The 57,671-nt window shown below is 44.6% G+C and carries 41 protein-coding genes and 1 other annotated feature (1 of these 42 running past the window's edge); of the genes, 23 read left to right on the forward strand and 18 right to left on the reverse strand.

Going from position 1 to position 57,671, the window contains the following annotated elements:
• Positions 1 to 187 precede the first annotated feature (187 nt).
• The 3 genes from BM283_RS20510 (at position 188) to BM283_RS07000 (ending at position 3,258) form a co-directional block, all read left to right on the forward strand.
• Positions 188 to 232, forward strand: a complete 45-nt coding sequence (locus BM283_RS20510) for a hypothetical protein (protein ID WP_368086408.1) — start codon at positions 188 to 190, stop codon at positions 230 to 232.
• 123 nt (positions 233 to 355) lie between these two features.
• A complete protein-coding gene (locus BM283_RS06995) occupies positions 356 to 2,560 on the forward strand; it encodes a VTT domain-containing protein (protein ID WP_090691375.1) in 2,205 nt (734 codons plus the stop codon).
• 2 nt (positions 2,561 to 2,562) lie between these two features.
• Positions 2,563 to 3,258, forward strand: coding sequence for an endonuclease/exonuclease/phosphatase family protein (locus BM283_RS07000; protein WP_254776251.1), 696 nt, complete (start codon positions 2,563 to 2,565; stop codon positions 3,256 to 3,258).
• Between the two features lie 230 nt (positions 3,259 to 3,488).
• Here the strand turns inward: BM283_RS07000 and BM283_RS07005 are convergent, their stop codons facing one another.
• The 6 genes from BM283_RS07005 to BM283_RS07040 form a co-directional block, all read right to left on the reverse strand.
• Positions 3,489 to 4,814, reverse strand: a complete 1,326-nt coding sequence (locus BM283_RS07005) for a porin (protein ID WP_090691380.1) — start codon at positions 4,812 to 4,814, stop codon at positions 3,489 to 3,491.
• Positions 4,815 to 4,999: 185 nt separating this feature from the next.
• Entirely contained in the window at positions 5,000 to 5,419 is a 420-nt protein-coding gene (locus BM283_RS07010) for a hypothetical protein (protein WP_090691383.1), read from the reverse strand.
• Positions 5,420 to 6,847: 1,428 nt separating this feature from the next.
• The gene (locus BM283_RS07020; RefSeq protein ID WP_090691389.1) at positions 6,848 to 8,269 is read right to left on the reverse strand and encodes a cytochrome-c peroxidase; all 1,422 of its coding nucleotides are present in this window, start codon (positions 8,267 to 8,269) and stop codon (positions 6,848 to 6,850) included.
• A 689-nt stretch (positions 8,270 to 8,958) separates the two neighbouring features.
• Positions 8,959 to 9,288, reverse strand: a complete 330-nt coding sequence (locus BM283_RS07030; protein ID WP_090691394.1) for a reverse transcriptase-like protein — start codon at positions 9,286 to 9,288, stop codon at positions 8,959 to 8,961.
• A gap of 107 nt (positions 9,289 to 9,395) precedes the next feature.
• Entirely contained in the window at positions 9,396 to 9,530 is a 135-nt protein-coding gene (locus BM283_RS20515; RefSeq protein ID WP_217646467.1) for a hypothetical protein, read from the reverse strand.
• A gap of 9 nt (positions 9,531 to 9,539) precedes the next feature.
• Positions 9,540 to 10,049 (reverse strand): nucleoside-triphosphatase, encoded by a 510-nt coding sequence (locus tag BM283_RS07040; RefSeq protein ID WP_090691398.1) that lies wholly within the window; start codon positions 10,047 to 10,049, stop codon positions 9,540 to 9,542.
• A gap of 746 nt (positions 10,050 to 10,795) precedes the next feature.
• Here BM283_RS07040 and BM283_RS07045 point away from each other — a divergent pair.
• Both BM283_RS07045 and BM283_RS07050 read left to right on the forward strand, forming a co-directional pair.
• Entirely contained in the window at positions 10,796 to 12,253 is a 1,458-nt protein-coding gene (locus BM283_RS07045; protein ID WP_090691400.1) for a diflavin oxidoreductase, read from the forward strand.
• Positions 12,254 to 12,340: 87 nt separating this feature from the next.
• Positions 12,341 to 14,017, forward strand: a complete 1,677-nt coding sequence (locus BM283_RS07050; RefSeq protein ID WP_090691402.1) for an NADPH-dependent assimilatory sulfite reductase hemoprotein subunit — start codon at positions 12,341 to 12,343, stop codon at positions 14,015 to 14,017.
• Between the two features lie 206 nt (positions 14,018 to 14,223).
• On the opposite strand, the gene BM283_RS07055 is transcribed toward BM283_RS07050, so the two are convergent.
• The 4 genes from BM283_RS07055 to BM283_RS07070 form a co-directional block, all read right to left on the reverse strand.
• Positions 14,224 to 15,567: a hypothetical protein gene (locus tag BM283_RS07055; protein ID WP_139225216.1), complete on the reverse strand. Its 1,344-nt coding sequence runs from the start codon at positions 15,565 to 15,567 to the stop codon at positions 14,224 to 14,226.
• Between the two features lie 354 nt (positions 15,568 to 15,921).
• On the reverse strand, positions 15,922 to 16,557 hold the full coding sequence (locus BM283_RS07060) for a C39 family peptidase (RefSeq protein WP_217646468.1): 636 nt from the start codon (positions 16,555 to 16,557) through the stop codon (positions 15,922 to 15,924).
• A 242-nt stretch (positions 16,558 to 16,799) separates the two neighbouring features.
• Positions 16,800 to 17,231: a hypothetical protein gene (locus BM283_RS07065; protein ID WP_090691406.1), complete on the reverse strand. Its 432-nt coding sequence runs from the start codon at positions 17,229 to 17,231 to the stop codon at positions 16,800 to 16,802.
• Between the two features lie 228 nt (positions 17,232 to 17,459).
• Positions 17,460 to 17,747, reverse strand: a complete 288-nt coding sequence (locus tag BM283_RS07070) for a hypothetical protein (RefSeq protein ID WP_090691409.1) — start codon at positions 17,745 to 17,747, stop codon at positions 17,460 to 17,462.
• A gap of 450 nt (positions 17,748 to 18,197) precedes the next feature.
• Here BM283_RS07070 and BM283_RS07075 point away from each other — a divergent pair, with 450 nt between their 5' ends.
• Positions 18,198 to 18,587, forward strand: coding sequence for a hypothetical protein (locus BM283_RS07075; protein WP_090691412.1), 390 nt, complete (start codon positions 18,198 to 18,200; stop codon positions 18,585 to 18,587).
• 1,119 nt (positions 18,588 to 19,706) lie between these two features.
• On the opposite strand, the gene BM283_RS07080 is transcribed toward BM283_RS07075, so the two are convergent.
• The gene (locus BM283_RS07080) at positions 19,707 to 20,405 is read right to left on the reverse strand and encodes a LuxR C-terminal-related transcriptional regulator (protein ID WP_090691414.1); all 699 of its coding nucleotides are present in this window, start codon (positions 20,403 to 20,405) and stop codon (positions 19,707 to 19,709) included.
• 2,310 nt (positions 20,406 to 22,715) lie between these two features.
• Between BM283_RS07080 and BM283_RS07085 the strand changes: the two genes are divergently transcribed.
• The 8 genes from BM283_RS07085 to BM283_RS07115 all read left to right on the forward strand — a co-directional run bounded on the left by BM283_RS07085 (position 22,716) and on the right by BM283_RS07115 (position 35,158).
• Positions 22,716 to 23,423, forward strand: a complete 708-nt coding sequence (locus tag BM283_RS07085) for an N-formylglutamate amidohydrolase (RefSeq protein ID WP_090691418.1) — start codon at positions 22,716 to 22,718, stop codon at positions 23,421 to 23,423.
• A gap of 220 nt (positions 23,424 to 23,643) precedes the next feature.
• Complete coding sequence (relA, locus tag BM283_RS07090; RefSeq protein WP_090691423.1) at positions 23,644 to 25,875, forward strand: GTP diphosphokinase; 2,232 nt, start codon at positions 23,644 to 23,646, stop codon at positions 25,873 to 25,875.
• Positions 25,876 to 26,235: 360 nt separating this feature from the next.
• Positions 26,236 to 27,543 carry a M18 family aminopeptidase gene (locus tag BM283_RS07095; RefSeq protein ID WP_090691426.1) on the forward strand — a complete coding sequence of 436 codons (1,308 nt, stop codon included), beginning with the start codon at positions 26,236 to 26,238 and terminating at the stop codon, positions 27,541 to 27,543.
• A 374-nt stretch (positions 27,544 to 27,917) separates the two neighbouring features.
• Positions 27,918 to 29,909 (forward strand): transketolase, encoded by a 1,992-nt coding sequence (gene tkt, locus BM283_RS07100; protein ID WP_090691428.1) that lies wholly within the window; start codon positions 27,918 to 27,920, stop codon positions 29,907 to 29,909.
• A 409-nt stretch (positions 29,910 to 30,318) separates the two neighbouring features.
• Positions 30,319 to 30,669: a DUF488 domain-containing protein gene (locus tag BM283_RS07105; RefSeq protein ID WP_090691431.1), complete on the forward strand. Its 351-nt coding sequence runs from the start codon at positions 30,319 to 30,321 to the stop codon at positions 30,667 to 30,669.
• 534 nt (positions 30,670 to 31,203) lie between these two features.
• Positions 31,204 to 31,335 (forward strand): hypothetical protein, encoded by a 132-nt coding sequence (locus BM283_RS20330; RefSeq protein ID WP_302848282.1) that lies wholly within the window; start codon positions 31,204 to 31,206, stop codon positions 31,333 to 31,335.
• Between the two features lie 134 nt (positions 31,336 to 31,469).
• Complete coding sequence (locus BM283_RS07110; protein WP_090691434.1) at positions 31,470 to 33,875, forward strand: Lon protease family protein; 2,406 nt, start codon at positions 31,470 to 31,472, stop codon at positions 33,873 to 33,875.
• 86 nt (positions 33,876 to 33,961) lie between these two features.
• Positions 33,962 to 35,158, forward strand: a complete 1,197-nt coding sequence (locus BM283_RS07115; RefSeq protein WP_090691437.1) for a hypothetical protein — start codon at positions 33,962 to 33,964, stop codon at positions 35,156 to 35,158.
• A 91-nt stretch (positions 35,159 to 35,249) separates the two neighbouring features.
• Here BM283_RS07115 and BM283_RS07120 read toward each other — a convergent pair whose 3' ends face one another.
• From BM283_RS07120 to BM283_RS07150, 6 genes are all read right to left on the reverse strand, one after another.
• Complete coding sequence (locus BM283_RS07120) at positions 35,250 to 36,365, reverse strand: endo alpha-1,4 polygalactosaminidase (RefSeq protein WP_217646469.1); 1,116 nt, start codon at positions 36,363 to 36,365, stop codon at positions 35,250 to 35,252.
• A 1,044-nt stretch (positions 36,366 to 37,409) separates the two neighbouring features.
• Positions 37,410 to 38,294 (reverse strand): hypothetical protein, encoded by an 885-nt coding sequence (locus BM283_RS18020; protein ID WP_139225218.1) that lies wholly within the window; start codon positions 38,292 to 38,294, stop codon positions 37,410 to 37,412.
• A gap of 1,331 nt (positions 38,295 to 39,625) precedes the next feature.
• The gene (locus BM283_RS18750) at positions 39,626 to 39,769 is read right to left on the reverse strand and encodes a hypothetical protein (RefSeq protein WP_175492058.1); all 144 of its coding nucleotides are present in this window, start codon (positions 39,767 to 39,769) and stop codon (positions 39,626 to 39,628) included.
• Positions 39,640 to 39,756: a sequence feature (AL1L pseudoknot), on the reverse strand. (Overlaps the previous gene by 117 nt.)
• A gap of 585 nt (positions 39,770 to 40,354) precedes the next feature.
• Entirely contained in the window at positions 40,355 to 41,470 is a 1,116-nt protein-coding gene (locus BM283_RS07140) for an endo alpha-1,4 polygalactosaminidase (RefSeq protein WP_217646470.1), read from the reverse strand.
• A gap of 738 nt (positions 41,471 to 42,208) precedes the next feature.
• Positions 42,209 to 42,655: a nitrosocyanin gene (locus BM283_RS07145; RefSeq protein WP_254776253.1), complete on the reverse strand. Its 447-nt coding sequence runs from the start codon at positions 42,653 to 42,655 to the stop codon at positions 42,209 to 42,211.
• Between the two features lie 475 nt (positions 42,656 to 43,130).
• The gene (locus tag BM283_RS07150) at positions 43,131 to 43,370 is read right to left on the reverse strand and encodes a hypothetical protein (protein ID WP_090691450.1); all 240 of its coding nucleotides are present in this window, start codon (positions 43,368 to 43,370) and stop codon (positions 43,131 to 43,133) included.
• A gap of 729 nt (positions 43,371 to 44,099) precedes the next feature.
• Between BM283_RS07150 and BM283_RS07155 the strand changes: the two genes are divergently transcribed.
• The 4 genes from BM283_RS07155 to BM283_RS07170 all read left to right on the forward strand — a co-directional run bounded on the left by BM283_RS07155 (position 44,100) and on the right by BM283_RS07170 (position 49,908).
• Positions 44,100 to 44,498 carry a TraR/DksA family transcriptional regulator gene (locus BM283_RS07155; protein ID WP_090691452.1) on the forward strand — a complete coding sequence of 133 codons (399 nt, stop codon included), beginning with the start codon at positions 44,100 to 44,102 and terminating at the stop codon, positions 44,496 to 44,498.
• Positions 44,499 to 44,522: 24 nt separating this feature from the next.
• Entirely contained in the window at positions 44,523 to 46,124 is a 1,602-nt protein-coding gene (locus tag BM283_RS07160; RefSeq protein ID WP_090691455.1) for a bifunctional aminoglycoside phosphotransferase/ATP-binding protein, read from the forward strand.
• A 303-nt stretch (positions 46,125 to 46,427) separates the two neighbouring features.
• Positions 46,428 to 48,896 carry a vitamin K epoxide reductase family protein gene (locus BM283_RS07165; RefSeq protein ID WP_090691523.1) on the forward strand — a complete coding sequence of 823 codons (2,469 nt, stop codon included), beginning with the start codon at positions 46,428 to 46,430 and terminating at the stop codon, positions 48,894 to 48,896.
• 82 nt (positions 48,897 to 48,978) lie between these two features.
• The gene (locus BM283_RS07170; protein ID WP_254776254.1) at positions 48,979 to 49,908 is read left to right on the forward strand and encodes a rhamnan synthesis F family protein; all 930 of its coding nucleotides are present in this window, start codon (positions 48,979 to 48,981) and stop codon (positions 49,906 to 49,908) included.
• Between the two features lie 166 nt (positions 49,909 to 50,074).
• On the opposite strand, the gene BM283_RS07175 is transcribed toward BM283_RS07170, so the two are convergent.
• The gene (locus BM283_RS07175; protein ID WP_090691459.1) at positions 50,075 to 51,028 is read right to left on the reverse strand and encodes a Kdo hydroxylase family protein; all 954 of its coding nucleotides are present in this window, start codon (positions 51,026 to 51,028) and stop codon (positions 50,075 to 50,077) included.
• A gap of 275 nt (positions 51,029 to 51,303) precedes the next feature.
• Here BM283_RS07175 and BM283_RS07180 point away from each other — a divergent pair, with 275 nt between their 5' ends.
• The 5 genes from BM283_RS07180 to BM283_RS07200 form a co-directional block, all read left to right on the forward strand.
• Entirely contained in the window at positions 51,304 to 52,593 is a 1,290-nt protein-coding gene (locus tag BM283_RS07180; RefSeq protein WP_090691461.1) for a hypothetical protein, read from the forward strand.
• Between the two features lie 154 nt (positions 52,594 to 52,747).
• A complete protein-coding gene (locus BM283_RS07185; RefSeq protein WP_254776256.1) occupies positions 52,748 to 53,821 on the forward strand; it encodes a glycosyltransferase family 2 protein in 1,074 nt (357 codons plus the stop codon).
• Positions 53,822 to 54,587: 766 nt separating this feature from the next.
• Complete coding sequence (locus BM283_RS07190; protein WP_090691465.1) at positions 54,588 to 55,919, forward strand: sugar-transfer associated ATP-grasp domain-containing protein; 1,332 nt, start codon at positions 54,588 to 54,590, stop codon at positions 55,917 to 55,919.
• Positions 55,910 to 57,001, forward strand: a complete 1,092-nt coding sequence (locus BM283_RS07195; protein WP_090691468.1) for a phospholipase D-like domain-containing protein — start codon at positions 55,910 to 55,912, stop codon at positions 56,999 to 57,001. Before BM283_RS07190 ends, BM283_RS07195 begins: the two co-directional genes overlap by 10 nt.
• 26 nt (positions 57,002 to 57,027) lie before the next feature.
• On the forward strand, positions 57,028 to 57,671 hold the start of the coding sequence (locus BM283_RS07200; RefSeq protein WP_090691470.1) for a surface carbohydrate biosynthesis protein. It continues 757 nt past the right edge of the window; the window shows 644 of its 1,401 coding nt (coding positions 1-644); the start codon lies at positions 57,028 to 57,030; its stop codon lies beyond the right edge, outside the window.

Here is a 57,671-nt window from a genome sequence, read left to right on the forward strand (position 1 = left end):
TCCATGGCGTAAAAGACTGGCATGCACGAGGTCGAACCAATGTGATTGGCGCTCTGATCGGAAAGACGCTGCTGACCATAAGTCTGTTCATCGCCAGTATCAACGCTGACATTTTCTATGCGTGGATAACGCAGGACCTTTTGCCTAAACTTCTGCCATTGCCAATGCCGGGCATACACTTGAATACCTGCCGCCTTATTCCCCGGACTTAAATGACATTGAACCCAAATGAGCTCAGGCCAAAGCCATCAGAAAAAAGGAAAGTTGTTCCATCAGCAGCTCTTTGCCGCTTATGAAATTTAAATCATTTTATATGAGATCTGCTATATTTGATCATAAGTAGTGTGAATCAAAAATGCTGCTTGAAAATTTTTATGCTTTGGAACTAATCGGGCTCCTCCCCATTCCATCAAATATGAAGATTCTTAAGCCTGGTCAGAATTGTTGGTGTGTCGAAACAGCAGACCGTATTGCCTTTCTGGTGGACGGTGCGGCCTACTTTCGAGCATTCCGCGCCACAGCCTTGCGAGCGAAACGCTCGCTGTTAATACTCTCATGGGACATTTACAGTGATCTTCTGCTCGTCCGTAATGGAGAGGATGACGGTCAGCCTAAGACGTTAAGATTGCTGCTTGATTATCTTGCCGAGTCTGAGCCAGCATTCCAAGCCTACGTACTCGATTGGGACTTTATAGCGCTTTATGGCATGGATCGTGAATGGCTGCCAGTTTACCAATTGGATTGGCGCACTCACCGACGAGTCCATTTCTGGCTTGACGACTGTCATCCTATCTGGGCCAGCCACCACCAGAAAGTAGTAGTGGCAGATGATACCGTGGCGTTCTGCGGTGGTCTGGATCTGACTCGGGGGCGCTGGGATACATTCGAACATAAAGCTGATGACCTGCGGCGTGACGAAGGCAATGGTCCATCAGCTCCATACCATGATGTGCAGCTGATGGTAGCAGGTCCTGTCGCCCGCTCGCTTGGCAAGTTGGTGCGCGATCGCTGGCAACGGGCGTGTAGGGATACTATTCCTTCCCACCCGCCACGGTCAGTTGCAGAGCTATGGCCAGATGATGTGTCCGTGGATGTGGAGAATGTGCGCGTGGCTATTGCTCGCACCGAGCCGGCTCATCAGGGCTGTACCGAGATTCGTGAGGTCGAACGCTTATACTTGGATGCAATTGCTGCGGCCCAGCGCTCTATTTATATCGAGAATCAGTACCTCACTTCCGCAGTTATCTGTGACGCCCTTGCCCGACGCCTCAAGGAGCCGGAAGGTCCTGAAGTAGTTATTGTGACAGGCAAATCTACGTGCGGTTGGCTGTCTCAAGTAACTATGGATGTACTACGGACCAAATTCGCGCACAAGCTGCAGCAAAGAGATCACCAAAAGCGTCTGCGTTTACTCTACCCAGAAGTCCCCGAGCTTGGTGACAACAACATCATCGTCCATTCCAAGATAATGGTAGTAGACGATATTTTTGTGCGTATCGGCTCCTCAAATTTAAATAATCGCTCAATGGGTATCGATACAGAGTGCGATCTTGCCTTCGAATCCGAAGGTCGCGAGGATATCTGCACCGCAATCGCTGGTTTCCGCAATCGGTTATTGGCGGAACACCTTGGTGTCGAACCCCAGCAGGTCGCCCAGACGACCGCGAACCTGGGCTCATTGACGCGAGCCATCGATGCATTGTCCGGGAATAGTCATACACTGCGGCCTGTGCCTCTGCTTTTAGAAGTGCCTGAGGTAGTCGAGGAATTAGTGTCCGAGACAACGCTAGTGGATCCTGATGAGCCAATTGATCCAGACCGGTTGGCCGAGCAATTTGTTTATGAAGAGGAGCGACCACCAGCGCGGCGACGCGTAATAGTATGGATAATCATATTATTGTTCCTGGCGGCATTGGCGGCAATGTGGCGCTGGACACCGTTATCGGAATACCTTGATTACGAAACGCTGCTCCTCGCCCTCGGAGCATTCGCCGAACTTCCCGCTTCCCCCCTGTTAGCAGTAGTTGGTGTGACAATCCTCGGGCTGATGATGTTTCCAATTACCCTGCTCATTATCGTAACTATCATGGCTTTTGGACCTTTTATCGGCTTCTTCTGTGCATTTGCTGGTGCACTTGGCTGCGCGCTAGCTGGTTATGGGGTCGGCGCTTACCTCGGTCGCAATGTGGTGTACCGAATTGGCAATGGCCGGTTAAATCGTATCAGCTTGCGGCTGGCGAAGCAAGGCATGCTGGCTGTCATATTCTTCCGCGTGGTGCCCATTGCCCCTTACACAATCACTAATTTGGTGGCTGGCGCTTCTCACATCAAACTCAAAGATTTCTTTTGGGGCACTGTGATCGGTATGTGGCCCGGCATTGCTGCTATTACGCTTTTTACCGATCGCATTCACACTATGCTGGTAGAGCCTAGTTGGAAAAGCGGTATCATGCTAGCGCTGGTTTTTGGTGGCATTGCTCTTATCGGCTACGGATTGGTCACCTGGCTTAAGCGCCGTGTCGGCATGCAATCGATAACAGAAAAAGGACTGAACCGATAGCCGTGATCATCGCTACCTATAACATCCACCGCTGCTACGGGAATGATGGCTGCTTCTCACCCGAGCGCATTCGTATAGTGTTAAGAGAACTAGATGCAGATATCATTGCACTTCAGGAAGTGGAGACACGCCAAGATAGTGGTCTCGATCTGCTTGAATTCTTCGCCGAAGATGCGTATCAGCCGATCGCTGGCCCCACCATGCTGAAACAGAATGCTCATTACGGTAATGCACTCCTCAGCCGATTACCAGTGGAGCAAGTCTTTAAGCATGACCTGTCTGTTCCAGGCCGGGAACCGCGCGGAGCCATCGATGTGCGCATTCGGGCAAAAAATACAACGGCACGTTTGGTGACAACTCATTTCGGTTTGTCGGTTAGAGAGCGCCGCATTCAAGCACAGCGAGTGCTGGAGTTGATGGAACCACAAATTGAGCCAGTAGAGATCCTGCTCGGTGATCTCAACGAGTGGTTTCTCAGGAGACAGCTGCTTCACTGGTTCCACCGCGCGTTCGTCGAGACAACGTCACCGGCCACTTTCCCTGCCCGCTTCCCGCTGCTGGCACTTGATCGGCTCTGGGTTCGACCTAACTCAGTACTGCGCGAACTGCAACATTATCGCTCACCTATGGCGCAGGTGGCGTCCGACCATCTACCATTACGCGCTGAACTTGATCTGTCAGAAATTTATGCAGAATAGGGAGCAGATCCTGAGGAGGTTCCCATAAATTTTTTTGCTTCCTTATTCCATTTTCCATTTCATATCAAAAATGATGCGAAGGCGAGCCGCAGACAGTACCAATCATACAGCAAGGTGAAGCCGACAAAGTCAGTTTTGATTTGGAAATGGAATTAATTCAGGCAACCATAATCCCAAATTGGTTGTGACGACATACACTTATGCCGCTATTCCTTTTCAATTAAGTTGAATCAGAAGGGCATCGTTACATCCAAAGAAAACAGAAATTGATCCTTTCTGCCATCAAATGGCCGAAATGCGGTATCAATACCATCAGCTCTGTCATAGCGGATATTTGTTCGGAGCATGATGTTGCGGATCGGCTCCCAACTTCTTTTCCAGCGTTGCCCCGGTTTCCAGTTCATACCCACCGTAACCGCATAATAATTTGCGGGAGCGCTGATGAAAGGAACATTGCCTGCATAGCTCACGCCTTTACTGTTCAACGCTGATAGTATGCGATAAGGTGAGAAAACACGCCAGCCATTGCGGTCATGGAAGCGCTCAGCACGAATGCCGATAGAAAGGTCACGAAAAAGATCATAAGTCAGGTGGGTGTTGATGCTATACCATGCTGCATTCTGAATGCCATCAGGCAAACTGATGTTGCTGGCCCAGCCGTTAGTATGCTGCAGCACCATGTGCGTCTTGGGGGTGAGCCAATGTTGCAGCACGAGGCTGTACATCATCCAGGGCTCATCGACAGCAGTTTGCCCATAAGTGCCGCCGAGTTGTGCTGAAGTCCTTTTGTCATCGCTGTCCCATATAATATTTGCCAGTCCCCCCCAGTTGTCCAGTTGCTTATCAAAAACGCCATCCCAACCGCCAGTTGCACTACCTGTCGTTGTGCCGCCTTGGATAATCCAATTTTGATTAACGGTATAAGTACCTAGAAATCCTACATGGGTGAAGGGCTCACCACTGTTAAGGATATAGGCTCGAGTGTAAAAAAAGTTATCCGGGGCGGGAACGGTTTCGTAGCCCAGCGGGGTGTAAAAATGCCCGGCCTTAATATTGAGACCATTACCAACCGGTATGTAAGCTTCTAGATAGGCTTGTGGAAGAGCAATGCCGTAAGTGCGGGTTGATTTACAGCACAAATTGAGATCCCAGTTACCTCTACTATCCGTCGGTTCGCCAGTATTCTCATCAAAGGCAGATATACCAAAAGCCTGAGTAAAGATCGCATCTGTTCCAAACAAAAAGTCGAAACGACCGCCAATATCCCATTTTGTACCTTCTGATTCGACATTGCGTTGCAAATATAAATAGAGTTGATTTAACTGAAATCGATTAGCACGGTCCGCAAAAGTCACCGTACCATTGAAGCCATCAGAGGGGTTGTTTGCATTATAGGTTGCACCGCTATTAATCCAACCACCGAATTCCAGTCCACTTTGGCTGAACAGATTAGATAGGCTATTAGCATGGGTAGAATTTAGAATCAAAAAAAACAATACTAAAATCCCTGTTGCCGCGAATATTACGTGATTAATGTGGCTGGATACATAATTCATTTTTCCTTGTTTGTGCCTTTCATGGAAATTAGATCGATTTTGTCTCTGATAATATAAAAAAGAGAGCAATGATCATGAGGCATACACAATATTCCAGTGAATTAAAAGTAAAAATGACGCTGGGCGGCTCAGCTTCTTTTAATTTGCTTATTCTCTAAAATTTAGATGGCTTTTCTAAATGATTACTAATTTAACGGAGAGTCTGTCGCCTCTTCCCTTCTTAAACCGAACTCTTGTTTTTTCTGTTCTTGTGCCATTCTCCGGTGAAGAGCGGCTTCCTTCATATTCTCTTTGATAGAATTCACATACATACGAATATTCGCTGTGGTATGCGACCGCACATCTTGTCCCCGTCGCCCATAATAGTAGGAATGACTATCATAATCTTCAAGCCGTTTCTTCTGATCTTGTAGCTTTGCTTTCATCTCATTGGCCGCTTCTTCGTAGTAGGTAGCCATGGCCTCATGATTACTAGGATCTATGGTATGCAATTTATCACTATAAAGTTCGTTACTTTGAACACCCCCTATCGGGCTCATTTGCGCACAGCCAACTAAGAAGCCAAGCATTAGAATAATTATCAAAAAAGTTAATTTTTTCATCATAATACCTCCATCAACTACTTTAATTTCACCCCCATTTCCTTATTTAAAAGCTGTTATCGAAAATATTGTGCCAGTATTTTATTAAGAATAACCATATCAAGAATACGTTCTTTTGGGGATACAAACTATACTCAACTTGCTTGACTAACATGGTATTCTATTTAATATTAAAGAGATTTTCTCTTCTATTAGTCATAATAAGAGTATGGTTTTTAATACATTAACCCTATCTACCACATTTATATCTATCTTTAGAATATATAATACCTACATAAAAATAAAAAATAAGGGCTAAAAAAAGAAATTGATTGTCTCTTTTATGGATACAGTAAAAATGGCTATGTTGATGTGATAAGCTTTGATATAAGGATTTCTGAATTAAGGAGGCATCAGACAGAAATGCTTGTATTTGAATAGATGCTATCCTTTTATAGAGTTTGACTATAACGACTACATGGCAAGATTAAGTAGAACCGTATGTGTAGGCCTACCGCGTTACATCACGCAGCGAGAAAATATTTTTTCTCCGATAACGGTCGAAGCGTTTATCCAAAGGAGTGCTGCAATACAGGCGGTATGATATTTTCGCGTATTGTCTGATGGCAAATCACAGCCGTTTTATTACTGTTCCGGAAAGGGACGAAAAGAAAAGAGTTGTAGAGATTTTAAATCGTTGCACATGCATTATGCCTTAAGAATTAACTGGGTACGAAGATGGAAAGGCTCATAGTGGGAAGGGCGATTTTTCATTACCCTTAAGAGATGTTATTTATGCGCTGCCATCGGCTATGTCGAGCAAGATGCAGAACGATAAAATGATCTTCAAAGCGAGATAATTTCTAGTCGAGTATGCTAGCGCATTTGGAATTAAAGGAAGGTGCAATATGGAGTCAAAAGCCCGCCTGGGAAAACAATGGGATCAAGTTTCGTTTTGGTTAACATGCCTGGCGGGAGAGGATGATTCTGAGAAACTGGCATTATTGTGGCGAAATATTGAAATAGGTTTATCTTGCTGCGCATTTTATTTGAGGATGGGAAGAGAGAGTAGGTGCATTGCTGCGTTACAGTTCTTTCGGGCGTCCAAAGGGTGAGGAAGAAGAGCAATAAAAGGTAGAGCTCTACTGTGCTGTTAGTCTTTATCGTGTCTGCGGCTCGACTTCTCGTTAGGTTTGATTGGGAAACGGGATTAGCTCAAATGGATCAGCATCTTGTTGTGAGGCATGCTTGAACGTAAGTCAAGCAGCAAAAGGAATAGAAAGCATAAGCTAAAATACCAAAGGTAAAACCTGATCCTGTGTGGAAAATAGGCGGGTATTTGTAAAATAAGTGAGGTCGTAGTCATGACAGGCAACCTCATCAATGAGCCTAATTTAGCAAGACTACAGTTCACGGCACGCTACTGGCCCGTGCCGTGAACATTCAACTGTTTTATCTGTTACGAGCTGGCGTAAAAGGTTTCGGCTTCTTAGGGATCTCGGTATCGCTAAACGTTTTCATATACGCCACGATGGCATCCTCTTCCTCTGAGGTTAACTCAAGATTGCCAAGAATCGGCCCCCCGCGAGTAGTATTTTCCGGATGTTCTGCTGCGGGCCAGCATTTATTCGCCAATGCCTTCTCTTCCGTATCTACCCCTAATTCGGGAGGACATACGGTGGCGCTCGTATTGTAGAAATTCACGATGCCCTTGAGACTCTTGAAGAAACCATTATGAGCATATGCCTTCACGAAAGAGGGATTGGGACGGGTATCCACACCGCGCAGGGTCGGAGTCTTCCAAAACCCACGGTGAGCCGGGTCGTTGGTAGTATCACTCAGGCCATCATCCGGGTTGGTGGGATTGAACTGTCCGATCGCGGGATTGGGCGGTGTGCCTATATTATGGTAGCTGAAGTCGGTGTACAGTTGGTTGGGCTCCGCCCCATCTGACGGATTCGGGCCAAAAGGTGATCTGCCGCTATTATGACAAACCACGCAATTGGCTCCCTTACCGTTGGGGGCGGGGCCGCTAATTATGTTGCCGCCAATCTTCACCGTGTAAAACAGGTCATGACCCAGATTTTCCTGTTCAGTTAAACCGTCTAGAGGAAACTTTTTGTCAGGATCGTTTGCGAGCGCCTGGTCGCGCCTGGAGCTAAACGAATTGACTTTGCCGGAGTCTTGGAAGGCCGCAATTGCTACCGCAATACGCTTGTAATTCACATCGACATGGGCATCGTCGCAAGTGATTGGAATAGTCCAGGCCTGCTCGAAAAGGGGGGCATACTGAGCCTTTTGAACATGCCGGCAAACACCGGCTCTATCTGCCTTGTTCTGCTCGACAGGATTGACGAAGGGGCCTAACGCTTGGACAGCGGTTGGCCCGCGATATTGGCCGTAAGCAGTTTTTAGCCCAGCAGGATCGGCTGTTTCCGCAAAAACCTCATCGCCAATTTTGTTTGGGTCAGCAGTGCTTCCGTCGGGAATATCGCCTTTAGCGCGGCCGTCCCAGAAGGCGCCGCCGCGCACTCCGGATGGTGGGCCTATAACACCCTCCTCAAATAGCGGTGTGAAGCTTGCGTAGGCATTGCTGGGTGGCTTACGATTTCCGATTGTATGCGGATTGGCACCGGTTATTGCCACTTGAGTAAGGTTGGTTTGGGAATGCGGTCCCGTCCAACCAGCCCTTGGGTCATGGCAGGTAACGCATGCCATGCGCGGTGGATTGGAGATTTTATCCCAGAACACTTGCTCACCCAACTGCCTTAGTGCGTCAAGATTAGCAGCATTCGCGCTGAAAGAGGAAAAGAATAACGGAAACGCCGCGGCTGATGCGACGATAAAAGAGTTTTGTTTTTTTTTAATAGTCATAGTGGTTTTTTCTTGTCATTTTAATTTTCAAGCAAAAATAGAATAGACAGCAATATTTATACCAGAATATATAACCTTTATTAATCAATTTGTTGTATTGATATCTTGAGAAAAAAGGTGAGAATTTGTCGTTATTTATTAAGTAAATTTCGTGCGCAATATTCGGAAAATGAATAATGATCTGTTAATAGAAGAATTATGTATGTCAATAAATAGAGACACATTTTTATATTGAATAGGTAACATTATCTTTTTAAAATATTTAATTTGTCGCTAAAGAATGAACACCGAATAAGCGTCATAAAATAGGGGTAGACCGCGAGTTAAGGAAGTATCTCAAGACCACTTTGTTTAGAATTTCCAAATGCGCTTTATCATGGAGCATCGTATGAAGATCGCCGCCAAAATATTTATGAAGACGATGATGATCGGCTAAGGTATCTAAAAATCCTTGGAACGGTTGTTGGATATAAAAATGTCAATCATCACATGGTGCAAGGAATGCATTTATCAGAACAGGGCAGGGAACAGATTACGGTTCTCGGTTATGAGAAACAACTGCTGAATTCTGGTTCTACCACTTTGTGCGTTCGGTCAGATCTGTTGTGCTCTGTCATTCATCTCAAAGTTACTAATGCTTGTGTTACAAGCGTTTATTGCTAAATGCATTGCGTTACTCGTGATTTGCCTTATTTTAGTTCTTCCTGGTGCTCTGGTAACTTGTGCCTATGTGGAACAATGGTCGCGCTTCGCGTTGCCGCTACGGCAAGTCTGTGGGCTGGCTGATTATGTTGCCGTGGAATAGGATGCAGTGAAAAGCGCCCCAAGGAAGCAGCAAGCCTGCGTATCTCCGAAAGGCAACTGTCATTACGCTGTTCGCGCCACAGCTGGATCAGGCCGTAGTTATCGCAATAGACCCGTAGCTGTCGCTGATCGTATCTAAGCGCAGCCTTCATGATTACGACTACTGCAGTGAGCTCTGCATTAAAGCTATCCTTGGCGTCAATGGATTGACTGATGTTACTATACCTCCAGACTTAATGGCGAATCCCCTGCTGGGGTAGATGATGTGCATTTTCATCCTGTCGAGAGTCGTCCATTTCGCCTTAAATATCGCAGTAAATTATTAGGATTCAACTGTCCGATCATGACATATGAGACAGAAAGTCATGCTTTCGTTATCCGGGTCCTCTAAGGAATTGCTGAAGTGCATCATACATTTAGGAGCGGCGCAATGCCTCAATCCCAAGGTATGCCCCAATTTAATCAGTCATTGCGTCGAAAGCCAATAGAGTACTTGTTGCGGCAGTTTGTCCCGATTGGCATGGGTGACTTCCCACAGCAAGGCATCGGGACGACGTTTCACTTGTTCGATGAAGCCGCTACCCTTTTTGCTGATGGTTGCCACCAGCGGCTTACCGCAGTCAAACAGTTTTTCCATGGCCGCTATAAAACGTGCAGACAAGCACTCCATCTTGCCGATTTCGTCAACCAGATACAGATCGACATCCGCATCCGGCGCCAGTGCGGAGGCGACTGTTGCATCGATCCCAGCAATATCCACACCATACTTGCCTACCTGATGCACATGAGGAAAGTCGATATGGGCAATGGTTTGTTGCAGTCCACCGAAGGTTTTCAGCAGAAATCCGCAACGCTCTCTGCCCTTGCGTATCTCGTGAGTATAAAAGCCGCCAATGCGTTTGTTGCGCAACTGCTCGGCAACTTTGCCGATAATTGTGGTCTTGCCCACGCCCGGCATACCGGTAATTAGTAACATAAGGTTCTGGATAAAAGGTTGAATGAAGATGCCTCAATTTTACCGAACTAAATCCAGACAAAAACCTTTGCTGGTTCATCAATTAAATGGATGGTTGCTCTGCGTTCTATCTCTTTCGACTTGGTAAATGGTTGCAAAGTTTAGCGCGTTATATCAGTCAGTGCGTTCGAGTATGAAATCCTTTGCCTTATAGCATGTGCTGGCCTCGAATATAGTCAGTAGGTAGAATGGCTCTGGCTTATTCTATTTCTCAATCAAAACTGACATTATCGGCTTCACTTTGCCATATTGTTGATACTGTCTGCAGCTTGCCTTGGCGTTATTTTTGATTGAGAAATGGAATCAGGAAGAGAGAAAAAACCGAATCGCGGCTTCTGGGTAAAACATTTTTTTGCTAAATCAATGCCTACCGTTATAATCTCACTATAGAAAGCTCCTATTGTAAATTCCATTTCTCAATCAAACCTGACTTGGTCGGCTTCACCTTGCCGTATGATTGGTATTGTCTGCGGCTCGCCTTCAGGTCATTTTTGACTTGGAAATGCAATGAGGAGTCACTGCATAATTTCTCTAGCACTTTCATGCTGTTGAGAGTAGTGTCCATACCATTATTTCATTTCTAAGGCGGCACTAAATGCAGACAGCATTTCATAAAAAGGAATCTTATTGGAGCAAAGAATGAGCAATGGCTATTGTAATTTGTCATTTCCTCGAGTGGAAATGATATGTAAATACGATATATACCCATGCTAACCGAACAGCAAAAAGCTTTGTGGGAACAATTGCGGCATACGCTAAGCCGGGATCAAGCGATCTGGTTTGCAGGCTATGTGCAAGGGATAGTGCAGCCCGAGGGTATGGCTACTACTGCCACTGTCACTGCGCAAAAGAAGCTACGCGTGTTTTTTGCCACTGAAACCGGTAATTCCAAGATGATCGCGCAGCAACTAGCCAAGCAGGCCAAAGAGCATGGCTGGAACGCCTCGCCCCAGTCGGTGAAGAAAATTAAGCAAGCCGAAGAATTGCAAGGTGATGAGCCCATTATCTTTGTCACTGCGACCCATGGCGAAGGTGAGCCGCCGGAGACGGCGCTGGCTTTTTTTGAGATGCTCGAGCAGTCAGAGGCGTCGCTTAAGGGCGTGAAATACGCCGTGCTTGGGCTCGGCGACAGCAGCTATCCCCAATACAACCAAGCCGTCCGTGACCTGGATGCCTATATGGAAAAGCTGGGGGCGGAACGCATTTATGCACGCGGTGAACTGGATGTGGATTTCGCCAGCCATTATCCGCAATGGATAGCAGGGGTATTGTCGGCGCTACCTTCTACGCAACCCGCCAGCATGCCAGCTACTGTAGAAACAGCGGCACCTTCAGGCAAAGGATATTCCCGTCTGGAACCGGTAGTAGGGCTTGTGAGGGAAATTATCGACCTCAACGACCGCGGTTCTGCCAAAGCAACCTATCATATTGAAATCGAGTATGATGAGTCGCTGGCTTACGTGCCCGGCGATGTGGCGGGCATTATTCTGCCTCATTTCGCTGAGGGAGTGGACCACCTCACGCCACGCCTTTATTCCATTGCTTCGTCACCTTTAGCGCATGCCGGCAACATTCATCTGACGGTGGCGCTGGCGTGGCATCAGGGTGAGAACGGCGAGATTGGCTACGGGCTGTGTTCGCGCTATTTAGCCGATTTAAAAGTGGGTGATGAAGTGAAATTTTTTATTCAGCGGAACAGTCTGTTCAAACTGCCGGAGGATGAACGGGACATTATCATGATCGGTCCAGGTACAGGCATCGCACCGTTTCGCAGCTTTGTCTGGGAACGGGCAGAGCGGGGGGCGAGCGGGCGCAACTGGCTGTTCTTCGGCGAGCAGCATCAGCACTGCGATTTTCTCTATCAGGCTGAGTGGGTCGATTTCGTGGAAACCGGCGTGCTGCACAAAATCGATCTTGCTTTCTCCCGTGATCAGGAGCATAAAATTTATGTCCAGCATCGCCTGAAAGAAAACGCGAGTGAACTGCTGGAATGGATAAACGGTGGTGCGGTGATTTATGTCTGTGGCGCAAAAGACCCCATGAGCAGGGATGTGGAGCAAGCTCTGCTGGAAATTTTCGCTACTGAAAAGGGTGGCCACGAAGCTGCCCAAGCCTTTCTCGATCAATTGCATGACGATAACCGGTATGTGAAGGATGTTTATTGATACAATGGGTACAATTGATACAGCCGTGATTCATAACTTTTGCGGCACAGCGGCACAAATGACAAGCCATGGAAACGATTAGCGATTATGACTGAACAAAACCTTTCACCTGTTGAACACCTCAAGACTCGCAGTCGAGGATTACGCGGTACGTTGGCTGAAGGATTGAAGAATCAGCTTACCGGACAGCTTTCGGCGGATGACCAGCAGCTCGTTAAGCATCACGGCATCTACCAGCAAGACGATCGCGATCGCCGCAGCGAACGCGAGACCAAAAAATTGGAACCGGCTTATTCCTTCATGATTCGCCTGCGCTTGCCAGGTGGTGATATCACACCGCAGCAATGGCTGGGGTTGCAACCGCTGCTGCATGAGAACACTACCGGTATCCTCAAAATTACTACGCGCCAGACTATTCAGGTGCATGGTGTCGTCAAGTCAAAGCTCAAGCCCACTTTACAATGGTTTAATAAATATGGGCTTGATACCATCGCCACGTGCGGTGATGTCAATCGCAACGTCATGGCCGGCTCGCACCCCGCCACTTCTGCATTCCACGAAGAAGTTCATGCGTTTGCAGTTAAAATCAGCGAATACCTGCGACCTAAAACCAAAGCGTATACAGAGGTCTGGCTGGATGGGGAGCGTCTGGATGAAAATGCTGAGTTAGAACCTGATCCGCTTTACCAGAATCGCTATCTGCCGCGCAAATTTAAAGTGGGTATCGCTATCCCGCCACATAACGAGATTGATATTTTTACGCAGGATGTAGGCTTAATTGCCATTGAAGAAAATGGCCGCCTGGCAGGATTCAACGTGACCGTGGGCGGTGGGCTGGGTTGCACTCATGGTAACCCGGCTACCTATCCGCGGCTGGCAGATATGCTGGGCTTCATCAAACCAGATCAAGTGTTGGATACGGTGTGGCAGATCGCAGCCGTGCAGCGCGACAACGGCAACCGCAACGATCGCAGACAAGCCCGTGTGAAATACACCATTGATCATATGGGGCTGGAAGCATTCAAAGCCGATCTGGAAAGCCGCTTGGGGTTTACACTGGCTGCGCCACGCAGCTTCGCCTTCAACAGCCGTGCCGACTATTATGGCTGGTTGCAAGACCATAAAAACCGCTGGCATTACACGCTGTTTATCGAAAACGGGCGTGTGGTGGACACACCCGAGTACCGCGCAAAATCAGCGCTGGATGCGATTGCAGCAAGCAACTTATGCAAATTCCGCTTGACCGGCAATCAAAACATCATGCTGCTGAATATAGCAGCAGAGGATAAGGCAGCGATAGATACGATTCTGGAATCACATGGCATCATTAGAACACAAGCTGCGCTTATGCCCATTCGCACCCATGCCATTGCGTGCGTGGCATTGCCGACCTGCCCGCTGGCTCTGGCAGAAGGGCAACGCTATCTGCCCGAACTGCTTAGTAAGGTGGAGATGCTGCTGGAAAAATATGCGCTCACGCAGGATGAAATCAGCATTCGCATGACAGGTTGCCCGAATGGTTGTGGTCGCCCCTATGTAGCCGAGATTGGACTGGTAGGGCGTTCAGTAGGGCATTATGATTTGCGGCTGGGCGGTGATCGCCTGGGCTATCGCCTCAATACCATTTACAAGGAAGGGCTAGACGAGTTCAGCATCTTGAGTGCACTCGATAGTCTATTGTCAGATTATGCCCGCGAACGCATAGAGAGCGAGACTTTAGGTGACTATTGTCAGCGGCAACTGTTCGCTAAGACAGTTAGATAAATAAAGCGCCCCGCAACAAGCTGCGGGGTATTTAACTGTGCGCTTCAATCTGTTAGTTTTCCACTAGCTTTCATCCCCAGGGCAGGGGAGTAGACTCGTAGAGATTGAAAATTAGAACCAATACCCGGCTTAACGGGAATGATGCATCATTTAATGATATGTAGAAATTCTAAAAAATTTCAGCAATCGACCCAAACATAGCCTTTCTAATTTGACCTGAACATCTGGTTAAACGGCACGTCGAATCTGAGCGGAACCGCTACACTGACAAAATAATCAGGCGCGCTCTTGGTTAAACCAATACCTGCTATCGTTGAGAAAAATAACCGCCCGGCAAGAATGGAAGAAGCACCGAGTGTAAATATACTACTGATTGCATCGGACCCCGGGATTGAGTTACCAAACAACTTGGTGTGATCTATAAAATTTTGTTGTAAGCCCAAACTTAATGAAGTTTGCGGACTAGCGGCAAGCGTGGCACCCAACGCTAAGCTATACACATCGCCTGGTTCGACATGATCTTTTTTAAAAGATGTCCTGTAACTCACTGTGCTCGTGAAAGCTAACGGATCCTGACGCTTAAGCGCTGTTACTGAAAAGATCAAATCATTAAAGCTAGTAGGCAAACCTTCAGCTGAAGTATTATTGCGTATTTGTTTGCTGGTATCTGTATCCCAGGTCACTCGGCCAATGATATCCGGTAGCCAGCCGGTTTCTCGTAACAAAGTCTTGGCAAGACCGACACGAATATCGCCTAGCATATGAGTAGTATTTTCCGTTTCTTGATTAGCTACCACAGTAGACTGATTGATCACCCGGGTTGGTATACTAAGTTCTGCCTGAGTCTCGAAAGGCAGACCAAGTCTAAAGAAAACCCCTGCTTCGATATTATTTTGGCGACTTTGAATATTGGTAGCGGCAGCGATATTACCTGCTGGATCCCTGAGCAAGATAGGTTGCTCATTCTCCAAACGAGCATAATTCACGAAGGGTTGAATTTCTGCTTGACCAAATGGCAATAGTAATGCTCCTGTCTGAACCAATGTGCGTTCCAAGGCTCTCTCTGCTGCTTCCTCATCTACTTCGAAACCACCAGGACCTTTTTTGCTTTGTGCCACGGTAGCGGGTGGTATTTTTGTTGCAGCTTCATCAGCTTGAGTCTGGCGAACAGGCTGGTCGCTAGTAGCTTGAGTGGATGGTGCTGCAGGGGGTTGAGCAGCCAATGCAGACTGAGAGCTCTGCTGCTCTGTTCCTGCAGGTTGGTCGGTAGTCGCTTTGCTTGGTGGTACTGCAGCGGATTTAGCAGCGGTTGCAGATTCAGAGCTCTGCTGTCCTGCTCCCACGCGCTGTTCCAGTTGCTGAACACGCCGCTGGAGATCTGTAATCACCTGATCGCGTTCCTGGAGTTTTATCATGAGTTGATTGACCAATGAGGCTTCCGTTGCCTCTTGCGCCCAGATACGACTGACCGGATTGACAAGAAAAAGACTGGCGCTCACTAATAAAACCCCTTTAATCCGACTTTTTTTCGATTTATGGATGCTTTTCATTACTCGTCTTCCGGTTTTAAGCAAAAAAATCACACAAAGTTCAATACAGCTAAGCTCCAGATTTTTATCATACCAATATTTTTTTATCATATATATACAAATACCCATTACCGAGAAATTATTTTTGCTCGAGAGTGAATGCTTTCTGAGTAATGAGTATCTGTATAAAATAGAGTCTTGAAAAGCCAATACCTATCTACTCAACTAATCCTAATCCGGGCACATTCAAATCAATAGATTATGTACGCAGAGCTTTAACAGTTTTGCCACTAAATCGATGTTAAAATTTGTTACTTTATGATAAATATAAATTTTACGCGCATCACTTCCCAAGACACTCGTAATGCTTGCAATTTATCGTAACATAACAAACTCCTCTGCTCTTGGTTTAAGCAGATTAGACGTGGGAACACCATCAGTCCGGGCGACTACGAAACCGACTCTACCGATTTGCGGAAAATTTATCCATGCATTTTCGAATTGCTCGATCAACAACGTGCGGTTACCCCATGCTGGATCGGCAAGTAATACACGATTGCCTTTTATTCCCCGAAAAATAACAAAATGGTTATATCCCAACAAATTGACAGGAACAATAATAGGCGCATTCTTTACTAAATCATCAAGCGTGAGCTTGCCATAGCCGATGCCCTCATAGCCACGTTTATCGGCATAGCGTTTTAAATCAAGTATGGAAAATCCCTGACGAATATTGACCAGTTGAGGATTCTTTATGTATTCCTCCCGCGTCATCAGCATTTTCGCTACCTGTTTCTCGGTAACCATATCATCATGCTGAAAATTTAGCAAAGTCGTTAACGCAGCAGCGCCGCAGCTAAGATCCCATTTCTGCACAACTACATTTTCCCGGCGCATTTCAAAAAGAGATTTAACTGTTCTCGCATGCGCCAGATCCGCAATACTTATAGTCAGAGTAACAATACAGATTAATCTTAAGGCTACAGGATAAATGGATTGAAATAGTTGCATCCGCATTTCTCCTCTTTTTATCAAGCTGTAATTTCTGGCAAACGATCTGAATGTTATGTTCATGCTTTGTCTCACTGACGCTGGGTTTAAAGGGAACAGATAGCGCGCGGTAAATTAATGCCAGCAGAAGCGAGAGTTGCTCGCCCTATACTGTAATTTTTCCCGCCCACATGTTTGCTGTTATGTAATCTTTGCGTGTTATCAGCTTCAATATTGAGACTGCTGCAAGCTTTACTAGCTCACTAATGGGGCGGAATGTCGATCGCAATAACCGTTATACGTTCAGTTGAGCTAGAAAATGTCGGAGTGCTTATATCATGTCCATTGCTATGTGCGATCACTTTGTCCCCCTGAGCAGCATACGCAGTCTGGACATCGGTATAGGAGCTCGAGCCGCAGCAGGCGAGAGCGTTCCCGGAACCTTTTCCTATCAGAACATTGCCTGGCGGTGTGCTCTTGATAAATGTCGAGGTGCTGGTAGAGGTATACGCATTGGGGCTGTCTGCTGCGGCAACGGCGCCAACTCCTACGGCCAAGTAGGAACCCGCTGTGGCCGCATCCATCTGTGCGTCCGTCAGTCTCACCGGTTCCCCCGCCCATAGTGTTGCCGACTTTACCAGGGCAGTGAAAATCACGACATTAAGTACCGGACGTAAATGCAACGTTGTGCTCATAATTTCTTCCCTCCATAATTCTGTTAGAGTGTTTCAGAATGTTTTGCGTTAGTAATAATTCCTAACAGGTAAGTGCGAACATGCTCGTGACAGCAGTTCCTTGTCTGAAATCACGCCGCAAAAAGAACTTAACGATTCCTTTGACGCTACCAGGAGTTCTTTGCCTCTAAGTTTAACGGGTGTGAGCTCTGGCAGCAGACCTAAATTAATGCATATTTTGGATTGGGTCTAATGTGGTGTAGGAGGAACAGCCACCACACTGGTAGATGTACTGTCCGCACCACAACAGGAGACCGATATCACGATTCCCTCAGCGGGGGTTTTCGAAAAACTGGTAGAATGACTTGATCCGATGCCGGATGCGTCGATGTTAACCGTTACGCTGCCGCCGCTAATGTTATCCATCTGTGCTTCTGTCAGTTTCATAGATTCTGACTGCTTAGTAACTGTTGGTTCTGCTTGAGCGATGGAAGCCATCGCAGTAAAGGCTAAACATAAAAGAAAGGCTGTTCTCATCAATCTTCTCCTAAAAATGTTAAATAAAGTATGTAACACCATTTCTGCCTCTACCTTGCGCCCGGTGTTTTCCCCAGTTTGCTGCAAGTATTAGATGAAGCTAGAATTCATAAATTTAATACATTGGCTTTATTCTGAGGATTCTATTTTAGTTGTATATGAACTACTACTTTTGATGGAGCAGGCATCAATGACGAGGCAATGTCACTGAAGAGTTAGTCAGAATACGTGTCTCAAGTGGCATGCAAGAAGTATTACCCTATTCATAGTACTCCTATTGGCATATCGATATTCACCTTAAGTTGATTAAACGATTTACGGATTGGCGAGATCAGGCGAGAGAATCATACTTTGTCTCATCCGGCTACATTAAAACTCGCGGGAATGCTCGAGCAAATGGCCGGTCTCGAGGTAAGTGCCCGTCAATCATATTTACATTAGGAGAACATCATGAACTTTAAAATGAAAATGACTTCTTTACTTGCTAGTGTAGCTTTACTTGCTGGTGCAGGTATTGCCAATGCACAGGAACCTCTGCGCTTGAGCGAAACCTCTATGGATAACATCACGGCTGGTACCTTTAATTATCCTACGTTCACCTCGAATGTATCCAAAGATTGGAATCTCTCTGATTATAGTTACATTGGCGCAAAAACTAATATTATTAGTGATCCGTATATCAAAGATATGACAGCACATGCAGAGGCTCAGGCAGGCTGTCAGGCGGGTACTACCTGCCTGGCTACAGGCGGCGCTATAACCCAAACGGGAGATTACTATCACCCAACACTATCCATTAGCACAAGCACCTCCTCTTCTTCCGGATACCCTCACTACTAATATTTGGGGATGGAATCAATTTGCCTTTCACCGCAGAACGACTATTGCTGAAGTAGCTGTGGCTTAAGGCAAGCTGAGTAGGTTGTTAAGCCTCATGTCATTGGCATGGGGCTATTTTCATACTGCCAGTTACAGGGTAAAAATAGGTTCAGCGGATATGAGGTTGCAGTTCTGAGTGGATGGCAGCAGTAAGGATTGACTCAACCTCATGTTCTTACAATGGGTCAAGGAAGGAGCAGGTGGCCTGCGAGCTACCGCCTGCAGGATGAGTACAAAACCGGATAACTGGATTTTAAAGTAACTGCAGGAACGATGGGGTAGTAACCTTAAGCTGGACTAGCTGGGACTCAAAAAGCTAAAATCTGCGTAGCTTATTCTCGAGGAAAAGCTGACTATGAAATTGCTTACCGAATGATATAAAGCGAAATTGCTTGACGTGCTTTCCTGCTAAGAAAAAATGATTATTTTATTATCAGCCTCTTGCTGGATGCTTGCTACGCCAAGTGACATGTCCAGCTTTCTGAATTCCCGCCACATCAAGATCTTCGATTGTGCCGAAGTATTTGCTGACCCTTGATGTAAACGTATACGCCCATGCGCATATGGGGGACTGATGCGTAGGATATATCTAAGAATCACGTCAGCAGATTACACATTCGCAGAAAAGACTTGATTACCAGAGTGAATAGTATAAGACGGCCACAGCATTCGGTGATGTTAATCTTATGGCTTGACTAGGGCACTGCTAAGCAAGGGCTGCTCTGGCCGGATTTGGTCGCTAGGGTAATATAAATAGTGAAGCTGGTGGAAGCAACAGTAGTAGCCCGCTTGGCAGCGGCTTCTAAGATCTGCAGAAATCGCTGATTTTGACTAAACCCCAAAACCCCCTCAGATTTATTGGTTGAGTGGGCTACGGAACGAATTTTACTAGGAATGGACTAGGTGCTCGAAATATTGAGCTTCAGGGCCTTATCTATAATCAGCTGCGGAAAATCCCTTGGCCTTAACGCTAGGAATGGTTTGATGAATGCAGCGCCGGCTCGATATGCGCTTTGATGTTTCCTCTTTCTTGCTCTCTCACTAATTCCAGCCCTTCCGCAAACTAACCATAACAGATATTCAATGTTCCATGCTGCTTATTTGAGAAGCAAGAAAAGCTGCATGAGTACGATTGGTTGCCTTAAGCTTTGCCATAATCTCTCTCACATGAACCTTCACGGTACACTCTTGCATTCCGAGCTCATAAGCAATAAATTTATTTGACTTACCTTGCCGCATAAGCTCGAACACCTCCAATTGTCGCGATGTAAAGGTCCGCAAGACTGCTGGATCAACCTTGCCACCGTTCGGGCGCTCCTCTGCGATGGGCTTTGTGGCTTTTTCGATTATCTCCAAAAGAGCCTTAGATGGAATAATCGAGCCACCTGAGATGACAAGTCGAAGTGAGTGGATTATCTTGGCCGGGTTGAAGGTCGATGAGATGTAGCCGCGGACTCCGATTTGAATAGCATCCAGAATATCAGCAAGCTCATCGCGATCAGAAAGAAGTACTAAAGGCGAGTCGGGATGCTTGTGTTTCAGCTGTTGAATTCCGTTAGAAATATGATGCTCGCTGACGCGGACTGCACCAAGATTAATGAGGATCATTTCTATTTTATAGGGAGGTTCCAGATAATCGGCCACGAACTCATCGATTCCCGGATAAGATAAGATAACAAAATCATCTGAAAGTGTTGTTAGCAGATGTGAGATGGACATCCGCGTCAACGGCCGTGAATCAATCAGTGCTACTCCGATCTTATTTGTCTTTTCACACATAATGCTTATCTCTAATAAAATAAGCACTCTTTAATACCAACAGTAATTTATCGGCTAAGTATTGCTCAGTGTTATTTATCTCATAATTAATATTATTCTCTTGGCTATGAGTATTTACCATTTTTTTCTCTCCTCTCCCACACTCACTATTGATTATATGAGGTCCAATATTAATCTCAGGTCGAGCTGAAATTGTTCATGCTATTAGAAAATACTGAATGAAAATTTTTTACTTTAATTATTTCAGTACACATTCTCGATGCTTAGCAACTGCTGTTCTTGAGTTACCTCGGCCGTAAAAGCCATATGTAATTTCTAGTTGACATCACTATTTCTTGATGGCAATATTTATTGCAAAGAGCAGTAGAAATAGCGTAGTAAAATTAGAAAAAAATGGTAACAAGAGACCCTTCGGGCCTGTTCCCTTTTCTTCATCAAGACTCACTGTAATTTTAATCTCACTACACTCAGGTCATCCTTATTATTTAGAAGACTTCATGCATCATACCAAGGTACACGAAATATTCTGATTAAAATCAATCGAGTTTAATAATTAAAATTCTAAGGAAGTGAAATTCTAAGGAAGTGCAAAGTGAGTGCGCAATAATGCAATTGCATACAATTTAATATAAATTTCAGCTAGAGCTAGAGCCATGAATCACTAGTTTGTTAATTCCAACTGAGCTGCTCGGCTTTCGAAATCAAGGGGAGCGAAACTTTGTATTCATCATCACAATAGAGCAATAACTCTCCCTTAATATCGTATCGCGCGCTTTTATGAAATTTGAAATAAGAGATAGCAGCTTGGGATAGTGTGGGTTAATAAAGCGAATGGTGGTTCGGACCGAATTCAATACAACTATGATTTGCCATAATCTGGCAGCATATTTCATATTGCGACGGATTATCTTATCGGCTTGCACATTCCGTACGTCTAATAGGATCGATTAAGTCAAGCGCTATTCAGTCTATGAATCGGCAAGATAAATGGCGTTTAGATAGATCCAATAACAACCGCGGGTTCAATATCAAACCAAGCAGGAATGCCCGTTTTTACTTTTCAAGCATTGCTCCTAAATCAAATTAAGGTTTCTGCTTATTATAATTTTATCTAAAAAAGAATAATTTTTGATTCAAACAGGTGGAATTTGAAGTTACTAACATAATGTGAATTGCGAGCTGAAAAGGAGCAGTTCACCAATAATGTTAAAGTATTACGGAAGACATCATCCAATCTCAATCAACCAAAGTCATGAATGAGCCGGCAGGCCCGAGTCATAACGATTGATCTCTATGTTTTAAGGATTATCAGAGAAAGCTTTGGCTTTATAGTCAAAGAGTGAGCCATTACGCGGATTCAAGCTTTAGTGACGAAAAAGTAACCGTACTCTGCCTGTTCGGTGTGGTAGGCAAGCATAGAGCGGATCAATGGTATTGATGAGCATACGGATCGTCATTAACGCGCTTGGTTTGCCTGACTTCCGAGTGATGGGAATTATATTCAGTGCCGGAACCGGCTAGTCGATATGCTTGCACCCTTGTAGTGCTGATTCAGCAGGAGCGCGAGCCAGGGCAAGCCTGGCCTAATCAATTCATTGCCGGTAGTCCCGTGGCCAGGCAAAGCCATTGGTTTAACACGTGTGTAGCGAAACAGTTGGCGAATTCAGGTAACTGCTCAACCAAGAAGTTGTACTATCATGGTGTGCAGAGCTCACATATGAGGGCCGTCAATCAGACTCATTACCTCTCCCTGCATACATCGGCGTGAGTAGCGTCGCAGTCACGATGGTAAGATATTTGATCAGATTCGGCTATAATTGCACGACAGTGAACTGTGTGGCGATAGAGCTTGTTAATGACGCGGCGCGGAGAGGTCAGACAAGCCCGTAATCCGACCGTCTAAACATTGGCTAAAAATATAGAGGGCAGCACTATCTGGAAATACAGGATAAATCGTTGCTGTAGCGGTCTCGCGCGTTCGACAACCGGTTGAAGCGATTTGCCTTGATTGAAGAAAAGATAGGCCTTGGAATATACCCAGAAAGAAAGTTTGTTCTTATAAGGGAGTTGTGGTACATGCATTCGGAAAGCTGGCTGTGGCTTTGTTTTTTTCTGGAATTTTTACGAGTTAGCTCTTAATGCACATGCCAGTTAAACTATCTCTTTTAGCTGGGGTACCCAAATAGATTGGACCAATCACTTAATTTCGCCGGTTTTTCCTTGTCTTATTTTTCAGACTGCCTACGGTTCGCCTTTCTGCCATATCTGATTTGGAAACGGAATTATTAAAAGACAAGCTGAGAAGAAAAATTGGCCTTAACAACTCATTTTGTCATTAGCTGCGAACATGGTGGTAACCGTATCCCGACTCAGTACCGCCATCTATTTCATGGATTTGAGGTTTTATTGTATAGTCATCGGGGCTATGATCGTGGGGCATTGCGCATGGCAAGAGATCTGGCTCAGTTATTGCACGCTTCCTTGTTTGTATCGACTACTAGTCGTTTGCTGATCGATCTTAACCGCTCTATTGGCCATCCGCAATTATTCTCCGATGCGACCAAAAATACATCGACTACTATTCGGCGAGAGATTCTGGTACGCTATTATCTGCCTTATCGTAATCAGGTCGAGCAAACTATTGCTGAAGTAATAAATAGGAAAAACCGCCAAGTCATTCATATTTCTTCACATAGTTTTACGCCTGTGCTTGATGGAGAGGTACGTCACGCTGATATCGGTCTTCTTTATGATCCATCGAGACTGGGAGAACGTAATTTATGCTATCGTTGGCAGGCATGCCTCAAAGCAAAAGGACCCGATTTAACCATTCGGCGTAATTATCCGTATGCTGGTAAAGCGGATGGCTTAACGACTTACTTGCGTCGTCAATTTCCAGAGGAGGCGTATTGGGGAATCGAGTTGGAAATCAACCAGAAACATGTTGCTAATGGTAGACAGCACTGGCAGGCGCTGCGTCATTTAGTGCTGCAAACTCTCCATGATGTGGTGGGATGAAGCATTGATGACTATGTTTTATCCATTTCTAAATCAAAACTGACATTGTCGGCTTCACCTTGCCGTATGATTGAGATTGTCTGCGGTTCGCCTTCGCGTCATTTTTGATTTGGAAATAGAATAAGGTCGTCCTGGCGTATGGCCAAATGGTGGACAACATGATGGCGCTTTTTAGAAGCGCTCAAAATAACCTCCCGCTCGAAGGATCCATAAGCGTTCTATGGTTTTAACACGTAGCCTATCTCTTCCCTCCGCTGCAGACTATACCGATACCGAAGCCTGGCTGGATAAGCTGGCCACGCAATTTGCGCCAGCTGATATCACGCTGTTGCGCCGGGCTTGCGCGATGGCTGCTCCATTATATGAAGGGCAAGCCACGCTGAACGGTACGCCATTATTGCAGCATGCGATAGGCGCAGCCTCTATTCTTATTGAGATGCGCATGGATGCCGAAACCGCCGCGGCTACGCTGTTGCACGCCGTGCCGGATTATGTGGAGGATTGGTATGCGCAAATAGAAAACCCATTCGGCACGAATATCGCCAAGCTGGTGGAAGGGATCTCGCGTATGGAACAGATCCGCCAATTCAGCGAAATTGAGCAACTTGACACATCAGATAACAAAGTCGGCCAGGCTAGGCAGATCGAAAGTCTGCGTCAGATGCTGCTCGCGATGGTGCAAGATATCCGTGTTGTGCTGATCAAGCTGGCTGAACGCATGCAGACCATGCGTTATCTTGCCGGTGCCAGCAGTGAATTACAGCAGCGTATCGCTTATGAGACGCGTGGTATTTTCGCACCGCTTGCCAATCGGCTGGGTGTGTGGCAGATCAAATGGGAATTGGAAGATCTTGCTCTGCGCTATTTAGAGCCGCAGCTATATAAAGAAATTGCCCGCCTACTCGACGAGCGGCGCGTGGATCGCGAGCAGTACATCGATGAAGTAATTGCCCAGCTCAGGCAGGAGCTGTTACAGGCCGGCATCAAGGGTGAAGTCAGTGGGCGACCCAAACATATCCATAGTATTATCAATAAGATGCGGCGGAAGAATCTGAAGTTCAGCGAGCTCTACGACATACGCGCAGTACGTATCCTGGTGAACGACATTAAGGACTGCTATGCTGCGCTGGGTCTGGTGCATCACCTGTGGCAGCCAATTCCCGGCGAGTTTGACGACTATATCGCGCGTCCCAAGAGCAACGGCTACCGCTCACTGCATACTGCGGTGATCGGTCCACGCGGCCTGGCGCTCGAGGTGCAGATTCGTACTCATGATATGCACTACAACTCCGAGTTGGGCGTAGCCGCACACTGGCGCTACAAGGAGGGCGGCAAGTCGAATAGCAAATTCGATGAGAAAATTGCCTGGCTACGTCAGATTCTGGCGTGGAAAGAGGAAGTGAGCGACGGGGGCGAGCTGCTTGAGCAATTTAAAAGCGAGCTTTTTCAAGATAAGGTATTCGTGCTGACACCGCAAGGTAAGGTGATCGATCTCCCCAAGGGTTCGACGCCGATCGATTTTGCTTACACGCTGCATACTGACCTTGGCCACCGCACACGCGGTGCCAAAGTGGACAGCAGAATCGTCCCGCTCAATACGCGCCTACAGAATGGACAGCGTGTGGAAATCCTCACTTCCAAGTCAGGCACACCCAGCCGTGACTGGCTTAACCCGGCGCTTGGCTATCTGCAAAGCCCGCGTGCCCGTGCCAAAGTTCGCTATTGGTTCAAGCATCAGAACTTCGAGGAGAATGTGGCCATCGGCCGCGCCAAACTGGAACGGGAACTGCATAGGGCAGGTGCCGGCAGTATGAATCAGGAAAAACTGGCGCAGAAGCTGCATTACAACCATCTTGAGGATTTGCTTGCTGCTATTGGCCGTGGAGATGTCAGTGAACACCAGATTGCTCTTACCATTCAAGAGGCTGCATTGTCCAAGCCTGCGGAATCACTCCCGGTTTTGGCTGCCAGGCACATCTCTGCATCCAAGGTGCCGTCAGGCATTGTGGTCGAAGGCGTCGGCAACCTGCTCATCAATCTGGCCAGGTGCTGCCAACCCTTGCCGCCGGATGACATCGTCGGCTATATGACGCGGGATCGCGGAATGAGCATTCATCGTCAAACCTGTCCTTTTATCATGCGTTTGCCAGAAGACCGGCATGCGCGCTTACTGCACGCGCACTGGGGGGGTAACGCAAATCTTGCTACCAGCGTTGATATTGAAGTAGAAGCCCATGACCGCCAGGGCTTGCTGCGCGATATCAGCGATCTGTTCGTGCGCGAAAAGGTGAACGCTACCAAAGTTAACGCCACTAAAGCTAATACTCTCGGCCATGGCAATATAGCAAAGATGCAATTTTCACTTGAGATCGTCAATCTGAACCAGCTGCAACGCCTGCTCGCACTGATTCGACAGCTGCCCGACGTGATGATAGCGCGGCGGCGGGAGTAGGACATGTATTCTGCAGAGCATTTGCAGTATAGCCCACCTGATGTAGCGCTGAATAATAGCGCGTAGGGCGTATTTTCTTAATGCGCCGCATGTGTCTTGGAAAGCCTGCAAATTTCAAACTTGTCATATATTTAAATCGATTCTGGAGTCCTTGCTCTCTCTATTTCTGAGCTTCCTCGCAGAGTATCTCAGTGTATTTTTGGTCTAAAAAGTAACAATACCTCTCGTTGTTAACATTTTTAATGCTCAATAAAAGAAACTTTTAATCGCTCAGTAGCGAGTTTGACTAAATATCCGGCTTTACGTATAGTTAAAAGATATCGGTTTTTTATTATAAATGTCTGAATATAAACATAAATTATGACAATTAAGCAGCGCGTGCAGCATTTACTGGATTTTATCGACAACAGCCCGAGCCCTTGGCATGTAGTTGCCTCGATCGAAACGGAGATCAAGGCATTTCAGTTTGTCCGGCTTGACGAAACTGCCAAATGGTCATTACAAGCGGGCGGCCGCTATTATGTGGTGCGTGACGATTCTTCGATCGTCTTGTTCGTGCTGGGACGCAAAACACCTGCCGACGTGGGTTTCAAGATTATCGGAGCACATACCGATTCGCCGGGGTTACGGATTAGACCGAATGTTGCTCCAGCAAGCGATGGACTCGCGCGGCTCGGTGTCGAAATCTATGGCGGACCCATCCTCGCAACTTTTGCCGATCGGGACTTGAGTTTGGCCGGGCGGGTCAGCTATACCGATGAGAAGGGGCGTCTCGCACGTAAGCTGGTGCGCTTTCAGCAGCCGTTATTGCGCTTGCCAAATTTGGCGATACATATGAACCGGGGTGTCAATGAAGATGGCCTAAAGCTCCATAAACAAAACGAATTGCCGCTGTTATTTGCACAATTGACCAGTGACCAGCTGCCGCAGCCTTATTTTATGACGTTGCTGGCACAGGCGACAGGCATCAGTGCATCCCAAGTATTAACATGGGATTTGGCGGTGTACGATACCCAAAAAGGCACGTTCTGGGGCGCAAATCAGGAATTTTACGCTAATAGCCAGATCGATAACCTGGCTTCCTGCCATGCCGGACTGCAAGCTTTGCTGGATGATGCCGTGCTGAGTCATGCCGAGAGCACGTTGGTCTGCGCCTTTTTCGATCATGAAGAAATCGGCAGTGAAAGCCATGTGGGTGCTGCCGGCAGCTTTTTAGCTGATGTATTGCAGCGGATCAGCATCGCTACATCTTCGGATTGTGAGGATAAGGCACGTGCGCTGGCTCAGAGCTTTTTGATCAGTGCGGATATGGCGCACGCCTTCCACCCCAACTTCCCCTCGGCCTATGATGCGGATCATAAAGTGTTCGTCAATAAAGGTCCGGTGATCAAATCCAATGCGAACCGCCGCTACAGCTCCGAAAGTATCTCCATTGCACGCTTCATCCAGTGGTGTGAGGAAGCGGGTATTCCCTACCAACGCTACTCGCACCGTTCAGATTTACCCTGTGGCAGCACGATCGGGCCGATGACCTCGGCAAAGCTCGGCATACGTAGTATAGATGTAGGTTGTCCGATGTGGGCGATGCATAGCATTCGCGAAAGCGCTGGCGTGCAGGATCATGAATCTATGATCAGAGTACTGAAACAGTTTTTTATTGATGATTAAGTGAGCGCCAAAAGCAGCTCTCATTTATTCCTACGTATTTGCACGTATTTTCTTAACCAGTTTATCTCGATAAACTATTGAAGTATTAGGGTTCAATAAAAGACGTTTATTTTTCTGATACGCTGTGGGCCATACCTGAAATTTGTAGCTATCAGTTTGGTCGATATTTTTAAGCCGTATGTCGTTATTGTCGGTGGCGGTGTGAGTGAAGGCTACTATAATCAGCTGTCATGCTAAGGTCGGACATCTGGCACAGGCTTTAAGGTGTCGCTGCTTGACGTCAGAATATCAAAACTGGAATAGGTATTGACGTGAGCATGATCTGTGTGGTCATGTTAGCCTGAATTGCCACCAAACTTCCACAAGGAGGTCATGTGAACTCTCTAGATGAACTTTGCATCAATACGCTGCGTTTTCTCGCGGTCGATGCCGTTGAGCGCGCGCATTCAGGTCACCCTGGGCTTCCGTTAGATGCAGCACCCATGGCTTACGTTCTGTGGACACGCTTTCTGCGGCATAACCCAAGAAATCCTTCATGGTTAAACCGTGATCGCTTCGTATTGTCGGCCGGGCATGGCTGCGCATTACTCTATGCGTTGTTGCATATGACTGGATACGATCTCTCGCTCGATGATCTGAAGCGTTTCAGGCAGTGGGAATCGAAGACGCCGGGACACCCGGAATATGGTAAGACGCCAGGCGTCGAGGCGACAACAGGTCCGCTAGGGCAAGGATTTGCCATGGGAGTAGGCATGGCTCTCGCAGAACGACATTTGAGCAGTTGTTTCAATCGCCCGGGCTTTTCACTGGTCGACCACTATACTTATGCCATTGTATCGGATGGCGACCTGATGGAGGGGATTTCCTCCGAAGCGGCTTCGCTGGCAGGTACCTTAGGTCTGGGCAAACTGGTTTACCTGTACGACAACAATCATATTTCTATTGAGGGTGACACCGATCTGGCCTTTACTGAGAGTGTTCAGCACCGCTTCGAGGCATATGGCTGGCATGTGCTGCCAGTTGCTAATGGCAACGATATTGATGCCATCGAACACGCGATCCAAATCGCCCGCAGCGAATTGTCTCGGCCTTCACTGCTGTTGATTCGAACCCATATCGGTTATGGGAGCCCCAAGCAAGATACCGCCAGTGCTCACGGCGAGCCGCTTGGTGAAGAAGCATTGAAGGAAACAAAGAAAAAACTTGGATGGCCCTTGGAGCCGGAATTCTATATTCCTGAAGAAGTACAAGCGCATTTTCAGGTAGCCCTAACGAAGGGCACTCACTGGGAGAAGGAGTGGAACGAGATGTTCGACGCTTATCAAAAAGAACATCCGGATCTGGCGGCCACCTTGCGGCGCTTGCTGCATCACGAGCTTCCAGGTGGCTGGGATGATAATCTTCCTTTGTTTTCGACTAAAGACGGCCAAATGGCTACGCGAGACGCTTCCGGCAAGGTGATGAATGCCCTTGCGGAAAAGTTACCGGTATTGATCGGGGGTTCGGCGGATCTCAGCCCCTCCACGAAGACCACGCTAATGGGTTATAGCGACTTTGGCTTTGATCAGTTCTGCGGTCGCAATATCCACTTCGGCGTTCGCGAGCATGCAATGGGTGCGATCGTCAATGGCATGGCGCTTCATGGCGCAATCCTGCCGTATGGTGCGACGTTTTTGATTTTCTCTGATTATATGCGTCCGCCCATACGTTTGGCTGCGCTGATGCAGACGCATTCCCTTTTCATTTTTACGCATGACAGTATAGGCCTTGGTGAGGATGGTCCTACGCATCAACCCGTCGAGCAGTTAGCCAGTCTTCGCGCCATTCCGGGTCTCGTCGTTATGCGTCCGGCTGATGCCAACGAGACGCGTGTATGCTGGCAAATTGCCGTATCTCATCACGGTCCTGTGGCACTGGTACTAAGCCGTCAAAAGCTGCCTGTTCTTGATCCAAGCCGCCATCCTATTGTAGCTGGTGTGCCACATGGCGCTTACATTCTTGCGGAAGCACAGGCAGACCGGCCGGATTTGATCCTGATTGGAACAGGCTCTGAAGTTTCTCTCCTCTTACAAGCGCGTGAAAGGTTGATTAAAAAGAATGTGCAATCACGTGTGGTTTCGATGCCATCCTGGGAGTTGTTTGATGCACAACAGCGTGACTATCGAGAAAGAATCCTGCTGCCCGGAATACCTAGGCTTGCAGTGGAAGCGGCTGCACCTCTTGGCTGGCGCAAATATGTCGGTGATGCCGGCGACATCATCTGTATGAATCGATTTGGCGCTTCGGCTCCAGGCGAAACTGTGATGCACGAGCTCGGGTTCAATGTGGAAAATGTGGTTACACGCGCGATGGCATTATTGTCGTGACCTCAAACATTCTCCTGGATATACTCATTTAATTGCCCAAAAGCTACGGCTGTACCACAAAGGGTGCGTATTAAGGACGCGTACCAAGGGTGCGTGTAAACTGCGCTCACTTTTCGAGATCGAAGACTGTGTTGCTACCTGCCTATGTCATCCTATGTCTGAATTAACCCTGACGCGAAGGTGAGCCACAGACAGTATCAATCATACGGCAAGAAAAGTCGGAAAAGCCAAGGTTGATTTAGAAATGGAATAACTTCCAGTGCGTGATGATGATCTACAAATGATGTGCTAGAGTATGCTGTGAACTGCAAGGTGGTAATGTAGAGGTGCTCTATGCAGCTTTGAAAAAATTGACCTGCTTTCTGATGTGGCAGTTTATAGTCGATTGTTCTTCTTGGGGGATTGAGAAATGATCAAGTTAAAGCGAGTATATGATGTAGCAGACACTACTGATGGGCTTCGCTTTCTCGTGGAGCGCTTGTGGCCACGTGGTATCAAGAAAACCGACTTGAAAATGGATGAATGGCTGAAGGATATTGGACCCAGCCAAGAACTCCGCCGATGGTTTGCTCACGATCCGAAGAAATGGGATGATTTTCGTAAACGATACTTCGCTGAATTAGATTCTAGGTCAGAAATATGGGAACCTCTTGTTACCGCTGCTCAGCATGGAACAGTCACCTTGATCTACAGTTCGCGCGAGCCCGCTTACAATAATGCTGTTGCACTGAAGGAGTATCTCGAAGAAAAGATAAAATGAAGATTTTATGCGGTATGCTGATAACAGTATCGCTTAAACAAATCGATAGAAAAGGCACGCATTTAATTGCTTATCATGATTTTGTCTTTCAATCTGACAATTCTAATTATCATTAATTGGCATTATTATCGCTGAGAGGCATTGTGTCATGAGTGTTATAAGCACTTCACAATGTGGTTGGATGAAGTATGATGTGGTTATAGCGCATCTCTTCTCTATTACTGAGTTGAATTAGATACGAAGAAGATATCATTCGGCAACGGTAGTCGTGTGTGCAGGGGGGATCCCGTTATCATTCCCAGCGCTGAAAGTATCAGCGCTGGGCGGCAAGATATTTCTAAGTTATATAGCGCTGACCAGCGACACACAAATTCTGGTGAATGAACCGTTAGAAAAGCGGTTGTGAGGGTGCCTGTTTATGGTGCAGCGATTCGGGCCGGCTTCACCTTGCCGTATTATCTGTACTATCTGCAGGTTCGCCTTCGCGTCATTTTTGATTTAGAAATCGAATAATACCCCATACTGGTGAATAAAATGGAAATGTTTACCGCGGCGGCTGATATGCAGACTAGTGTCACTATGCACGTCTTTCAGGCAGATTGCCCGATGGCATTGAATAAAGTGATAGGTGCCGAATATCAGGGGAAACAATTAGATTTTAAATGATCGATACAACTATCGGTAGAGAGCATTCGCGCAGTGAAATAATATGCTATTCATTTATAATTCTGTTGTCATGCCTTATTCAGGCTGATCTAATTGGGATGGCATTATTTTTAATCTAATTCCTTTATAAAACAATGGCAACTATTCTTCCTCTGGAACCGCAACGGTTATATTTATCCTGTGACCTCGATCAGTTCACATTTCAGACTACGGCAGAGGTAACCGATCTGACGGAAATTATTGGTCAGGCTCGTGCAATGGATGCAGTGCGCTTTGGCTCTGGCATTCGCCGCGAAGGATACAATCTTTTTGTGCTGGGCCCATCCGGGATGGGCAAGCATAGCTTAGTCCAGCAATTACTTGAATCAAAAGCAAGCAAGGAGCCTGAACCGCCAGATTGGTGCTATCTGAATAACTTTGCCCAACCACACAAGCCCAGAGTACTTAAGCTTCCTTCCGGCAGAGGAGAGGAACTGCGGCAACACATGGAGCGATTGGTGGATTATTTACGCAGCGCCATCCCGGCGCAGTTTGAGAGCGAAGAATACCGCAACAGGGTGAGCGCAATTCAGCAAGAATTTAATGAACTGCAGGAACGGGAGATAAGAGAATTAGGAGAAGAAGCTGAGAAGAAAGAGATCGTTTTGCTACGTACACCAGAAGGATTTGCGCTGGCGCCGAGCCGTAATCGGGAAGTGATTCCGCCAGAAGAATACGACAAGCTGCCTCAGGAGGAAAAAGATCGGATAGAAGCCGCCATTATTGAATTGCAAGCGCATCTGGAAAAAATTCTAAGCCATCTGCCCCAGCGTCGTCGCGAGCGTAGTGAACGCATCAAGCAGCTAAATCGCGATATCATGCTCTCTATCGTCGAGCATATGATTAACGAGTTGCGCGCGATCTATACAGATTTACCTGACGTGCTCGACTTTCTGGATGAGGTGCAGCAGGATATGGTAATGCATGTGGATGATTTCCGCAAACCCGAAGAATCCGTCAACATTTCCGGCATGACGGTGATCACTCACCAGACATTTAATAATTATCAGGTCAATGTGCTCGCCTCCAATCATAAAAAACCTGGTGCGCCGATCATCAGTGAGGATAATCCGACCTATAGCAATTTGCTTGGGCGAGTGGAGCATGTCTCCCAGTTTGGTGCGCTGGTGACCAATTTTACGCTGATTAAACCGGGAGCATTGCATCGTGCTAATGGAGGCTATTTGTTGCTGGATGTACGCAAAGTGCTGATGCAGCCATTTGCCTGGGAAGGGTTAAAACGGGCGTTACAGTCGCGCAAAATTCATATTGAATCACTGGGACAGTTATACAGCCTCGTCAGCACCGTATCGCTCGAGCCAGAGCCGGTTCCATTGGACGTGAAAGTTGTTTTATTTGGTGATCGTTTATTCTATTACTTGTTACAGCGATACGATCCTGAGTTCAAGGAGCTGTTCAAGGTAGCAGCCGATTTCGAAGAGACGATCGAACGGAATGCCGAATCCCATATGCTTTACGCACAATTGATTTCTACGCTGACGCGCAAAGAGAAGTTATTGCCTTACGATCGCTATGCAGTCGCCAGAGTGATCGAACATAGTGCTCGCCTAGTGGGCGATTCGGAGAAGCTCTCCATGCATATGCGCAGCATTGTCGATTTATTGCATGAGGCAGATTATTGGGCGCGTGAAGCAGGCCATGAGGTGGTGCAGTCCAATGATGTTCAGCAGGCCATTGATTCCCAGATTCACCGTCAGGATAGGGTGAGAGACCGGCTATACGAGGCAATTCTGCGTGAGACTTTGATGATCGATACCCAAGGGACGGTGACAGGACAGGTCAATGGTCTTTCGGTGATCGAGCTGGGCGGATTTGCCTTTGCACAGCCGACCAGAATCACCGCCACGACCCGATTTGGCAAAGGGGATTTGATCAATATCGAGCGTGAAGTTAAGCTCTCAGGGGCGATTCACTCTAAAGGCGTGTTGATTCTTTCTTCCTTTCTTGCTGCACGTTATGCAAAAAATCAACCACTGGCGCTGTCCGCCAGCCTCGCGTTTGAACAATCTTATGGCATGGTGGAGGGGGATAGCGCTTCATTAGCCGAATTGTGCGCATTGCTTTCCAATTTGGCGAATATCCCGATCGATCAATCGTTGGCGATAACCGGTTCAGTTAATCAGCTCGGTCAAGCACAAGCAATTGGCGCCGTCAACGAAAAAATTGAAGGATTTTTTGATATCTGTGCTGCACGTGGCTTAACTGGCAAACAGGGTGTATTAATTCCCGCTGCCAATGTCCAGCACTTGATGTTGCGTCAGAATGTGATCGAGGCCGCAACCGCGGGTAAATTTCATATCTATGACGTAGAAAATGTCGACCAAGCCATTACACTGCTGACTGGCGTATCAGCAGGCGAAGCTGATGCTAACGGAATCTATCCTCAAGGCAGTATTAATCACCAGGTAGCAGCACGACTCGCAGAACTTACCGCGATCGGTAAGTCGTATGTGCAGGTGCAACAGCAGGGTAAAAATTAGAAAAGATCAACTTGATTTCGATTGCTTTATTAAATTGGAATGTTTAGTTTCTGATACTTTTCAGGCACTCAAGATCCAGGATTTCTATGTTTCCAATTGAGTGCTCTTGCTGCGGTTATGCTGTATCTATCGAAAATATCAGCCAGGATCAGAAATCCGACAAGACTCGCGGTTTTTGTCCACATTGTAAAAAATGGTTTCCTATTTTGCTCCCATCAATTCGCAAGAAATTGATTTATCTGGATCAGTGGTTTTTTTCGGCTGTGTGTATTGAAGCTGATAAGCCCGAGTCTCAACATGCACTGCGTCTTTTTTCTAAGCTTCAAAAATTAAAAAAACAACAGAAGATTTTTGTAGTTACTTCTGAGATTCATAGTCGCGAAACATCTGCTATCCCTGAGAAATATGTTGAAAATAGAGAAAAACTCTGGCAATTACAGAATGATCTGGCTAATGGATTCATTTCACATAATTCAGAAGAAGTATTTGTCGCTCAGTGGAGAAGAATACTTACCAGTCAGGCGAGCCACGATTCTTTTCCTACTGCCGACATCGGGCTTGTGAATCCTCATCAATTAGAGATAGGCGTGAGGATTCAGCTTACAAACCACTGGCGATTAAAGTTACATCGGGATAATGCACGTCCACCTGACATAGTTAATCAAGAGATTCGAGCAGTCTTACAAAGACAATTGGAGAATATGTCAAATTGTAGAGATGTTTTCGAATGCTTGAGTTATGTTCGCGCCCATTGGAGCAAGGATATTCGACAAGGGATTGCATCGTGGCGGCAGCAGCGTAACCTACATCTTCTGATGGAGCATATCGTCAATCAGCTAGAAGCAGGGCGAATTCCTGCTATCCCTGCACGGGAAAAACTTGCACCATTTTATCGAATTGTTCACGAAGTAGTTCAGGGGCTGGATGAGGAATCCACACTTAAGCGATGGTTGGAATTATTAGAAAACAATTCGGCCAACAACTTGTGCGCCTATATCAGGATTAGGAGTGCTCTCGAAGCAGCGTTGCTTTGGAAATGTCACATAAGCGGAGTTCTCATCAATAATCAAAGAAAATTCCATGCTAAATATGGCCTTTCTCGTCAAAATGATATCGATCATATTTCAACATTTGTTCCCTACGTTGATGCTTTAATTACCGACGAAGATACGCATAATTTTTGTAAACTTGAAGTGGTCGCTAATGAACTGAAGCAATTCCCATGTAAAATCTTTTCTATGGAAAATTACAGCGACTTCGATACATGGCTTGATAACTGCTAACCAATCTCACAAGCTTAGAGCGTAACTGGTTTTTTTCCTTATGTATGTAGCCATCTCTCCAAACTTGTGAGAAGTTATTCAGTATTCATCTTCAAAAACAACTAAATCGTTGACTATCATCTAAATCTTTTGACAGAATCAAGGTGCTGAATTGTGCACCCTTAGAAGAATCACAAAGCGCCTGACGCTCAACTGGATTATCTAAATAGCTTTGTTGATATTCTGCATTGAATACAGGTTTGCCGTTTGCAATAAAGCCGGTTAGCATATTACATTCATGGAACTCATGACATTGTTCATTAACACTAAAGTCAAAATAATTAATTAAATCAGGGGTTTGTTCCATATCATTTTTAAGCCCAACCGACAATCCTCTTTTATGTGCTTCATTGGCAATAAACTTATTAAATGCCAGCTGATCCCTGGCGCTTATATCAAAGCCGGAATTATTGGCATACGCATCCATATTATCTGGTTCCACGCCATCACACCCTTTTAGCAGAGCCAAGTTAAGACGTGAGATCATGATCTCCGCTACATTGTGTGAACGAATATCAAGCCACCGCTCATCCGGCTTATCGACTAAAGTATTGCCCAATTCAGCAGCTTTGAATTTATCTTTATCTTCTCTAGAATCTTCAAAGCTACCTGCCGAGAAATAACAGATGACCTTCTTGCCAGAAGCTTTGAGTGTATTAATCAAGGATGGGGAAGAATTAAATAGATCAATATCATAAAGTTTAACCGGGTGATTTGTATTGACTTCACCTTTCAGCTGCCATTGCCAGGTGGTTGCAACAGGAGGTTTGTACCAATCACCGGTAACAGGTGGTGCATCAGGATCAAGTAAGGGTGCTTTAGAAAGAATAAATAATTCAATATTGGAGAAATCGCTGCTATTTGTATCATTATGTGCTTTTACCGCAACAATGAAAGCCGCGCCATCCCATAATTCGATTGAACCGGATGTGGTGTTACCCATGTCAACACTTTTAATGCTTTCGGGTCCGGTAAAAGGAAAAGGCGCATAAAATAACTGATAACCACTGGCATTTGGAACTGAAGACCATGTAACGGATACCTTGGTGCCATCTTGCGTCACTAAAATAGCAGGTGGCTTTAGTTCATCCGCTAAGGCAAGGCTGCTATTAATTAATAGAAGAAAAAGCATCAATACGATTTGCATGACATTATTATTTGTGCGCATAGTCTAATTAAATGCAAGAGTAAATAAACAATAAAATGATTGATTGGGATTCAATCTCATAAATGTCACTAAAGGCAAATCAGAAGCAATAAATCAAACTTGCCTAACTTTATTACGTAATTAATACTAAGAGATAAAAAATAGGGAGACAATAATACAATTGCATACAATTTTATTGCTCGATGATTGTCCCTATATGACTTCAGCACATTGTGGGGCTAAACAACTAGAAGCATAGGTGTCACACAAAAGCTTCGGGCACAAAAATGGTGACAATAATCCGTAAAATTTCTGATGCTCACAAGAGCCTACAGCGGCGCCGCGATAGCCTGCGTCACCAAAGAAGGTGCTAATACGTGGAGTCTTTTCAACTGTTGCGTGCAGCACAGAATGAGCGACCTTGGCGTCATGAATATTCTGGTATAAATAACCACCTGGATCAGATGGCCTAACGTATGAACCATAATATGTGTTTTCTACCCATAGTTTCCTTACTCTCGTCAAAGCTACGGAAATCGCTGCATGACACAATCTTGAAATTTTATTAATCTATCGGTCTCAAACCAAGCGGTGAGTTCTTTGCCGTTTTTTTTGATGGATTTTATTAGCCTCGTACAAGGCAGCTTTTCACACCTCTCTTGAGTTGCAGTGCCAATAATAATCATAAACAATTTTTCACGCGGATAATCTTTTAGCTGCATATGCAATTTGGCCGGGTTTTACTGATATGGAGAACCGCACCAACGATAGCATATGTGCTGTGGATCGGCTTTTTCACGCTTGTATCTTTGCGCTCAAAATGGTGGGCAACTAGCGTCATTCTTTGCATTCTTCGTTTAATAAATCACTTTGATATATCAGATTCATAAAATGGTTGTAAGCTATAACGCTAAATATTTGATAAATAATCTAATTATTTCAAGATCTCTACTAAGAATCGGCCGATACAGTTAGGGTCAAAGCAACGTTCTATTTATTCTGCTCCAACCCCAAATTCCCTGCATTAATAAGAGAGGAGAAGACTTCGCTCTCTAATATGTGCTATTAACCTTCTGCAGCGATAACGTTATCCCAGGTGGGCGGTTGGCCTACCAGCGTAATCGATATATGCTCGCCAAAGTTGACGATGAAAGTATCAACCTCAATAGTGATATTGGTAATATGACTAGCGATCTCTCCACGAGTTAAGCCATACTCAGTGAAATCGAGCATATCGCCTTCCTGTCCATTATAGTTGTCAATTTTCCAGTGGCCCTTGTCATGGAAGACAAAATGGTCTGCGCCTTCTTCCCCATGGCAATTGTCCCCTGGGCGTGCGTCGACATGTTTATATTTACCACCATGGTCATTGCCATCTTTATTATTGCCACCATGATCATTACCAGCTTGATTATTACTGCCCTGGTTATTGCTAGCCTGATGATTACTGCCCTGGTTATTACTAGCTTGGTTATTACCACCATGGTCATTGCCATCTTTATTATTGCCACCATGGTCATCGCTACCTTGGTTTTTGCCGTCATGGTCATTACTGCATTGATCATTTCCACCATGGCCTTTGTCACTCTGGCTATTATCACTGTGGTCTTTACCGCCAGGCCCACCATTCATTCCACCGGCTTCATGGCTATCATGTTTATGGTCATCATGTTTATGGCTCTCATATTTATGGGTATCAGATCCTTTATCACTAGACCCACCATCTTTATGACCATCATTTTCATGGTGATCATTTCCTTGACGATCTTTTCCTTGACGATCATATCCTTCTCGATCGTACCCTTTCCGATCGTATCCTTCTCGATCATATCCTTCTTGATCATACCCTGGCCGATCATATCCTTTTTGATCATACCCTGGTCGATCATATCCTTTTTGATCATATCCTTGTGCATCATATTCTTTTTGTTGTTCATTGCTAGCACTCATAATTATCTCCTTTTAATGAGTGGAATTCATAAAACCAGAGAGTCCATAGAAAGTAAAATTACAACCTGGCTCTCAACAATACCTACCCAGCAAACCCATGTTTTGACAGTCCAGCTAAATTTATAGTGAAGCCATGGAAATAGAGGCAATCCTAATGAATAGTCGGTATCTTTAAACCTTGCGTGCCGAATAGATCAATTAAAATAAAGCGGACTGAACCCAGCCCTAGAACAAAGATATTCACCGAGCTAGCAAATCAATAATTCAGCTTTATTTGTGATTATGTTATGATGAGGACAAAGACATATCAATAATGCAAAAGCATGCATTTATGACATATTAGTTATTACCTTATGGTTATGTTTTGATCATCCTGCTTGAGACGGTTAACCTGTTTGACTAAAAAATAGGTGATGGTTTTGTTTCATTGTTAACTATAATAAAAAAGAAAGATGATACTGAGAGGGCTGAGGGGGAGAATCAAATGTCCCGGTTTTTCAGGGAATTTTTTAGTTTGAGTCAGGCTGAATTAACTGATTTCTTCAATTGACATTAATATGATGCCATTTTAAATTCAGCCGATTGTGTACTTCCGATTAACTTCAATAACCAGCGGTTATTGAACCAGCCAACCCATTCCATAGCAGTAAATTTCACTTTATGAATATGGTGCTACATACCTCATGCTGGATTGGCTTATAATTTATATCATCCGTTTGTCGTTTCAAACAGCGCATTGACATAATTATCGCTAACGCTGCTAACTGAAGAATCAATATTGGCTTTTGTTAAAAGTTCGGTATAACGGATCGACAATCATTTAGTGCTATGATTGCTATAGTGGATTAACCCACTGAGGTTTCTCCCTGACTCCACCATACTCTGCTTTAATACCTTGAATAGTGAGCTTATATGTCATGGCTGTTGACTGTCCAGCAGACCCATAAATCCATAAATTGCGCAAAAACTTCTAGAAGAAAAGCTACCTAAAAAAATCTTGATCACCTTGTCAAAAGAAGTGATGTTTTCCGCACATATTTCGTTGGGGCGCTTCGCTACAAATTGGTGGCTATCCTTGTTTGTTGGGCTCGAGCCAGCCGTCTGCCATCATCACCTGGCATTTTTTATCACGTCTGATGTTTTGTATTCCATTCTTCTTCATCAGTCGCTTGACTGTACAACAGGCATCTTGGATACGTTTGATTATTAATCATCCCTATACTTGGTTGGCGCCATACACTTTGAATTTGATTCTTTATAATTTGTGTATCTCGCTTAAGTGCTTTAGTGTGATCGAGTAGCTGGTCAGGTTCTCGTTCTCTGCTTCATGCTTATAGCAACTCGACAGGGCAATCTGAGTTTGCCTGCAGATCGGGTCGACCTTGTATTGCTTCTTGTGCTGATCGATAAATATAACCATAGCTTCGGTCGGCAGTCGAGCTTTGCCTGAGTAAAATATGCTGTGTCTCGTTCAATATCTCATTGACTGCTTTAGCTCTTATACTATTTTCCCGCTCCAACTGTTTGTGTGGCTCACAATCTGAGGCTGGCAGGCCTATTCTGATGTTCTGATCAGTCTCTAATTGTTACACTTGTTCGCGCAACGCCTCAGCAGTACAACCATTCATAAATGTTATCGATTCCAGTCCTTCCCATGGCAACTCATGCTTCTCTCAGTGTTCATACAGCAACCGGATATTCTATTTACGAAACTTCGCGAATATCTTATTTTGTTGATTACTCTATCTTCTCAAGAAATAGAATCTCGCGTTAAATACGGCTTATTTTGCCAAAATAGTATGGATCGTAATTAAATATTTATTTGCTATGTCGATTATTATTATTAATCGACGAAGAGATGAGGTCATTGAAGAATTGAAGCAATATTCATGAAAGTTCTTTTCCACGGGGAACCATATTAAGCTTAAGACATAGCCCTAAATGGCATCTATTATCACAGCTTAGGGTACCTCTTACTTTTTGCATGGCTTATATAATTTCAGCGGATCTAATCCGGTGGCGCGTTGTATCAAGCGTCAGGCGGTACTGAGTGGCTATTTTCAAAAACAGCTAAATCGCTGACTATCATCTAAATCTCTTGACAGAATCAAGGTGCTGAATTGTACTCCCTTAGAAGTATCACAAAGCGCTTGGCGCGCAGCCGGGTTGTCAATATAACTTTGCAGATATTCTGCATTTAACACAGGCTTGCCGTTAATAATAAAGTGGGTCAGCGAATCACACTCGTTTAACTCATGACATCGCTCATTAATACTAAAGTCGAAAAAATCGATTAATTCAGGAATTTGTTCCATATTATTTTTAAGCGCAACCGACAATTCCCTTTTATGGGCTTCATTGGCAATAAACTTATTAAATGCCAGCTGATCCCTGGCGCTTAAATCAAAGCCGGAATTATTTGCGTAGACATTCACATTATCCGGTTCCACGCCATCACAGCCTTTTAGCAGAGCCAAATTTAGCCGTGAGATCATGATCTCTGCTACATTTTGTGAACGAATATCAAGCCATCGTTCCTCTGGCCAATCAATCAAAGTATTACCTAATTCCTCAGGCTTAAATTTATCCTTATCTTCTCTATAATTTTCATAAGTGCCTGCTGAGAAATAACAGATGACCTTCTTGCCAGAAGCTTTGAGTGTGTTAATCAAGGATGGAGAAGAATTAAATAAATCAATATCATAAAGCTGAGCTGGATAACTTGTATTGATTTCATTGATCTCATTGATTCCATCATCTTCTATTGCTTTTTTCAACTGCCATTGCCAAGTTATAGCTACAGGCGGTTTGTACCAATTACCGGTAACCGGTGATGCTTCAGGATCAAGTAACGGCGCTTTAGAAAGTATAAATAGTTCAATGTTGGAGTAATCGCTACTACCCGCATCATTAAGTGCTTTTACCGCAACAATAAAGGCAGCCCCATCCCATAACTCAATTGAGCCAGATGTGACGTTGCCCATGGCAACATTTTTGATGCTTTCTGATCCGGTAAAAGGAAAAGGTGTATAAAATAACTGATAACTGCTGGCATTTAAAACTGGAGACCAAGTAATGGATATCTTCGTGCGGTCTTGCGACAATACAATAAGTGGTGGCTTTGGTGGTTCTGCTAAAGCAAGACTACTTTCCAATAGAAGAAAAAGTGTCAGCATGAGTAGTATGACAATATTATTTATCCACATACTTTAAATTGAATGCAAATGATTGTATCAGAGTCTATTTTGTTAACTACCTATTAATTAAGAAATATCGAAGGAAAAAATCAAATTAGTTAGATTTTATGACAAAATCAATATTAGGGAGTAGATAATAAACCCGCAAGAATGCAAATGCATACATCTTATCCCTCGTTAAGTGGCGCATCGCAAAAATCTTCTTATATAATTTAGTTGCCGCGCTATAGAGTCGGCTTAGAGCGTATCTTCTCTTTATCCTTTATCCAAATACAGCAATAAGTGCTGTATCGGAAACCTTGAAGATTAAATTTTCAGACAAGATGTCATATAACTTGGTAAGTAGATGAGAGGAAGATTGTCTTTGCATTTACGCAGATAAATGTTATGCAAAAACTCAACTGGGTGATAGTAATTCTAATTTTTAATAGAAAAAGTAACTATAAAATTACATAATAAACTGTAAATAAATAGTTTTATGTGAAAAATTATTTACTTTTTTATTTGGAATAGGAATAAGTAGGCTGAGCGATAAACCACATAATGCACCATCATGAATTGACCTCTATGTAAACAGATCCCTGGAAATTTAGGAAGCGAAAAAAAGGGGTTTTTCCAACTTGGGAGCAAAAATATGGCCAGATTAAATCCGGCCATATAATCACGGTAAAGATTGGTTAGAGTCTGCTAAAATTTTGCAGATTCCAACTTAACTCATTATTCCAGAACGTTTAAAGTACCTGGCAAATGGATGTTTTTTGGATGGAGCTGGCACCAAATAGGGAAGGCGCCGGCTTTATCTGCTACGAAAGAGATTGTTTTGCTTTCTCCTGCTTTGACTACCTCTTTAATGTCATAAGCGTCAATGGAAAATCCTTCACTGATAGGAGATTTGTTTTCTATGGTAATCTTTACTTTGGTGCCTTTATGGACAGCCAGCGTTTCAGGTTCATTGAGAACATTAAAAGCACGAACGTTTTTAACGGTCACGCCTTCGATATTGAGCTCAGGAATATTGGTGTCAAAAGCATTAACAATGACCTTGAAGTGTTGTTCTTCTTTGTGTTGGTGGTGTTCTGCTTTTTTATCTTCTGCTTGAGCAGTGCCTGTCAACAGCAACCCAAGTACAAAACTCGCACATAATGCTTTGGTTGTTTTTATCATTACTTCCCTCCATTAAGATTAACATTTTATTGAAATTGCACTCACCAGTACGGTGAGTATCTTAACTGCTTGCATCTTAGCCAGCAGAACAAATGCTCATGGATATGCGCAGATCATCCAAGGCGATTACCTGTAGTTTTAGCATTGAATTATGTTTATGCTTTTCTGAGGACTTGCGTTCTTTTCTTAGTACCTAGCAACGTTGCGTTACTTTAGATGGGATAATCAAGGTTGTCAATATTATTGAGAATTTGAGAAAGGAGGACGCAATAAAAGGGGACAATCCTCAGGCTGTGCCAATCTTGCTCGTTCGTGCAAAAAATCGAAATTGTAAAAAAACTATTGCGATGATTCTTTAACAATTTGTCTTGTCATGCAATGTACTTCTGATGGAATCTGAATTTATAGTGGCTTATTAATGATTGTTGCGGTTGTGAGCAGAAAGGTGAGCACCGCCTGTGCATCGTTGCTCAGATTATTGTTCATTCCATTGATCGTTCAAAGAACGTTTCACGTTATAGAAGTGAAGGGGAATAATTGTGGTGTCGCGTTGCTTTTCTTTTTGATCGGTACTAATGACTACAATTGATAATAATTGGTCATCCGATGAAAACGCGTATGTCGTAACATCGGGCTGAGGGTTTTCTTGTTTGAGGTTAATTAACTCAGCTACTAAGTTGGATTTAAGACATTTGTTATTGTCGATGGTAATCATGATGTTTTCCTTGTTAATTTAAGGTATTACACAAACTATAAAAAAGTAAGCGCAACAACAGATGCCATATTTGAATTACAAACCAGCCTAGGGAAAGACGTCCCCATGTAGACCTTAGCCCTTATTAATAACATATTTGGAATACAAGTTAGAAATGAGAAGTTAGGAAACCATTCACATCTTAACCAACATTCTTAATAGTTATTGATTACCTCTAAAAATTCACTTATGCAAATTAAATAAAGGACTGAATAAGTTCACTGAATATTCCTTCTTCGGTCTGGTCACCATAATCTACCGGGAAATGGGGAATGATTAAATACGTGTGAACACGTATGGATGAGTCCAGCAAAATGCTTGATCGGGTCAAGTATTTCATGACAGCCTACTTAAGGGCGTTTTTTAGGGCTACTACTTAACTACTTGCATCATACTGGGTTTCGTGCGTCCTATTTCAATATCTACGTCAACAAAGAGCTTATAGCCGACCGTGACGATCTATGAAAACATAATGTGCAGGAACTCATGCTGCTTTGACTTGATTAAGCAGCGTGCAAGAGATCACATATGCATGGATTAGATCTGGAACCAGGTTGGGAAGCAAATGGAAAAAAATAAGAACGCTAAACTAAAGCTTGAATCCAAAAGGATAATAAGTGATTTTTCTGTGGGCACGCTTTGTTACCAGTAGATTATTATTTTTTAGCCAAAGAAGCAGGAAGGTGAACCATGACGCAATTGACCAGAAAAGAAATCGAATCGATTGAAAATAAATTACACGAACGCCAGCAGGATTTACTCGAAGAAGTTCGTGATGAATTGGACGAGCGCGAAAACCAATCCTTTGCTGCTATGATGGGGAATGATCCTGGTGATAACTGTGATTTCTCGCTCGCTGATCTACTGGCTGATCTGAACATTGTGCGTGTATATCGCCAAATCAACGAATTACGCGAGATCGAAAGAAAACTGGCGCAGATTAAAAAAGGCAGTGCGAATGAATGTATTAATTGTGGTAAGGAAATCGGCTTACAACGTTTGCTGGCTTATCCGATAGCCATGCGGTGTGTGAGCTGCCAGGAGAGGCACGAACAGATGTATGTGCATGAGGGGCATCCAAGCCTCTAAAGAAGATATAAATAGCAACAAACCATGAAAGAAGAGGCTGCACAAAATCAGTTGATTGAAGCGCTGCTTGATCCGGCGTGTTATCCTCACCCCGTCGGGCGCATTCAGCATGTGGAGACGCATATTTCCCATGTGCTACTAACCGGTGATTTTGTTTACAAGCTAAAGAAACCGCTGAATCTCGGCTTTCTTGACTTCAGCACGCTGGACAAGCGTCGCTTCTATTGTGAAGAAGAGTTGCGACTCAATCGCCGGTTGGCGCCGGATATTTATCTTGAAGTCGTTACTTTTAACGGGGAAATAGCAGCACCTTGCCTCAATGGCCCAGGTCCTGTGCTGGATTATGCTATCAAAATGGATCAGTTTGATCCGGATACAACTCTGGATCGACTCGACCATCTGGCGCAATTATCGGTGCAGCATGTCGATACCATTGCCAGTACCGTGGCAGATTTTCATTTACATACCCCATATGCCCTGATGGATTCGCCATGGGGTACGGCAGAGACGGTCTGGGATTCGGTTGCCCATAACTTCGAGCACATTAGTAACCAAGCTGGGGAGAAGCCAGAAGGGGTTCAATGGCTAGAGGCGATTCATCAATGGAGTGTTGCTGAGCATAATAAACTCTTGTCTGATTTTGAGCTACGCCGTGTACAAGGCTATGTGCGAGAATGCCATGGTGATCTGCATCTTGGAAACATGGCTTGGAAAGCGGGCAAGTTATTGATTTTTGATTGTATCGAGTTTAATCCAGCTTTGCGCTGGATTGATGTGATGTCAGAAGTCGCCTTTTGCTATATGGATTTGCTGTTTCGGAATCATCATGATTTGGCTTCCCGTTTTCTCAATCGCTACCTGGAACGTACGGGCGATTATGCCGGTATCAAGCTTTTGCGCTACTACGCGGTTTATCGTGCGATGGTGCGCGCTAAAGTAGCCTTTATCCGTGCAACTCAGTCAGGATTGTCTGTGGAAATGGCGGAATACGAAAGACAGCAGGGATGGGATCATCTCCAATTAGCTGAAAGGCTTACCCGGGGGTTAAAACCTGTTCTGATGATTACGCATGGCTTATCCGGTTCGGGGAAGACCGTATTTAGCCAGAGTCTCATTATGAGTTTTGAAATGATCAGCCTGCGTTCCGATATCGAACGCAAACGTTTGGCCGGACTGGAGGCGCTGGCTAAAAGCGGTTCATCTGTTGAAAGTGGCATTTATAGCCGGGAATTTTCTAGGCGCACTTATGATTTTTTGGCAGAGTTTGCCGAAACGCTGCTTGAGGCGGGCTGGCATGTACTGGTAGATGCTACCTTCATTGCGCGTTGGCAACGTGAGTTATTTCAGCAGATGGCGATGCGTTGCGGAGCAGGATTTTATATCCTGGATTTTCCGGTGCCGGAAACATTGCTCAGGCAGCGGATTCAAGCCCGTAACGTAACAGGTAAGGATGCTTCCGAGGCCGATATTTCTGTTCTGGAGCTTCAATTGAAAACTCATGAAGCGCTGACTCATGCTGAAGCACATATGGTAATAGAAGCCACAACTGTTGAATCTGTGGCGGCAAAGCTGAAGGCTGCTGTCACATTACATAATTCACTACTTCTATTTCCAAATCAGAACTGACGCAACGGCGAGCCGCAGACAGTATAAATAATACGGCAAGATGAAGCCGACAAAGCCAATTTTGATTGGGAAATGAAATTATTCGTAATAAGGTGAAACTGATTCAAGAGCCTATATTCTAATAATTTTGCCTATACCTAAAGTTTCTTGTGGCCATAAAACAATGCAGAAAGATCTATGTGATGCCAGGAAACAGCTTTTATGTTTTAGTGTTTGCTTTTTTGTCCTCAAGATGCTCTGTTTGCTGATGGTATACAAAATAATTCTGGAGCAAATTCATTAAATATGAATCATCAGAAAAATATGACTAAACTACAAAAACCACTTGTCATTATAACTGGGGCTTCCGGAAATATAGGAGGTTCACTCTGTGATGCATTGAGAAAAAATTACTATGTGATTGGGCTTGATATCAATCCGTGTGATAAAGCAGATATCAGTATTGATTGCAATCTGACCTCGGAAAATTCCGTCAAATCAGCTTTTAATGAGATACGCGCCCAGTATGGACAAAAAATTGCTGCCGTAATCCATTTAATCGCCTATTTCGATTTTACCGGGCAACCTAATCCTCTTTATCAAAGTGTCACCATTGAAGGTACCCAGCGTTTACTTACCATACTGCAAAACTTTGAAGTTGACCGATTCATCTTTTCTAGCACGATGTTGGTTCACGAACCAACTGTACCAGGACAAAAAATCAATGAGGGTATGCCGCTTAAGCCCCGCTGGGCTTATCCACAATCCAAGGTTGAAGCAGAAAAAGTCATCAAGCAGCAACATAATAAGATTCCTTACACCATTTTACGGTTGGCTGGTGTATATGATAACGATAGAGCGGTACCGACATTATCTCACCAGATAGCCAGAATTTATGAACGCGACTTTAGAAGCCATCTTTATTCGGGCGATCTGATGGCCGGCCAGGCTCTTCTTCATAAAGAAGACATGGTAGAGCTATTCAAACGTGTAGTAGACCGCCGCAAGAAATTACCGCACACCAACATTATGCTGGCTGGTGAGGATGAGGTGATGAGTTATCAGGAATTGCAAAATCGGATTGGTTATCTGATTTTTGGCAAGAAGGAATGGCAAACGGTAGATATTCCGGAATTTATTGCCAAGTCCGGTGTATGGCTTGAGGAACAGGCTGAGCCGATTGTTCCAGATACCATTGATCAGGGCAAAAAACCTTTTATCAAACCATTTATGATCGACCTGGCTTCTGATCATTACGATATCGATATCAGTCGGGCACGAAAATTACTGGATTGGCAACCGAAGCATAGGATCTATGATGGATTAAAAAATCTCATTGCTAGCCTGAAGAAAGATCCTGTTGCCTGGTACAAAAGAAACGGTGTTTTATTACCAGACTGGGTACGAACAGCGCAAGAGAAAGATCTCAACGCAGACCAGATCAGACACAAACATGAAACAGAGTACTTTCGACAACATCACGAAAACCTTTGGGCGCATTTCCTCAATCTAGGTCTGGCTTTCTGGCTCATGACCGCTCCCTTTATCCTGGCATATGAATCGCAAGCTATGGTTTGGAGCAATGTTATTTCCGGTGTGGTACTGCTTATTTTATCGTTCATGTCCTTGTCGTGGCGTTTTGGTTTTGCTCGCTGGCTTTGTGGCGCAGTAGGCCTCTGGTTATTGAGTGCGCCCTTGATTTTCTGGGCACCAACCGCGGCTGCCTATCTCAACGACACGATTGTCGGTATGCTGGTTATGGGCTTTGCCGTTTTAACTCGACCTGTGCCCGGTGTTTCAGCCGTTGCTGCTCAAACCGGACCGACGATACCGCCAGGTTGGTCGTACTCCCCTTCTAGCTGGTTTCAGCGTTTGCCCATTATCATACTGGCGTTTATTGGCTTCTTTATTTCCCGCTATTTGTGTGCTTACCAGCTTGGCCATATCGATGGTGTATGGGAGCCATTTTTTGCAGGTTCACCGCAAGATCCGCGTAATGGAACTGAAGAAATAATCACTTCATCCATTTCAAAAGCTTGGCCAGTGCCCGATGCTGGCTTGGGAGCCATGACTTATGCATTAGAAATCCTGACCGGCATGATAGGCTCGGCAAGGCGTTGGCGGACTATGCCATGGCTGGTGATATTATTTGGCATTATGATCGTGCCATTGGGTATTGTTTCCGTTTTTTTTATTATCATTCAACCGATCTTGATCGGAACATGGTGCACGTTATGCTTGATTGCTGCAGTGGCAATGCTGATACAAATTCCTTATTCTATTGATGAATTGGTCGCGACGGGACAATTTCTATCCCGTAGAAAAAAACAGGGACGTTCCCTGATACACGTTTTTTTCCAAGGGGATACGGATGAAGGAAGACGGGAAGTAATTGAAGAAAATTTTGCACAAAGACCCTCAAAAATTTTCAAGGAAATATTAGAGGGCGGCGTGACTTTGCCCTGGAATTTAGTAATGTGCCTACCCATTGGAATCTGGCTGATGTTTACACGTATTACGCTCGATGCTGGAACAAGTATGGCCAATGCAGATCATTTAATTGGCTCACTTGTGTTGACCGTGGCGATTACTGCTCTGGCTGAATCGGGTCGTGCTATTCGATTTTTTCTCATACCACTTGGTTTAGCTTTATTAGTGGCGCCTTTCTTTTATGACACAAGTATTGGGTCACTCATTTCCAGCATATTTTGCGGCATACTTTTAATTATATTCAGTTTGCCACGCGGTCCCGTACACAGCCGTTATGGAACTTGGGATCGATTTATTGTTTGAATCATGCCAGTAACATGTGTCGGTGTAAAATCACTTGCTCCTGATAAAATTTTTGAGGTTTATGCGGCCTTAGCAAAAGTTTATGAAAACATCAGTATTTTGGCAAACAAAACAGATAGTTGAAGGCTTGAAGTTTTTGTGTGAGATGTCCACTAGCGTACTCATAAACAGCAGAAGAGATGAAAAGCCAAAAGTGCGATACTCAACACCAGGGCATTTGTCGCCAAATTATGCTAGGCCGATCTGCTTATTCTGCAGTTTTGACGAAAAGAGCGTCATCCGGAAGAATGTATATTATTATCTTAGCAAGCTTAAGCTAGCGGGGTTCGATATCATTTTCATCAGCTCAAGCGAGATGATCTCGGATACAGATCTAAGGGAATGCTCGAAACTTTGTATAAGAATAATTATACGGGAGAACAGGGGTTATGATTTTTATGGTTGGAAAATAGGATTGCAGGAATACCCTCAATATCATTTGCACAGTGCACTACTTCTAGCAAATGATAGCGTTCTAGGGCCATTTTTCAGTATTAAAAATTTAATTGCAAGATTGGAAAATAATAGTGCTGATATTATAGGAATGACAGATTCTCTACATTTTCATCCCCATCTACAATCATACTTCCTCTATTGTAAAAAGACTGTCATAAATTCAGAGGAATTCGCCCAATTTTTTAGTAAAATTGAAGTATTAGAATTTAAGATGGCGATAATAAGAAAATATGAAGTCGGCTTTTCTCAATCATTTGGTCGTCGTTTTAAACTATCAGCTCTTTATAGCTTAGAAGGTATCTTAAATCACATCCACTACGATAATAGACCAAAGTATTGGATAGATGCGACTACCTGCTTATGGAAGCCTCTCCTCACTGAATTTAACTTTCCTTTTCTCAAAAAAAAGCTTTTAATAAAAAGAGGGATAAATATCGAGGAAGTTTCAGAGATACTTGCGAGAAGTGGTTCAAATTATACTGTCGATATGCTGGCGGAGTATATCGTGTCTACTTGATTCTATAGTTTAATAAACGTAAACGCATCAAATTAAACTTCTAGTTTTTGTAGTCTACCCTGTTAAATTCAATCTCTGGATTCGGGATTATTCCCCTCGCGATAAGGTGCCTTTAATTGCCGTTTATCAAAATGATTTTGATATATCCAACGGAGTCTGCTTATCCTTAAATCAAGGCTTCACCGGTCAATCTTTCTAAGATGCGTAATGGAGAGCATGATGAATCATTCATCGCATCTGCCGGTAGATAGAATGTTTGGTCGAGACTGTGCTGTCCTCCCATCGCGCCATGCAGTACCAAATCGGTAAGAGCGATCCAGCTTGATCCAGCTGGGAATTCCATGATCTTGCGCGGTGCTGTTTGCTGATACTCTTTGTCACGGATACCAAGAGAGCGTAACGTGGCTATGTACTGGTCATATTTGGTTTTTGTTCCGTCAATCATACCAAGGTGAGCAAGTATAGAGGAAACCCAACTTGGTTTACTGATGCGTACAGCGGGCAGGAAACGGCGCACGAAGGGTTCGAATGGTTCACCGAGCTGCCAAATACGCGGTTGATTGGCAGGATTGATGTTGGTGAAGATGCGCAGCATACTGCGTCCTTGAGTGGGATATCCATAGCTTGAGTCGATGTGTAATGATTGGGTGCTGCTGCGAGATATCGGCCGATAAGTGGTTCGTTTACGGTCTAGCGCTAATTTGTAGCTAGGAAACAACTGCGTGATCACATTCTCGCCCCACTTGCTATAACGTGACAGGATTACCTCAAGGTCAGGACGCGCTGTATCTTTGACTTGGGCTCGCATCATTTTCCCTTTTACGTGTACGTAATGATATTTCTTGATGCGGCCATGTGCTGGATCGAAAATGATTGTTGGCCGGCCATCCTCGACATCGGGCACTCGTGTCAATATATTCGATGTATTCGAGATCAATTCTTGCTCTCGCTCAGATAACTCGAATCCGCTTCGGGGCAAGTAGATAACTCCTCCCGCTTCCAATATTTCGATGGCTTTGCTCCGTACCTCAGGCATTGATAGATCGGTTCCCGGCCGAATTGTCAGCATTCTCACAATTTCAGTTTCTTCGACTAGGGAAATATGTTCCTTACTTACCATAACAGTTCCTTGATTCATCTAGAAATATAAACAAGCTGCAAGCCAAGTAAATATCACCACATTGCCATCTTTTTGTCCAGATAAATTGTTTTGATTTCAATTCCGTGCCATGTAGTAACATGTTAGTGTTGGGTCTGTTGAAGAAGCCATTTGCTACCATGATTTATTAACCCCTGGTTCCTTAGTTGAGCAGGATACAAAAAAATTAAGATCTTCGCTCAGCCCAGGGTTAATCTAATTTCAGCATTTTGAATGAATACTTTAGAAAATATTGAATGAAAGCGCTTTTCTTTCTTCGCCATTACAATGATATTGATCATATTACCCCGGTCATTTCCAAATGGGTTGAATCCGGTCATACTTGTGACGTCATTCTGATAGGCCATCCGAAATTTCGGGATGATTATCGCATTCAGTATTTAGCCAGTCTGGCGGCTGTGCGCGTTGCTCATATACGAGAGCTGTTGCCAGCACTCATCTATGCTGTATGGCGAATGCAAACGCTGTTATTGAGCCATAGTTTAAGACGCTCGTTTATAGGACCCTTTGCTGTTGCCTTGTGTAGAATTTTTGATGATGAGCGACGAGCAAACACTTGGAGAAGTACTGCTCATCAACTGTTAAGATATGGTTTTGTAAATCTGGATAAGGGGGTGGTGGTATTTGACTGGATTACCAAAAATTCGCCAGTATGTCTGGAGTGGGTTGAAACAGTCGTCTCCATGGCCCACACCATGGGCTTAGGCACAGTATCGCTCCCTCACGGAGATAGTCCACATGCTAATCAATTGATACGGCATGGAGAATGGAATCTTCAGCCGAATACGCTCTATTCCGCTGGGCGAATATTTGACAAGCTTGTCGTGCCGAATGAATTATGTGCTAAACGCTTCTATCCCTTCATGACTGATCATTCATTAGCAATACTGGGCTCGCCGCGCTATTGCGATGAATGGCTCGCTAAATTGAAGGAGTTGCTACCTTCTGCACCACTGACAGGTTCCAGCAACCAGCTCAAAATAGTGATGTTCTTGAGAAAGGATGATTTCACCATTTTTTGGGAAGAAGTCGGGGAGGTTATTCGAATGATGGCTGCTTTCCCAGAAATTGTATTGGTGATCAAACCTCATACTCGTGGTGGCTGGAAACAATCTTTGACTAAAGATGCTTCCCTGCACCATTTGCCAAATGTGAGCATCGCTGGAGACTCCATTCACTCGGTTCACTTGATGAATTGGGCGGATGTCATTATCGATCTCGCAACTTCGGTAGTGTTTGAAGCGATCAAGGCAAAAAAACCAGTATTGGCAGCCGATTACCTGCATGCGGGCCGTTCTGCAGTCGCTGAGTTTATGCCGGAAACAGAGCTGCGATGCCGTGATGACGTCTATCAAAAAATAAATGAATTTCTTTCTAATGGTTGCAGCTCTTTCTATGTCGAGAAGCATCGACAGCACTTTATCAAGGAAATGATTGATGGTCATGATGTCGAGGTATTGCCGCGTTATGTAAGTTTGCTGGAGACGCAAGCACAAATACGTCTGATAAGGAAAGATAAAGCGTAATAATAATTTGAAGCGATCTCGATCTGATCTTAGAATTAGCTAATTGGAAGAACTAGCGATCCCTGGCGCGGTCTTTCAGAGTGAATGGATAGCCCGAGCACAAAAATGGAGGAGGTATGCATTGTTTGGTTGCTTGCAATTTGAGTAAGTTATCATGAGTAGACCGATGGCGTCTTCCGACACATCAATTGATGTCGTGATTCCTGTCTACAATGCACCTGATTTGACTCGGCGCTGCATCGATTCTGTCGTGGCCTGTCTTGGCAATTCCATCAGGCGTATTTTAATTCAGGATGATGCTTCCACCAGTGAGACACGGCAGATGCTAGATAACTTGCCGTACGATTGCGTGGATGTCTATCATGCAAAAAATAATCAGGGCTTTGGTTTATCAGTGAATGAAGCAGTTAATCGATCTGATGCTTTCTATGTATTAATTCTTAATTCAGATACTGAAATAAGCCATGATTTCCTGCCATTGCTATGTGCAGCATTAGCGGCTGATGCTAAGTTAGCAGCTATCATTCCAGCGGGCAACAGTTATGCCAAATTTAATCTGGATCAATATTTACTGCAAGAAGGTGGCTATATTGCAACCTATTATCTTCGAGGACATGCCATTATGATTCGTCGTGATGTTTTTCAGGAAATGGGGGGCTTCGATCCTGTATTTGGGCGCGGTTATTATGAAGATATTGATCTTGGCCGTCGGCTTGATCTTCGTGGTTGGCGCTTTGGTGTGCATCCCGACGCTCATATTTACCATAAAGTGGGCGGCTCTTTTGGCCGTGGACGAGCCTTCCAGAAACTCATAAAGCGTAATCGCACTATATATCTTTCACGCTACCCCAAAGCGCGGCAGAATATACTTCTGCTCTCGGGAGATTGTTCATTGGAAGACTTTCCTTCGTCGGCTCTTGATGCAATTGAGAATGTATTCCATCAAGGGGGTTATGTACATTGGCTTATCCCGACACTATCTCCCACATTGCTTTGCTTGCAGATGTATAGTCAGCCCTTATGCTTAAGTACGTTAATCAGTGTAGTTCTTCGTGGTTGGTGGCGGGTAGACAGACGTATTACAGGAATTTGGATGATGCCTGGCATTCCACTTTTGTTGCGCGTCTTACTGGCATCTTGGGGCCGTGCATTTGGATTGGAAATAAAAGAGCTACCGTTTAAAGAAAAGACAATACAAGATTGTTCAGTCAGATTACTTTCCAAGTAATTTGCCCATATCATGGAATAAAAGAAAGAGTAGATAAACAGTTCATTTATCGAGGCTTCTTGTTGATCGTTGTATCTCTGATATCACCTTATTTATAGCTAATTCCTATTTGCGTTATAAAACGAATCAGTGAAATAAAAAACTGTTAATTCTCATAAATTAATCTATTTTATCTACTCATATAAAGCTTATACCTACGTATTTATACGTATTCACATATGCGTTGTTTTAAGATAATTTGTAAATGAGCTATAGAGTAAAAAAACAGAGGAAAAGTGTGTCCTCTTAGATAGTAGTAAAATAAGAAAGTAAATACACTCCCTTATGCAACCTATACAGCTTGATCATGAGCAGCATTTTATGCCGTGCTTAGGAGAGTATCAGCAAATTAGCATCTTAACGTTATGACGAAAATTCTCACGAGATTTTCACAATTCAAAGATTACACTTTTTCAGTCAACCAGATTGGTATCGGGAACGTTTTCCATATAATGAATATTTTGCGTATTAAGGCATTTATTTTTATAAGATAGCTAATCCATTTTTATAGATTAACCCACATTCATTTTTTTATGGCGTAGAAGGAAAGTGTATCTATTTATGAGACAAGTACATAGAATAACTATTTTGCATATTTGTGATTTAAAAAGCGGGATGAATTAGAGAAGGAAATCGCGTTCTCTAGAGCAGGAACAAGTAAGTGTTGTAGCAAGAGCTAGCTCAAGTCATCATATATCTGTTTAATGCGAATGGAGAAAAAACTGCAATGGAAAAATTGGATTTAGGCATAGACAGGATCACGCGTGATCTGAGTGGTGCGTTCTTGATCTTGCCCAGGCTATCCGATGATGATACGGCAGCTACTTTAATCCATCGATACTTTCAGCGTGAAGTCTGGGATGAAATCAGAATGGTTGATCGCCTGATAATGTATGCAGCGCTTCCATTAGTGCCATTCGTGATCATTTTGCTGACAATAGTCTTCACCACACTTAATGGACGCTTTATCAAAAAGCGAACAGGTAAGGGAATAATCAGGCAAATTTACGAGCAAATCAGGCTTGCTACCCGATATGCAATCCTATCTCCCTGGTACTACATTTTTGAACTGCACGATGAGGATAAGAGAGAACACGCAGGTGAATATCTTAATCGCTTTGAAATAAAAGCAGGTATTTATAAGTTATTACGTAAATACAATGGTGGTCTCCCCATTCCCGTTGAGCGTACTACAGCGTATATCAAGGATAAAGCATGTCTTAAGGCTCGCTGTAATGATAAAGGTATTGCAACCACACCTATCTTTTGGATCTTTGAGAAAAGACAAATCAGAAAAATAGATTGGCAGGATGAAAAACTGCCCGAAATTGACCTTTTCGTAAAACCGTTAGCCGGACAGGGTGGAGGAGGTACTTCGCGCTGGGATTATCTCGGTTCGGGGCAATACCGAGGTGGCGATGGAAAGGTCGCGACGGGAGAGCAATTAATTGAGTACTTACGAACAGCCTCAGAGCACAAGACTTATCTGGTGCAACCACGGCTCATAAACCACAGGGAAATCACTGATCTTGCCAATGGCACGCTGGCCACTATTCGTGTGATGAGCTGCCGTAATGAGTCAGATAACTACGAGGTGACCGATGCGGTTTTTCGTATGGCGCGAAACAGCAAAACTGTCGTCGACAATTACCATGCCGGTGGCATTGCAGCCAATGTCGACATTCAGACGGGTGAACTAGGCAGAGGCACTCGCGGAGCCTGGGGAACAGTTGCAGATGGATGGTACGATCGGCATCCGGAAACCAATGTGCCCATCCTGCATCGCAAGCTTCCGTGCTGGCCTGAATTGATCCGTTTTGTGCAGGATGCTCATGGTTGTCTTTTTTCTGATCAGGTGGTAATCGGCTGGGATGTTGCTATACTCGACACCGGTCCTTGCTTAATCGAGGCGAATAAAGCGCCTGATTTAGATATCATTCAACGTACGAGGAATGGACCTGTTGGCAATGAGCGACTTGGTAAGTTGTTGGCATTTAATTTGAGACGAACAATCGAAGCTAAATATGCTCCCCTGGAGGTAAATTCATTATGCAAATGAACTCAGCTTACGAGGTTTATTTTGGTGGGCCTGATCGCTCATCAGGTTATCTACGGGATCTGCTGGCACAGCAGATTGCTGCTGTGCCAGCAGGAGGCTCTATCGATTGGGTAACTTATTATTTTCGTGATTTAGAGCTTGCCAGAGCGCTCATCCAGGCTCAAAACCGAGGCGTCAAAGTGACTGTTTGTCTAGCAGGCAAGCCACGTGTTTCCGATGCTAATGATGACGTGATTGCCCTGCTTTCCGCACCAGAAGGTCTAGGTGATAAGTTTCGCACTGTCACGCTTACCGGGATACCTTCCCCGCCAAGAAGAGCATGGAGACCTCAGTTACATGAAAAGCTGTACTGCTTTTCGCATCCGAAACCCGTCGCGTTCATCGGTTCTTTTAATCCATCCGGAAACCAATTGGAAGAAAGATCGGATATTATTCGAGAGATTGGTGACCAGGATCAGGGTCATAATACGTTGGTTGGGTGCTATGATCCGCTGCTCATTGAGAAACTGGTAAAGCATGCCCGACAGTTACATCAAAAATCACCAGGATTATTTTATCGATTTTCTGCAAATGCAAATCACACCATCAAAGGGACTGATACGACTATTTATTTTCTACCCAGCATGCGTCCCCATCCCGTCATGCAATTCTTGAATGAAATAGGCAAAGATGCGCGTATTCGTATTGCAGCCTCACATATCAGAGCAAAGCGGGCTGTTGATGTGATCGTGGGGCTGACTAAGCGAGGAGCAATAGTGGAAATCATTGCAGAGCAAACGCTTAGACGTGTTACTCCGAACGTAGAGCAGCGATTGCTCTCAGCGGGAATTCGATTCAAGCGAAATGGTGATAATTTACCCATGCATCTTAAGTTCATACTAGTTGAAGCCGGTGATCAGAAGTGGTCGATTTTTGGTAGTTTTAATTGGACGAAGCCTTCTTTCTGGTTGAATCATGAAATTATTGCTATTTCCAGCAATTCGCATATTTTTAATGCTTTTTCCGATCGATGGAGTATATTGGCAAATGAAAAAGCCATTACACCTATCACGCCCGAGCGGTTTGGTTTAATTCCTGTTTAATGGTTGTAAGTTAGGTGCTATATCATATGAAAACTCGAGCTTCACCGCTAATTATTCCTGTTGAAAGCCAAGTTCGTGAGTTAGATGCGAAAATTCTTTTATCCTGTATTGCAGCTGAGCGTGGTTTTCCAGTCATCATGGGTTCCAGAGCGTATGCTCATTTCCAGGTAGCCTCCGTTCCTCGGGGAATTTATTTGGCGAAAAGTATGCGAAGCCTGAGTAGTTCAATGTTTAAGATATTGCGCCAACTGGGTCATGAGATTGTGGCGTGGGAAGAAGAGGCGCTGGTTCATCCACCTGCTGAGACATATTTTTCTCTGCGCTTGTCTCCTAAGACTATCAAAAATGTGTCGCATGTATTTGCCTGGGGTCAGGAAAATGTTGATCTGCTTCGACAATATCCTGCACTGCCTGAGAATATGCCCATCCATATTACCGGAAATCCGCGTGGTGATATGCTGCGGCCAGAAATTCGTCCTTACTTTGCCCCAGAAGTTGAAAAGCTGCGTAGTCTTTATGGAGATTTCATTCTTATTAACACCAATTTCAGTGATGTAAACCCCTATATTCCCAGCGTGGGCTTATTTCTGCCAACAAAAGCTCCTTCGCAGCCAATCCGTTTAGGGCAGTCTGGTATTGGCATGAGCAAGGAGTTTGCTGAAGGTCTGCA

It is taken from the genome of Nitrosomonas sp. Nm34 (assembly GCF_900113925.1).
Classification (GTDB): Bacteria; Pseudomonadota; Gammaproteobacteria; order Burkholderiales; family Nitrosomonadaceae; genus Nitrosomonas.

What these genes read in the sequence shown, in the direction of transcription:
- BM283_RS06995 (WP_090691375.1), top strand. Translation starts at nt 356, where the DNA reads ATGCTGCTTGAAAATTTTTATGCTTTGGAACTAATCGGGCTCCTCCCC.
- BM283_RS07005 (WP_090691380.1), bottom strand. Translation starts at nt 4,814, where the DNA reads ATGAATTATGTATCCAGCCACATTAATCACGTAATATTCGCGGCAACA.
- BM283_RS07010 (WP_090691383.1), bottom strand. Translation starts at nt 5,419, where the DNA reads ATGATGAAAAAATTAACTTTTTTGATAATTATTCTAATGCTTGGCTTC.
- BM283_RS07020 (WP_090691389.1), bottom strand. Translation starts at nt 8,269, where the DNA reads ATGACTATTAAAAAAAAACAAAACTCTTTTATCGTCGCATCAGCCGCG.
- BM283_RS07040 (WP_090691398.1), bottom strand. Translation starts at nt 10,049, where the DNA reads ATGTTACTAATTACCGGTATGCCGGGCGTGGGCAAGACCACAATTATC.
- BM283_RS07045 (WP_090691400.1), top strand. Translation starts at nt 10,796, where the DNA reads ATGCTAACCGAACAGCAAAAAGCTTTGTGGGAACAATTGCGGCATACG.
- BM283_RS07050 (WP_090691402.1), top strand. Translation starts at nt 12,341, where the DNA reads ATGACTGAACAAAACCTTTCACCTGTTGAACACCTCAAGACTCGCAGT.
- BM283_RS07055 (WP_139225216.1), bottom strand. Translation starts at nt 15,567, where the DNA reads ATGAAAAGCATCCATAAATCGAAAAAAAGTCGGATTAAAGGGGTTTTA.
- BM283_RS07060 (WP_217646468.1), bottom strand. Translation starts at nt 16,557, where the DNA reads ATGCAACTATTTCAATCCATTTATCCTGTAGCCTTAAGATTAATCTGT.
- BM283_RS07065 (WP_090691406.1), bottom strand. Translation starts at nt 17,231, where the DNA reads ATGAGCACAACGTTGCATTTACGTCCGGTACTTAATGTCGTGATTTTC.
- BM283_RS07070 (WP_090691409.1), bottom strand. Translation starts at nt 17,747, where the DNA reads ATGAGAACAGCCTTTCTTTTATGTTTAGCCTTTACTGCGATGGCTTCC.
- BM283_RS07075 (WP_090691412.1), top strand. Translation starts at nt 18,198, where the DNA reads ATGAACTTTAAAATGAAAATGACTTCTTTACTTGCTAGTGTAGCTTTA.
- BM283_RS07080 (WP_090691414.1), bottom strand. Translation starts at nt 20,405, where the DNA reads ATGTGTGAAAAGACAAATAAGATCGGAGTAGCACTGATTGATTCACGG.
- relA (WP_090691423.1), top strand. Translation starts at nt 23,644, where the DNA reads ATGGTTTTAACACGTAGCCTATCTCTTCCCTCCGCTGCAGACTATACC.
- BM283_RS07095 (WP_090691426.1), top strand. Translation starts at nt 26,236, where the DNA reads ATGACAATTAAGCAGCGCGTGCAGCATTTACTGGATTTTATCGACAAC.
- BM283_RS07105 (WP_090691431.1), top strand. Translation starts at nt 30,319, where the DNA reads ATGATCAAGTTAAAGCGAGTATATGATGTAGCAGACACTACTGATGGG.
- BM283_RS20330 (WP_302848282.1), top strand. Translation starts at nt 31,204, where the DNA reads ATGGAAATGTTTACCGCGGCGGCTGATATGCAGACTAGTGTCACTATG.
- BM283_RS07110 (WP_090691434.1), top strand. Translation starts at nt 31,470, where the DNA reads ATGGCAACTATTCTTCCTCTGGAACCGCAACGGTTATATTTATCCTGT.
- BM283_RS07115 (WP_090691437.1), top strand. Translation starts at nt 33,962, where the DNA reads ATGTTTCCAATTGAGTGCTCTTGCTGCGGTTATGCTGTATCTATCGAA.
- BM283_RS07120 (WP_217646469.1), bottom strand. Translation starts at nt 36,365, where the DNA reads ATGCGCACAAATAATAATGTCATGCAAATCGTATTGATGCTTTTTCTT.
- BM283_RS18020 (WP_139225218.1), bottom strand. Translation starts at nt 38,294, where the DNA reads ATGAGTGCTAGCAATGAACAACAAAAAGAATATGATGCACAAGGATAT.
- BM283_RS07140 (WP_217646470.1), bottom strand. Translation starts at nt 41,470, where the DNA reads ATGCTGACACTTTTTCTTCTATTGGAAAGTAGTCTTGCTTTAGCAGAA.
- BM283_RS07145 (WP_254776253.1), bottom strand. Translation starts at nt 42,655, where the DNA reads ATGATAAAAACAACCAAAGCATTATGTGCGAGTTTTGTACTTGGGTTG.
- BM283_RS07150 (WP_090691450.1), bottom strand. Translation starts at nt 43,370, where the DNA reads ATGATTACCATCGACAATAACAAATGTCTTAAATCCAACTTAGTAGCT.
- BM283_RS07155 (WP_090691452.1), top strand. Translation starts at nt 44,100, where the DNA reads ATGACGCAATTGACCAGAAAAGAAATCGAATCGATTGAAAATAAATTA.
- BM283_RS07160 (WP_090691455.1), top strand. Translation starts at nt 44,523, where the DNA reads ATGAAAGAAGAGGCTGCACAAAATCAGTTGATTGAAGCGCTGCTTGAT.
- BM283_RS07165 (WP_090691523.1), top strand. Translation starts at nt 46,428, where the DNA reads ATGACTAAACTACAAAAACCACTTGTCATTATAACTGGGGCTTCCGGA.
- BM283_RS07170 (WP_254776254.1), top strand. Translation starts at nt 48,979, where the DNA reads ATGAAAACATCAGTATTTTGGCAAACAAAACAGATAGTTGAAGGCTTG.
- BM283_RS07175 (WP_090691459.1), bottom strand. Translation starts at nt 51,028, where the DNA reads ATGGTAAGTAAGGAACATATTTCCCTAGTCGAAGAAACTGAAATTGTG.
- BM283_RS07180 (WP_090691461.1), top strand. Translation starts at nt 51,304, where the DNA reads ATGAAAGCGCTTTTCTTTCTTCGCCATTACAATGATATTGATCATATT.
- BM283_RS07185 (WP_254776256.1), top strand. Translation starts at nt 52,748, where the DNA reads ATGAGTAGACCGATGGCGTCTTCCGACACATCAATTGATGTCGTGATT.
- BM283_RS07190 (WP_090691465.1), top strand. Translation starts at nt 54,588, where the DNA reads ATGGAAAAATTGGATTTAGGCATAGACAGGATCACGCGTGATCTGAGT.
- BM283_RS07195 (WP_090691468.1), top strand. Translation starts at nt 55,910, where the DNA reads ATGCAAATGAACTCAGCTTACGAGGTTTATTTTGGTGGGCCTGATCGC.